Annotated in this window: 50 protein-coding genes and 1 tRNA gene (1 of these 51 only partly in view); 35 read left to right on the top strand and 16 right to left on the bottom strand. The window is 67.2% G+C overall.

All coding sequences use genetic code 11. The annotated features are described in order from the left end of the window. Positions 1-17: 17 nt before the first annotated feature. Positions 18-578, bottom strand: coding sequence for a glycine cleavage system transcriptional repressor (locus ORK51_RS07255; protein WP_019183297.1), 561 nt, complete (start codon positions 576-578; stop codon positions 18-20). 164 nt (positions 579-742) lie between these two features. On the opposite strand from ORK51_RS07255, the gene dapA reads away from it, so the two are divergent. Both dapA and ORK51_RS07245 read left to right on the top strand, forming a co-directional pair. Further along, entirely contained in the window at positions 743-1636 is an 894-nt protein-coding gene (dapA, locus tag ORK51_RS07250) for a 4-hydroxy-tetrahydrodipicolinate synthase (protein ID WP_026069793.1), read from the top strand. 26 nt (positions 1637-1662) lie between these two features. Beyond that, on the top strand, positions 1663-2187 hold the full coding sequence (locus ORK51_RS07245) for a hypothetical protein (RefSeq protein WP_019183295.1): 525 nt from the start codon (positions 1663-1665) through the stop codon (positions 2185-2187). Positions 2188-2280: 93 nt separating this feature from the next. On the opposite strand, the gene fdxA is transcribed toward ORK51_RS07245, so the two are convergent. From fdxA to ORK51_RS07215, 6 genes are all read right to left on the bottom strand, one after another. Continuing rightward, the gene (gene fdxA, locus ORK51_RS07240) at positions 2281-2604 is read right to left on the bottom strand and encodes a ferredoxin FdxA (RefSeq protein WP_019183294.1); all 324 of its coding nucleotides are present in this window, start codon (positions 2602-2604) and stop codon (positions 2281-2283) included. Between the two features lie 66 nt (positions 2605-2670). Continuing rightward, positions 2671-3549 carry a 2-dehydro-3-deoxygalactonokinase gene (locus tag ORK51_RS07235; RefSeq protein WP_266084638.1) on the bottom strand — a complete coding sequence of 293 codons (879 nt, stop codon included), beginning with the start codon at positions 3547-3549 and terminating at the stop codon, positions 2671-2673. Next, positions 3546-4451 (bottom strand): SMP-30/gluconolactonase/LRE family protein, encoded by a 906-nt coding sequence (locus ORK51_RS07230; protein WP_266084637.1) that lies wholly within the window; start codon positions 4449-4451, stop codon positions 3546-3548. Before ORK51_RS07230 ends, ORK51_RS07235 begins: the two co-directional genes overlap by 4 nt. 6 nt (positions 4452-4457) lie before the next feature. After that, complete coding sequence (gene dgoD / locus ORK51_RS07225) at positions 4458-5606, bottom strand: galactonate dehydratase (RefSeq protein WP_261997370.1); 1149 nt, start codon at positions 5604-5606, stop codon at positions 4458-4460. Continuing rightward, positions 5603-6223, bottom strand: coding sequence for a 2-dehydro-3-deoxy-6-phosphogalactonate aldolase (locus ORK51_RS07220; RefSeq protein WP_019183289.1), 621 nt, complete (start codon positions 6221-6223; stop codon positions 5603-5605). The genes dgoD and ORK51_RS07220 overlap by 4 nt, the downstream gene beginning before the upstream one ends. A gap of 2 nt (positions 6224-6225) precedes the next feature. Then, positions 6226-6975, bottom strand: coding sequence for an SDR family oxidoreductase (locus ORK51_RS07215; protein WP_070427107.1), 750 nt, complete (start codon positions 6973-6975; stop codon positions 6226-6228). A gap of 238 nt (positions 6976-7213) precedes the next feature. Between ORK51_RS07215 and ORK51_RS07210 the strand changes: the two genes are divergently transcribed. The 10 genes from ORK51_RS07210 to ORK51_RS07165 all read left to right on the top strand — a co-directional run bounded on the left by ORK51_RS07210 (position 7214) and on the right by ORK51_RS07165 (position 26821). After that, positions 7214-8176 (top strand): LysR substrate-binding domain-containing protein, encoded by a 963-nt coding sequence (locus tag ORK51_RS07210; RefSeq protein ID WP_026069792.1) that lies wholly within the window; start codon positions 7214-7216, stop codon positions 8174-8176. 260 nt (positions 8177-8436) lie between these two features. After that, a complete protein-coding gene (locus ORK51_RS07205; protein ID WP_429000625.1) occupies positions 8437-11139 on the top strand; it encodes a TonB-dependent receptor in 2703 nt (900 codons plus the stop codon). A gap of 125 nt (positions 11140-11264) precedes the next feature. Beyond that, a complete protein-coding gene (locus tag ORK51_RS07200) occupies positions 11265-13502 on the top strand; it encodes a cellulase (RefSeq protein ID WP_266084636.1) in 2238 nt (745 codons plus the stop codon). After that, positions 13499-15406: a sialate O-acetylesterase gene (locus tag ORK51_RS07195; protein ID WP_266084635.1), complete on the top strand. Its 1908-nt coding sequence runs from the start codon at positions 13499-13501 to the stop codon at positions 15404-15406. The genes ORK51_RS07200 and ORK51_RS07195 overlap by 4 nt, the downstream gene beginning before the upstream one ends. 17 nt (positions 15407-15423) lie before the next feature. Further along, positions 15424-17130 carry a DUF5597 domain-containing protein gene (locus ORK51_RS07190; protein WP_266084634.1) on the top strand — a complete coding sequence of 569 codons (1707 nt, stop codon included), beginning with the start codon at positions 15424-15426 and terminating at the stop codon, positions 17128-17130. A 46-nt stretch (positions 17131-17176) separates the two neighbouring features. Next, positions 17177-20023, top strand: coding sequence for a TIM-barrel domain-containing protein (locus ORK51_RS07185; protein ID WP_266084633.1), 2847 nt, complete (start codon positions 17177-17179; stop codon positions 20021-20023). 100 nt (positions 20024-20123) lie between these two features. Further along, complete coding sequence (locus ORK51_RS07180; RefSeq protein ID WP_266084632.1) at positions 20124-22502, top strand: glycoside hydrolase family 95 protein; 2379 nt, start codon at positions 20124-20126, stop codon at positions 22500-22502. Next, on the top strand, positions 22499-24022 hold the full coding sequence (xylB, locus tag ORK51_RS07175) for a xylulokinase (RefSeq protein WP_019183280.1): 1524 nt from the start codon (positions 22499-22501) through the stop codon (positions 24020-24022). Before ORK51_RS07180 ends, xylB begins: the two co-directional genes overlap by 4 nt. Further along, positions 24019-25359, top strand: coding sequence for a xylose isomerase (gene xylA / locus ORK51_RS07170; RefSeq protein ID WP_261997377.1), 1341 nt, complete (start codon positions 24019-24021; stop codon positions 25357-25359). Before xylB ends, xylA begins: the two co-directional genes overlap by 4 nt. Before the next feature lie 31 nt (positions 25360-25390). After that, a complete protein-coding gene (locus tag ORK51_RS07165; protein ID WP_070427114.1) occupies positions 25391-26821 on the top strand; it encodes a sugar porter family MFS transporter in 1431 nt (476 codons plus the stop codon). A gap of 148 nt (positions 26822-26969) precedes the next feature. Here the strand turns inward: ORK51_RS07165 and ORK51_RS07160 are convergent. Then, a tRNA-Glu gene (locus ORK51_RS07160) sits at positions 26970-27044 on the bottom strand. Positions 27045-27094: 50 nt separating this feature from the next. Here ORK51_RS07160 and pcnB point away from each other — a divergent pair. From pcnB to ORK51_RS07120, 8 genes are all read left to right on the top strand, one after another. Then, positions 27095-28462, top strand: coding sequence for a polynucleotide adenylyltransferase PcnB (pcnB, locus tag ORK51_RS07155; protein WP_026069788.1), 1368 nt, complete (start codon positions 27095-27097; stop codon positions 28460-28462). A 3-nt stretch (positions 28463-28465) separates the two neighbouring features. Further along, positions 28466-28954 carry a 2-amino-4-hydroxy-6-hydroxymethyldihydropteridine diphosphokinase gene (folK, locus tag ORK51_RS07150; protein WP_266084631.1) on the top strand — a complete coding sequence of 163 codons (489 nt, stop codon included), beginning with the start codon at positions 28466-28468 and terminating at the stop codon, positions 28952-28954. Positions 28955-28985: 31 nt separating this feature from the next. Next, positions 28986-29801: a 3-methyl-2-oxobutanoate hydroxymethyltransferase gene (gene panB, locus ORK51_RS07145; RefSeq protein WP_019183275.1), complete on the top strand. Its 816-nt coding sequence runs from the start codon at positions 28986-28988 to the stop codon at positions 29799-29801. After that, positions 29798-30640 (top strand): pantoate--beta-alanine ligase, encoded by an 843-nt coding sequence (panC, locus tag ORK51_RS07140; protein ID WP_070427117.1) that lies wholly within the window; start codon positions 29798-29800, stop codon positions 30638-30640. Before panB ends, panC begins: the two co-directional genes overlap by 4 nt. Positions 30641-30851: 211 nt before the next feature. Then, entirely contained in the window at positions 30852-31232 is a 381-nt protein-coding gene (gene panD / locus ORK51_RS07135) for an aspartate 1-decarboxylase (protein ID WP_019183273.1), read from the top strand. Next, on the top strand, positions 31229-32743 hold the full coding sequence (gene pgi, locus ORK51_RS07130) for a glucose-6-phosphate isomerase (RefSeq protein ID WP_266084630.1): 1515 nt from the start codon (positions 31229-31231) through the stop codon (positions 32741-32743). The genes panD and pgi overlap by 4 nt, the downstream gene beginning before the upstream one ends. Before the next feature lie 336 nt (positions 32744-33079). Beyond that, complete coding sequence (locus tag ORK51_RS07125; protein ID WP_266084629.1) at positions 33080-35680, top strand: glycoside hydrolase family 3 protein; 2601 nt, start codon at positions 33080-33082, stop codon at positions 35678-35680. A 95-nt stretch (positions 35681-35775) separates the two neighbouring features. Continuing rightward, entirely contained in the window at positions 35776-37338 is a 1563-nt protein-coding gene (locus ORK51_RS07120) for a sodium/sugar symporter (RefSeq protein WP_266084628.1), read from the top strand. An 85-nt stretch (positions 37339-37423) separates the two neighbouring features. Here ORK51_RS07120 and ORK51_RS07115 read toward each other — a convergent pair whose 3' ends face one another. After that, positions 37424-38008, bottom strand: coding sequence for a response regulator transcription factor (locus ORK51_RS07115; RefSeq protein ID WP_019183269.1), 585 nt, complete (start codon positions 38006-38008; stop codon positions 37424-37426). Then, positions 38005-39231 carry an ATP-binding protein gene (locus ORK51_RS07110; RefSeq protein WP_019183268.1) on the bottom strand — a complete coding sequence of 409 codons (1227 nt, stop codon included), beginning with the start codon at positions 39229-39231 and terminating at the stop codon, positions 38005-38007. The genes ORK51_RS07115 and ORK51_RS07110 overlap by 4 nt, the downstream gene beginning before the upstream one ends. Positions 39232-39375: 144 nt before the next feature. On the opposite strand from ORK51_RS07110, the gene ispG reads away from it, so the two are divergent. The 3 genes from ispG (at position 39376) to ORK51_RS07095 (ending at position 42197) form a co-directional block, all read left to right on the top strand. After that, positions 39376-40641 (top strand): flavodoxin-dependent (E)-4-hydroxy-3-methylbut-2-enyl-diphosphate synthase, encoded by a 1266-nt coding sequence (gene ispG, locus ORK51_RS07105; RefSeq protein WP_019183267.1) that lies wholly within the window; start codon positions 39376-39378, stop codon positions 40639-40641. After that, positions 40622-41350, top strand: coding sequence for a phosphatase PAP2 family protein (locus ORK51_RS07100; RefSeq protein ID WP_070470587.1), 729 nt, complete (start codon positions 40622-40624; stop codon positions 41348-41350). The genes ispG and ORK51_RS07100 overlap by 20 nt, the downstream gene beginning before the upstream one ends. A 199-nt stretch (positions 41351-41549) precedes the next feature. Beyond that, on the top strand, positions 41550-42197 hold the full coding sequence (locus tag ORK51_RS07095; protein ID WP_019183265.1) for a response regulator: 648 nt from the start codon (positions 41550-41552) through the stop codon (positions 42195-42197). 54 nt (positions 42198-42251) lie between these two features. Here the strand turns inward: ORK51_RS07095 and ORK51_RS07090 are convergent, their stop codons facing one another. From ORK51_RS07090 to zwf, 5 genes are all read right to left on the bottom strand, one after another. Beyond that, complete coding sequence (locus ORK51_RS07090; protein ID WP_019183264.1) at positions 42252-42911, bottom strand: bifunctional 4-hydroxy-2-oxoglutarate aldolase/2-dehydro-3-deoxy-phosphogluconate aldolase; 660 nt, start codon at positions 42909-42911, stop codon at positions 42252-42254. A 166-nt stretch (positions 42912-43077) separates the two neighbouring features. Further along, positions 43078-44994, bottom strand: coding sequence for a phosphogluconate dehydratase (edd, locus tag ORK51_RS07085; RefSeq protein ID WP_070427123.1), 1917 nt, complete (start codon positions 44992-44994; stop codon positions 43078-43080). 45 nt (positions 44995-45039) lie between these two features. Next, positions 45040-45762, bottom strand: a complete 723-nt coding sequence (pgl, locus tag ORK51_RS07080; RefSeq protein ID WP_266084627.1) for a 6-phosphogluconolactonase — start codon at positions 45760-45762, stop codon at positions 45040-45042. After that, positions 45759-46766: a glucokinase gene (glk, locus tag ORK51_RS07075; protein ID WP_266084626.1), complete on the bottom strand. Its 1008-nt coding sequence runs from the start codon at positions 46764-46766 to the stop codon at positions 45759-45761. The genes pgl and glk overlap by 4 nt, the downstream gene beginning before the upstream one ends. After that, positions 46763-48202, bottom strand: coding sequence for a glucose-6-phosphate dehydrogenase (gene zwf, locus ORK51_RS07070; RefSeq protein WP_323053984.1), 1440 nt, complete (start codon positions 48200-48202; stop codon positions 46763-46765). Before zwf ends, glk begins: the two co-directional genes overlap by 4 nt. Before the next feature lie 354 nt (positions 48203-48556). Here zwf and ORK51_RS07065 point away from each other — a divergent pair, with 354 nt between their 5' ends. Beyond that, positions 48557-49648: an ABC transporter ATP-binding protein gene (locus ORK51_RS07065; RefSeq protein WP_266084624.1), complete on the top strand. Its 1092-nt coding sequence runs from the start codon at positions 48557-48559 to the stop codon at positions 49646-49648. 96 nt (positions 49649-49744) lie between these two features. Here ORK51_RS07065 and ygfZ read toward each other — a convergent pair whose 3' ends face one another. Then, positions 49745-50614 (bottom strand): CAF17-like 4Fe-4S cluster assembly/insertion protein YgfZ, encoded by an 870-nt coding sequence (ygfZ, locus tag ORK51_RS07060; RefSeq protein ID WP_261997384.1) that lies wholly within the window; start codon positions 50612-50614, stop codon positions 49745-49747. 39 nt (positions 50615-50653) lie between these two features. Here ygfZ and ORK51_RS07055 point away from each other — a divergent pair, with 39 nt between their 5' ends. The 11 genes from ORK51_RS07055 to ORK51_RS07005 form a co-directional block, all read left to right on the top strand. Next, on the top strand, positions 50654-50827 hold the full coding sequence (locus ORK51_RS07055) for a DUF1674 domain-containing protein (protein ID WP_080114829.1): 174 nt from the start codon (positions 50654-50656) through the stop codon (positions 50825-50827). Positions 50828-50883: 56 nt separating this feature from the next. Further along, a complete protein-coding gene (gene sdhC, locus ORK51_RS07050; protein ID WP_019183256.1) occupies positions 50884-51276 on the top strand; it encodes a succinate dehydrogenase, cytochrome b556 subunit in 393 nt (130 codons plus the stop codon). Next, positions 51273-51659, top strand: a complete 387-nt coding sequence (gene sdhD / locus ORK51_RS07045; RefSeq protein ID WP_019183255.1) for a succinate dehydrogenase, hydrophobic membrane anchor protein — start codon at positions 51273-51275, stop codon at positions 51657-51659. The genes sdhC and sdhD overlap by 4 nt, the downstream gene beginning before the upstream one ends. A gap of 31 nt (positions 51660-51690) precedes the next feature. Then, complete coding sequence (sdhA, locus tag ORK51_RS07040) at positions 51691-53481, top strand: succinate dehydrogenase flavoprotein subunit (RefSeq protein ID WP_019183254.1); 1791 nt, start codon at positions 51691-51693, stop codon at positions 53479-53481. A 12-nt stretch (positions 53482-53493) separates the two neighbouring features. Continuing rightward, positions 53494-53628, top strand: coding sequence for a hypothetical protein (locus ORK51_RS07035; RefSeq protein ID WP_266084623.1), 135 nt, complete (start codon positions 53494-53496; stop codon positions 53626-53628). A gap of 16 nt (positions 53629-53644) precedes the next feature. Continuing rightward, positions 53645-54430 (top strand): succinate dehydrogenase iron-sulfur subunit, encoded by a 786-nt coding sequence (locus ORK51_RS07030; protein WP_019183253.1) that lies wholly within the window; start codon positions 53645-53647, stop codon positions 54428-54430. A 105-nt stretch (positions 54431-54535) separates the two neighbouring features. After that, positions 54536-54784, top strand: a complete 249-nt coding sequence (locus ORK51_RS07025) for an FAD assembly factor SdhE (protein ID WP_019183252.1) — start codon at positions 54536-54538, stop codon at positions 54782-54784. Continuing rightward, on the top strand, positions 54735-55184 hold the full coding sequence (locus ORK51_RS07020) for a hypothetical protein (protein ID WP_266084622.1): 450 nt from the start codon (positions 54735-54737) through the stop codon (positions 55182-55184). The genes ORK51_RS07025 and ORK51_RS07020 overlap by 50 nt, the downstream gene beginning before the upstream one ends. A gap of 23 nt (positions 55185-55207) precedes the next feature. Further along, a complete protein-coding gene (locus ORK51_RS07015) occupies positions 55208-56449 on the top strand; it encodes a lipoprotein-releasing ABC transporter permease subunit (RefSeq protein ID WP_019183250.1) in 1242 nt (413 codons plus the stop codon). Next, positions 56442-57155 carry a lipoprotein-releasing ABC transporter ATP-binding protein LolD gene (gene lolD / locus ORK51_RS07010; protein WP_019183249.1) on the top strand — a complete coding sequence of 238 codons (714 nt, stop codon included), beginning with the start codon at positions 56442-56444 and terminating at the stop codon, positions 57153-57155. The genes ORK51_RS07015 and lolD overlap by 8 nt, the downstream gene beginning before the upstream one ends. Positions 57156-57260: 105 nt before the next feature. Continuing rightward, positions 57261-57671, top strand: partial view of a DUF6491 family protein gene (locus tag ORK51_RS07005; RefSeq protein WP_266084621.1) — the 5' portion only. The gene runs 54 nt beyond the window's last position; only the first 411 of its 465 coding nucleotides appear in the window; the start codon lies at positions 57261-57263; the stop codon falls past the right edge of the window.

Below are 57671 nucleotides of genomic sequence, written 5' to 3'. Positions count from 1 at the left end.
GACGAGCGCGCGAAACATCAGAACTTCATCGGGTCCATGATCGCATCGAGGTTGAGGTGATCGCAGAACTCGAGGAAATCATCGCGCAGCGCGGCGATGTGCATGTTGGCCGGCACACCGATCGTGACCTGCGCGGAGAACATTTCCGCACCGGTCTGCATCGCGCGGTAACGCGTGCTCTGCAGGTTTTCGATGGTGATGCCCTGGCGGTCGAAGAAATCGGCCAGCTGGAACAGGATCCCCGGCTTGTCGGCGGCGATCACTTCCACGATGTAGGGCAGCAGGTTGGACTGCGCCTGCTTGGCACCGGTGCGGTACCAGACCAGCTTCAGGCCTTCCTCACGCTCCAGCCGGGTCAGCATCGCCTCCAGCTTGGCCACCGAGTCCCACGAGCCGGTGGCCAGCGCGGTGACGGAGACGTCGCGGCCGACCGTGGCCAGGCGGGCATCGACCAGATTGCAGCCACTGTCGGCGATACGCCGGGTCACAGGCAGCAGGGGGGACTCCGGATGCGTCGTATAGGCGTTGATCAGGAGGTGGTTTTCGGTCGGCGCAGGCCGCGGCGTGGTGTCGGTCAAGATGGTTCCGGGTGATGCAAGGTGAGTCTGAACGGCCGGACGACGGCACGTTCGCCGGAGTCCAGCATACTTGCCCGCGCTTTCGACCCGCAAGTAACATGCAACGTACATCTGGCCGGCGTTTGCGCAGGCACGGTGCCCCCTTTCTTCCGAGCACGATGTCCTTGTCCCTTTCCGGTCTCATCACCGCGCTGGCGACGCCCTTCCAGGCGAACGGCGCATTGGATCCCGACGGTTGGCAGCGCCTGCTGCATCTGCAACTGGAGGGTGGTGTTCACGGGGTGGTGGTGGCCGGTTCGACCGGTGAAGCCGCGGCCCTGTCCGACGACGAATACGACCAGTTGCTGCGCAGTGCGGTCAAAACCGTCGCCGGGCGCATCCCGGTATTGGCCGGCACCGGCCTGTCCGGGACGGCCAAAACGATCGAGCAGACCCGCCGGGCGGCCGCCAATGGCGCCACGCACGCGCTGGTGGTGACCCCGCCGTACGTGCGCCCCACCCAGGAAGGCCTGATCGCGCATTATCGCGCGGTGGCCGACCAGGGCGGCCTGCCGGTCATCCTGTACAACGTGCCCGGCCGCACCGGCTGCGACATGTTGCCCGCGACCGTAGCCGAGCTGGCCAGCCACCCGAACATCGTCGGCATCAAGGAAGCGGTGGGCGATATCGGCCGCGTGCATGCCCTGCTGGCCCTGCGTTCGCCGGATTTCGCCATCCTCAGTGGCGACGACGGCACGGCCGCGCGCTCGATCCTGTCCGGCGTGGACGGCCTGATCTCGGTCGGTTCCAACGCCTTGCCGGGTGCCTACCGGCGGATGTGCGACCTGGCAGCGGCCGGTGAGCGCGAGGCGACCGAGTCGTGGGATGCCCGTCTGGAGCCCTTCCATGAATTCTGCGGCGTGGAGTCCAACCCGATCCCGGTGAAGGACCTGCTGCGCCGGATCGGCATTGGTGACGGCCTGCGCCTGCCGCTGCTGCCCCTGTCTGCGGCCCATCACGCCGCTGCCGAACACCTGGCCACCGATATCGGTGCGCTGGAAGCACTATCCAACCACTGACCACAGTGGTCACCCAGGAGATTCCCATGCGTCAATCCGTTTCCGCCATCCGCGTGCTGTCCTTCGCGATCCTGGCTACCGCCACCCTCGTCGGCACCACCGGTTGCTTCAAGCGCGGTGCCAAGGGCGACTACGCCCTGGCCCCGGAAGTGCGTCCGCTGGAAGTGCCGCCGGATCTGAACGTCCCGGCCGGCCAGGCCGCCGCCACCGCCGCCACCAGCTCCACGCTGGCCTCGCAGTCTGCGCGTCCGGCGCCGTCCTCGACCCAGGCACCGGCCAACAATGCCGGGTTCACCGTGCCGGGCACCAAGGAAGAGGTGTTCGCCAAGGTCGGCACCGCGCTGGAGTCCGTTGAAGGCGTGAAGATCGCCAGCAAGGCACAGCTGCTGGGTTCCTATGACGTGGCCTTCGAAGGCAGCGACTTCCTGGTCCGCGTGGTGGCCGTCGATGCCGGCGCCTATGTGTCGGCCGTGGATCCGCGTGGCCTGCCGGCGACCGCTGCCGCACCGACCAAGCTGCTGGGTGAGCTGAAGGCGAAGCTGGCTCCGTAAAAGCGCCAGCGGCCGGCACTACCGAAGCTGCGGGTCAGAGAAACGAAAAGGGCGCCCTCGGCGCCCTTTTTGTTGCTGCCAGCGCCGGAAGGCTCAGCGTTCCAGCAGCTTCAGCTTGTCCGGCTTGCCGTCCCATTCGCCGGCGTCGGCAGGCGGGTCCTTGCGCACGGTGAGCACCGGCCAGGCCTGGGCCAGTTCGGCGTTCAGGGCGACGAACACTTCCTGCCCGGCGGGCACGTCGTCTTCGGGGAAGATCGCGTTGACCGGGCACTCCGGTTCGCACAGGGTGCAGTCGATGCACTCATCCGGGTCGATCACCAGGAAGTTGGGGCCTTCGTGGAAGCAATCCACGGGGCACACTTCCACGCAATCGGTGTGTTTGCACTTGATGCAGTTTTCAGTGACGACGAAAGGCATGGGGAAATCCGGCGTTAAGCCGACCAATTCTAGAACAGGTTGTGCCTGAATGCTGGGGCCGTGCGCTCAGCCGAGCAGGCCGCGCTGCCGTGCAAGACGGTACAGGCCCCGCGCCGCAAGGCTTTCAGGTGCATCGACGGGGGTCCTGTGGAGCACCTTCAGCGCGTGGGCATAGCGCGTGGTCAGCGTGGAACTGCCCACCAGGTGCACCTCGGCCCCGGGCGCGGCCAGGTCGCGGATTTCATGGCCGAGCAACAGACCGGAGAGATAGGAGGGGGCGGCCGAAGGCGCGAGTCGCTCGAACAGGCCCAACGCACGCACGCCGAACAGGTGGTGCAGCAGGCCATCGGCATCGCCGCTGCGCTGCACGCCTTGGGCGAAGGCGATGGCATCCAAACCATCGCCGTCGTCCATCAGGCGGCCGAGCAGGCTGTGCTGGCGCAGCAGCGCGAACACCTCGCCGGTCATGGCGGTCGCAAAACCGGTGATCGCCCCATCGTGCAGCGTTGCCCACTTGCTGTGCGTACCAGGCAGGCAGACATGGGCGTGGCCTGCGCGGGTGTCCAGGCCGAACAATTGGGTTTCTTCGCCGCGCATCACATCCGGCGTCCCGCCCGCGCCCTGGACGGCCACGCCAGGCACGAACCAGAGATCACGGCCAGGCAGCCGTGCATCGTGATGCAACTGCAGCGCTGCGGCGAGATCGGCCAGCCCGGCCGGGCAGGGCAGGTAGGCCTGCTCGATCCAGCCATTGCGGCTGCCGATCATCCCGCTGAGCAGGATCGTGCTGTCCGGCCAGCCATCGACCAGCCCGGCCAGCACGTCGGCGTAGTTGCCATCGCAGTGCAGTATTCCGCGCGCACTGGCGCGCTGCTCAAGGGTGGCACCGTGCTGGTCCAGCCGGTAGCCGCGCAGGCTGCTGCTGCCCCAGTCAACGGCGATCATCCGCGGATCCGGCTCTCGGGCAGGCCAGGCTGCGCCTGGCGCGCGCTGAACAGGCTGCCGGCGTGCGTGCTTGCGGCCAATTCCTCCGGCGTGTGGTCCAGCCGCGAGCTGATCACGTACAAGGTACGCAGGTCATTGCCGCCGAAGGCCACGCAGGTGGGGTGTTTGACCGGCACCGGCTGGACCTGCAACAGGGTGCCATCGGGTGCATAGCAGCTGACCTGGCGCGCGCGCCATTGCGCGTTCCAGACCCGTCCGGCCGCATCGACGGCCGAGCCATCCGGTTCGGCCGCCGTATCGGCCAGGGCGGTGAATTCGCGCACGTTGCGGGTGCTGGCTTGCTCGGGGTCGTAATCGCAGGCCATGATCCGCGGCGATACCGAGTCGCACCAGTACATCGTGCGGCCATCCAGGCTGAAGCTGATCGCATTGGAAATCACGATGCCCGGCAGCGGCAGCTCGCGCAGGCCGTGGCGGGTGGAGTACTGGTAGAAGCGGCCATCGGCAGCGCGCTCGGGGTGCTCGTTCATGGTGCCGAACACGAAATTGCCGTGACGATCGGCGCGGCCATCATTGCTGCGGGTATAGGGCTTGTAGGGCTCCACATCGGCAAGCCACTGCAGGGGCAGGGTGTCGTCGGTGGCGCTGGCAAGATCTGCGCGGTGCAGCGAGCTGACCAACGCCACCAGCAAGGTGCCGTCGTCGAACAGGCCGATGCAGCCGGGGCGGTCAGGCAGCACCCAGTAGCGGTGGGTGCCGCGCGCGGGGTGGTGCTCCCACAGCCGGCGCTCGGCGATGTCGATCCACAACACGCTCTGCCGCTGTTCGCACCAGAGCACGCCTTCGCCATGGGTGCAGCGGCTGTCCACCACCAGCGTGGCCGGGGCCAGCTCAACGCTCATCGCCACTCACCATTCGGCAACGGAGCCGTCGCTGTGGCGCCAGATCGGGTTGCGCCAGTCAGGCGGGTTTTCATGGGCATGGCGCAGGCGCTCCTCATCGATTTCCACGCCCAGCCCGGGTTTGGGCAGGGCGGCGATGCTGCCATGGTCGCAGTGGAAGTCATCCTTGTTCAACACGTAATCGAGCAGATCGGCGCCCTGGTTGTAGTGGATGCCGATGCTCTGTTCCTGCAGCACCGCGTTGTGCGAGACGAAATCCAACTGCAGGCAGGCCGCGAGCGCGACCGGGCCCAGCGGGCAGTGCGGCGCGAGCGCGACATCGTAGGCTTCGGCCATCGCCGCGATCTTCAGGCACTCGGTGAGGCCACCGGCATGCGAGAGATCCGGTTGCAGCAACGACAGACCGCCGTTGGCGAGGACCTGCTTGAATTCGAAGCGCGAGTACATGCGCTCACCGGCCGCCAGTGGAATCGAGGTGGCCGCGGCCAGGCGCGGGTAGTACTCGGCCTGCTCCGGAAGGACCGGCTCTTCAACGAACAGTGGCCGGTATGGCTCCAGTTCCTTGAGCAGGACCCGGGCCATCGGTGCGCCCACCCGGCCATGGAAATCCACGCCGAAATCGATGCTGTCGCCGAATGCATCGCGCAGCGCGGCGACCTTGGCGATGGCGGCATCCACGCGGCGGGGGCTGTCCAGCAGCTGCATCTCTTCAGTGCCGTTGAACTTGAACGTATCAAAGCCGAGCGCGCGGTACCGATGTACCTGCTCGACCAGATCGGCCGGCCGGTCGCCGCCCACCCAGCGGTAGGTCTTCATCCGATCGCGCACCAGGCCCCCCAGCAACTGGTAGACCGGCACGCCGAGCGCCTTGCCCTTGATGTCCCACAGCGCCTGGTCGATGCCGGCGATGGCGCTCATCAGGATCGCGCCGCCGCGGTAGAAGCCGCCGCGGTACATCGTCTGCCACAGGTCGTTGATCCGGGTCGGGTCCTTGCCGATCAGATACGCCGACAGCTCATGCACGGCGGCGTCCACCGTGCGTGCGCGGCCTTCGATCACCGGTTCGCCCCAGCCGACGATGCCCTCGTCGGTCTCGATCTTCAGGAACAGCCAACGCGGTGCGGCGTGATAGGTAACCAGTCGGGTGATCTTCATCCGTGCGTAGTCCGGTAGGCCTGGAGGAACGCCTGGGCCTGCTCGCGGGTACGCTGCAGCGGCTGGGCGGGTTGATAGAGATCGCCCCCGATCCCGGCACCGACCGCACCGGCGGCAAGGTAGCTGGCGAGGGAGTCCGGGGTCACGCCGCCGACCACGTACAACGGCAGCTCGCGCGGCAATACCGAGCGCAGGGCGCGCACGTGGCCCGGGCCATAGGTGGCCGCAGGGAACAGCTTGAGCATCTGCGCACCGGCATCGATCGCATCGAATGCCTCGCTGGCGGTGGCGAACCCGGCCATCACCTGCAGGCCGCGATCCACCGCGTGGCGGATCAGCGCCGGCCGCGTGTTGGGGGTGACGATGAAGCGTGCGCCGATCTCCACCAATGCGTCCACCTGCTGTTCGCGCAGCACGGTGCCGCCCCCGATCCAGGCCTGTGCACCGAACGCGCGCTGCGCGCCGGCGATGCTGTCTTCCCAGCGTGGCGAGTTCAGCGGGACTTCGATCGCATCGAAGCCGGCATCCACCAGTGCGCCGACGTGAGCGAGGGTGTCTTCGGGGGTGATGCCGCGCAGGATCGCGACAAGCGGCAGATGGAAGGTCGGTGCGGTCATGATTACTCGTGGTAAAGCTGGGAACGGCCACCGTCGATCAGGATGTCGGTGGCATTGATGAAGCGGGCTTCGTCACTGGCCAGGAACAGCGCGGTATGCGCCACCTCGCCGGGCTCGCCGATGCGCTTGCAGGGCAGCAGCTGCTCCTGCGCGTGGCGCGTGGCGGCCGGGTCGGCGCTGTTGGCGAACCAGGCTTCGATCCGCGGCACCAGGATCAGCCCCGGCGAAATCGAGTTCACCCGGATGCCCTGCGCCGCATACTCGATGCCCAGCGCTTTGCTCAGCCCGATCAGCCCATGCTTGGCGACCGGGTAGGGGAAGGCGTGCGGGATGATGCGGTGGCCATGTACCGAGGCGATGTTGACGATGGAACCGGCCTGCTGCGCCAGCATCGCCGGCAGCACTGCGCGGCACACGTTCCAGGCACCTTTGAGGTTGAGGTCCAGGCAGCGCTCCCACTGTGCGTCTTCCAGCTGCAGCGGGTCGGCGAAGACATCGGCCCCGGCATTGTTGACCAGTACGTCCACGCGGCCGTGCTCGGCGCGGATGGCCTCTACCAGGGCACCCACGGCGGCGGCATCGGTGATGTCGGCCAGGCGGTGGTCGATCCGGGCATCCACGGCATGCGGTGGATTGAGATCCAGTCCGATCACCCGGGCGCCGTGCTCGGCGAACAGCGCGGCGGTGGCCGCACCGATGCCGCTGGCCGCGCCGGTCACCAGCGCGATCTTGTCCTGCAGTCGTTTACTCATCGAACAGTGTGTCCAGGGGAGCCAACGGCAGACGGTACGACAAAGCGGGGACGGACAAAGCAGGCTCCAGGAATCGGCGGGCGCGGGGGGCGCTGGCGGGCTGGCAGCCGGCGGCGGCGCAACCATACGATCAGGGTTGCGTGCGAAGGTATTCTTATCAAATGAAATTTTTCGGGATATCTATTCCCCCGTCGAATACCGTGATTCAATGCGGCGATCAACGCAGAACGGATGTGTGATGACGACCGCGCCTGGCCCCTGGACAAATGCCTCCCGGCTCAAGACCCGGCATTTGATGTTGTTGCTGCACCTGCATGAACATGGTTCGGTCCTGCGCGCGGCCGAGGCCGCCGCCATGACCCAGCCGGCCGCGTCCAAGCTGCTGGCGGAGATGGAAGACATGCTCGGGGTGAAACTGTTCGAGCGCCATGCCCGCGGCGTGGAGCCGACCTGGTACGGCCACGTGCTGATCCGGCGCGCACGCTCGGCAATGTCCGAGATCGGGCGGGCCACGGAGGAGATCGCCGCGCTGCGCAGCGGGCATCGGGGCCAGGTGTCGATCGGCACCGTGGTCAACCCGGGCACCAACCTGGTGCCACAGGCGATCGCCGAGGTGAAGCGCGAGTTCCCGGACATCCTGATCCGGGTCGAGATGGACTACAGCCGGCCCCTGGTGGCCCGTCTGCTGGACGGCCAGCTGGACCTGGTGATCGGCCGGATCCTCGGGCCGGAGGGTGCGGCGGACCTGGCCTTCGAAGCGCTGGCCGATGAACCGCATTCGGTGATCGCCCGTGCCGGCCATCCGCTGGCCAACCGCGATGATCTGCACCATGCCGATCTGGCCCGGCATGGCTGGATCCTGCCCCCGGCCGACAGCGTGCTGCGCGCGCGGCTGGACGCGCTGTTCCTGGAGCAGGGCCTGCCGATCCCGCAGAACATCATCGAGACCAGTTCATTGCCGGTGATGACCAGCCTGCTGCGCGGCAGCGATCTGCTCGCCGCGCTGCCGGTGGAATCGGTGGCGCCCTACATCCAGGCCAAGCTGCTGACCGTGCTGCCGATCGATGTGGGCGTCCGCATGGAATCGTTCGGGATCATCTACCGGCGCGGCCACGTGCTGCCGCCCGCCGCCGAACGCATGCTGTTGGCCCTGCGTACCACCGCGCGCTGGCTGTATCCGGGGCTCCGCGGGAGCGGCTGACACGGGCGGGGCCCCTGCTGGTATAGGCACCGTGAATGGTATTCTCCGAAGGAATACATCCGGCCCAATATTTTATTGGCATGGAATGGCTCCCGCTGCCTAAGCTGCCCGCCAGCTACCACCCCTCACGAGGGTGGCCGCGATGATCCCCGGGTCGGTTCCACCGGTGTCGGGGTCACCTTAAAACCTGATTGTTACAGGCAGCGCCGCCTTCGCAGCGCTGTCCACCGTCAGCACATGTGTCCTGGGAGGGAAACATCATGTCAGTACGTTGTTGCCGTGGGGCGACAGGCGCGTCCGTGCCTGCACGCACCCCCACCGCTGTGCGCCGCCGCGCGCTGGCGGTCTGCGTTTCGATGCTGGTTGCCGGCCAGGCCATGGCGCAACAGAGTGATATCCAGGACACCACCGCGGCGACCCAGCTGGACACCGTCCAGGTGACCGGCACCCGCAGCAGCGTGACCCGTGCCCAGCAGATCAAACAGAATGCCGAGCAGATCGTGGATTCGATCGTGGCCGAGGACATCGGCAAGCTGCCCGACAACAACGTCGCCGAGGCACTGCAGCGCATCTCCGGTATCCAGATCACCCGCAACTACGGCGAGGGCAGCACGATCGCCATCCGTGGCCTGACCCAGGTGCGCACCGAGCTCAACGGGCGTGACATCTTCACCGCCAATGACGGTCGCGGCCTGAGCTTCGAGGATGTATCGGCCGAGCTGCTCGGTGGCGTCAATGTCTACAAGAATCCGTCGGCGGAAATGATCGAAGGTGGCCTTGGTGGCACCGTCGACCTGCGTACGCGGCTGCCCTTCGATTACGAGGGCCGCAAAATCGCCGGCAGCCTGCAGTACAACCATTACGATCTGGCCGATGACAGCAAGCCCGCGTTCTCGGGCATGTTCAGCGACCGCTGGCAGACCGGTATCGGCGAAGTCGGCCTGCTGGTGAACTACTCGCAGCAGACCAGCCCGTTCCGCCAGGACACGATCTCGCTGGAGCCCTGGTATTCGCAGACGGACCTGCCCGGCTTCGAAGGGACCGAGGTATTCGTCCCGCATGGTGCCGGCGTCAATACCACCGTGGGTGAGCGCAAGCGCCGCACCGGCGCGGTGGCGCTGCAGTGGCGCCCGCGCGATGACATCGAGGTGCAGGCGCAGGTGCTGCGCTCGGACTACGATTTCCGCTGGCAGGACTATTCCTTCTTCGCCTACAGCGGCGGCGATGCCATGCAGGGCGCGCGCGATATCGTGGTCAACGACCGCAACGAACTGGTCAGCGGCGTGTTCCAGAACACCCCGGCCGATTCCAACACCAGCCTCACCCAGCGCAAGTCGATCACCACCGACTACTCGTTGGGCGCCAAGTGGACGGTGACCCCGAACCTGACCTTGAGCACCGATTTCCAGTACGTCGATGCCACCACCAAGGGCACGCGCTACATCGTGGGCACCGGCATGAACGCCACGCCCTTCTACACGATCGACCTGAGCGGCGACCTGCCGTACCTGGCCGTGACCGATGCCGCGGGCAACCAGGGGTATCTGACCGATCCGGCCAATTACGTCGGCTGGAAATTCCATCTGGACAACAAGGACGACAACAAGGGCACAGAGTTCGCCTGGCGTTCGGACATGGATCTGGCGTTCGACGATGGCTTCGCCCGCAGCTTCAAGGCCGGCGTGCGTTACACCGATCGCAAGGCCGAGAACCAGGGCAACGTGTGGCGCTTCATGTGGCTCGGCGCGCCGTTCGCCGACTTCCCGAACGTGGGCCTGGTGCCGAACCCGATCACCGATTTCTTCCGTGGCAAGAGCTATACCTTCGGCCCCACCCTGAGTGCCTCCGATGCCGCGGTGGAGAATTACGAGCAGACCCTGGCCGCGTTCGGTGCCGATCCGCTGGAATTCTCGCCGAACAACATCAACAACCAGCGCGAAAAGACCTACGCCGCGTACGGCGTCCTTCGCTTCGGTGCGGATGACTGGGGCGTCCCGTTCGATGGCAACATCGGCGTGCGCGTGGTGCGCACCGAGGTGACCTCCGACGGCGTGCGCACCGGCACCGACATCGAAGGCGGTGGCCTGCTGCCGGTCAATGTCGAGCAGTCCTACACCGATGTGCTGCCCAGCCTCAACCTGCGCTGGATGTTCACCGACCAGCTGCAGCTGCGCTTTGCCGCCTCCAAGGGCATTTCGCGGCCGGGCTTCGACAAGCTCAACCCGAACCTGAGCCTGAGCGCGGCCGATGCCGGGGGGGGCGTGACCCGGCGCACCGGTTCGGCCGGCAATCCCAACCTCAAGCCGATGGAGGCTACCCAGTTCGATACCTCGCTGGAGTGGTACTTCGGGCAAGGCTCGATGATGTACGGCACCGCCTTCTACAAAAAGGTCGATGGGTTCATTGCCAACGCGGTGTTCAACGAGGTCTACGCCGGCGAGAACTGGGAGATCACCCGCCCGGTGAATGGCGATGACGGCAAGATCAAGGGCGTGGAGGTGGGCTACACCCAGTTCTTCGACTTCCTGCCGGGCTGGATGAGCCATTTCGGCCTGCAGACCAACTACACCTATGTCGACTCCAAGGCGCCCAGCCCGAATGCCACCGATACCAATGGCAGCCAGTTGGTGGTGCCGCTGGAGGGGCTGTCCAAGAACAGCTACAACGTCATCCTCAGCTATGAAGTCCCGCGCTTCCAGGCGCGCGTGGCCTACAACTGGCGCAGCGACTGGCTGATCACCACGGCCGGCAACGGCACCGGCAACCTGCCTGTCTACAACAAGGGCTTTGGCCAGCTGGACGCCTCGCTGCGGTTCAACATCAACGAGGTGTGGTCGGTGTCGCTGGACGGCATGAACCTGCTCGATACCCGCAACGAAAGCTACCTGGGCTACACCACGCGCTACCGCGACTTCGTGATCAACGATCGTCGCTACGGCATCACCCTGCGCGCCAGCCTGTAACGCGTGACCGTCTGCGGGCCTTCCTGCTTCGTGGCACCTCCCCAGCACGAAGCAGGGAGGACCGCAGCTTCTGTTCCAGGCGTGTGGCCATCGGGCCGCATGCCGCTCCACCGGGAGGCCCGTGCATGACCCCCGCCGATTGGCTGATCTGGACCGTGCGCGCATCGGTCCGCCCGCGTCACTGCCGGGCAGGGTGGCTGGTGCTGCTGCTGGCCGTGTTTCCGGTTCTCGCCACCGCGGCGCCCTACCAGTGGCGCAACGTGGCCATCGGTGGTGGTGGCTTCGTGACCGGGCTGGTCTTCCATCCGGCCGAACCGGACCTGCTGTACGCGCGCACCGATGTCGGCGGTGCCTACCGTTGGGATCAGGCCACCGGCCGCTGGAGCGCGTTGACCGACTGGCTCGGTCGTGACGATGCCAATCTCACCGGTATCGAAAGCCTGGCCGTGGACCCGCGCGACCCGCAGCGTGTCTATCTGGCCGCAGGCACCTATACCAACCCCCGCGTGGGCAATGGCGCGATCCTGCGTTCGTCCGACCGGGGGGCCACGTTCGCGCGCACTGATCTTCCCTTCAAACTCGGTGGCAACGAGCTTTCGCGCGGCAATGGTGAGCGACTGGCCGTGGACCCCCATCAAGGCGGCATTCTCCTGCTCGGCTCACGCAGCAATGGCCTGTGGCGCAGTGACGACCATGGTGCGCACTGGCAGGAAGTGACGACCTTCCCGGCGATCGCGCGCAGCGCGCAGGCCAGCGCGCCGGCCTGGAACGGCAGCCAGCAGATCGGCATCGTGTTCGTGCAGTTCGATGCGCGCAGCGGCCGCGCTGGCAGCCCTACACCAGTGATCTACGCTGGCGTATCGACGACGATGGGCCCGGCGATTTTCCGCTCCACGGATGGTGGACGCGCCTGGCAGCCGCTGCCCGGGCAACCGACCGGTCTGCGTCCCACCCGCATGGCGCAGGGCAGCGACGGCCGCCTCTACATCGCCTATGCGGATCTGCCCGGCCCGGACCGCATGGGCAACGGGGCGCTGTGGCGTTTCGACATCAAGCAGGCTCGGTGGCAGGACATCAGCCCGGTGCCGCAATCCAGCGACACCCAGGGCGATGGCTTCGGCTGGGGCGCGGTCGCGGTGGAGGCCGGCAACCCGGACGTGGTGATGGCCAGCACCTTCAACCGTTTCGGACCGCACGACGATATCTTCCGCAGTACCGATGGCGGTCGCAGCTGGACCCCGGTCATCGCGGGCGCGAGGTTCGACCACGGCAACGCGCCATGGACCGCGCACGCCTCCCCGCACTGGATCGCCGATGTGCAGATCGATCCGTTCGATCCGCGCCGGGTGCTGTTCGTCACCGGCTACGGCCTGTGGGCGAGCCGCGATGTCCGCGCGGCCGATCACGGCCAGCCCGTGCAGTGGTGGTTCCAGAATGATGGGTTGGAAGAAACGGTCCCGCTGGACCTGGTCAGCCCGGGGCAGGGCGCACACCTGCTCAGCGCACTCGGCGACATCGATGGCTTTCGGCACGATGACCTGGGCGTGTCGCCGCTGCAGTACGCCGGTCCGCGCCTGACCAACAGCGAGAGCATCGACGCTGCCGCGCAGTCACCTTCCCATGTGGTGCGCAGCGGCACCGTGCGCCATCGCCTGCATGACGAGGTCCGTGCGGCCTGGTCGAACGATGGTGGGCGTACGTGGCAGGCGTTCGTCAGCGAACCGCCGGACGGCGAGGGTGCGGGCCGCATCCGCATCGGCAGCGATGGCGGCCGGGTGCTGTGGCACACGCTGCGCGGCAGCCATTGGTACACCGATGACCACGGCCGGCATTGGCAGGCCGTGCGCGGCCTGCCCAACACTGCCGTGGTGGTCGCGGACACCCGCTCGCCTGCGCACTGGTATGGGTACGACGCCGCCAGCGGCGCGTTGCTGCGCAGCGACGACGGCGGCGCCTCGTTCGTCGCCGACCGCGTACGCCTGGCGCCGGCCCCGGTGCTGACGGCCGAGCTGCGCGCCGATCCACAGCAGGGTGGGCTGGTGTATGTCGGTGCCGGTCCGCAGGGGCTGCTGCGCTGGCGCGCTGGTGATCTGCAGCGCGTGGCGGGGGTGGAGGCGGTTCACAGCCTCGGCGTCGGCAAGGGTGCCCCGGGTCGTGACGTTGCCAGCGTGTTCGTTGCGGGCACCGTCGAGGGCGTCCATGGGCTCTTCCGTTCCGATGACGGCGGTGCCCGGTGGCTGCGCATCGATGACGCCGCGCACCAGTTCGGTCAGATTCAACGCGTCACCGGGGATCCGCGCCTGCATGGGCGCGTCTACTTCGCCACCGGTGGGCGCGGCATCGTCTATGGAGATCCACAATGAAACGAGCGTGTGCGCTGGCGGTATCGCTGTCGATGTTCACCGCGACCGTGCAGGCCGAGCCGGTCCTGCCGCGGATGTTCGCCGACGGCATGGTGCTGCAGCGTGACCAGCCGCTGCCGGTGTGGGGTACGGCCACGCCCGGCGCACGCCTGCAGGTCGGTATCGACGGCGAACGTGCCAGTACCACGGTCGGTACGGACGGTAGCTGGAAGGTCGTGCTGCCGCCGCACGCGGCCGGTGGCCCATTCCAGCTGGAGATCACGGGCGACGGGCGCGCGCTGCAGGTGCGCGATGTCCTGTTCGGCGATGTCTGGCTGGCCAGCGGCCAGTCCAACATGGAATGGCCGCTGCACGATACGCAGGACGCGGCGGCGGCCGTCGCCGCTGCGAGCGACGCGCAGCTGCGTCATTTCAAGATTCCCAAATCCTGGTCCGGGCAGCCGGAGACGGCACTGGCCGGTGGCCGCTGGCTGCCGGCGTCCCGCGCCAACGCGGGCAGCTTCTCCGCGGTCGCGTACTACTTCGCGCGCGACCTGCGGCAGCACGCCGGGGTACCGATCGGGATCATCGACAGCAGTTGGGGCGGCAGCACCATTGAAGCCTGGATGCCCGCCGCGCTGCAGGACATTGATGCAGACGCGCTGGCCACGCGCATGCAGGCGCAACGCGAGACGGATGCACGCACCCTGGCCAAGGTGCGCCAACGCCTTGCGCAGTGGCACACCTTTGACGAGCAGCCGCAGTGGGCCGCAGCCCGGTTCGACGACCGCGACTGGGAAGCCGCCGCGCTCCCGGGGCTATGGGAAACCGGCGGCTATGCCGGCATGGACGGGATCGGCTGGTACCGTGCCGAGTTCACCTTGAGCGCGGCGCAGGCTGCGCAGGCCGGCAGCCTCGGAGTCGGGCGGATCGATGATTCGGACCGCACCTTCGTCAATGGCGTGCAGGTCGGCGCGACGACGATGGCCTGGAACACACCGCGTGTGTATCCGCTGCCCGCCGGCCAACTGCAGGCCGGCCGCAACGTGGTTGCGGTGCGGGTCGAGGACCTGGGCGGTGGCGGTGGTATCCACGGTGAGGCGGCCGAGCTGTTCGTGCGCCTGGCCGATGGCAGCCAGGTGCCGCTGCAAGGCTGGCGTTTCCGTCCCGGCAAGGTGACGGTCGCCCTGGACGATGACAAGAACCAGACCCCGACGCTGCTGTACAACCGCATGATCCACCCGTTGCCGCCTTTCCCGATCAAGGGGGTGATCTGGTACCAGGGCGAGAGCAATGCCACCGATGCCGGAGCGCTGGCCTACCGGGATCAGTTCAAAGCCTTGATCCAGCAGTGGCGGCAGGACTGGAACGCACCGGCGCTGCCGTTCGTCTGGGTGCAGCTGGCCAGCTTCGGCGCGGGCGCCGATCACGGTGAGCAGAGCCCGTGGGCGTTGCTGCGCGAGTCGCAGTCGGCGGCGCTGTCGCTGCCGCATACCGCACAGGTGGTGAGCATCGACCTGGGTAATGCGACGGATATCCATCCACGCAACAAGCGCGATGTCGGCGCACGCCTGGCGCTGGCCGCCCGGCACGCGGCGTATGGCGAAACGCTGACGTACAGCGGCCCGGTGCAGCGCGCCGTTCGCTTCGATCGCGGCCAGGCCGTCATCACCTTCGATCCGATGGGCAGTGCGCTGGCGGTGCGCGGCGGTGGAATGCAGGTACAGGGCTTCACCGTGGCCGGTGCCGACCGCCGGTTTTACCCTGCACAGGCGCGAATCGATGGTGATCGCGTGATTGTCCACAGCGAGGCGGTCGCCACGCCGGTGGCAGTGCGCTATGCCTGGCGCGAGAACCCGGCCGACGCCAACCTGATCAATTCACAACAGCTGCCGGCGTCGCCGTTCCGCAGCGATACCTGGTGACCACAAGGACCCCGTGCATGTCTCCGACCACATACCCGCTTCCGCTGTTCCCGCGCCGCCTGCTGCTGGCCGCCCTGCTTTGTCTGCTGGCCGCCTGTGAGCAGGCACCGACGCCGACACCGGCCGATGGCGCCGCGGCTGCACAGCCTTCCGCGACAGGCAAACCGGCGACGAACGATGACGCCAGGCAGGCGCCGATCCCGCAGTTCACCAGCAAGGATGGCAGGCACGCGCTGCTGGTGGATGGCGAGCCCTTCCTGGTGCTGGGCGCGCAGGTCAACAACTCCAGCAACTACGCGGCGGCGCTGGAGGCAGTGTGGCCGGCGGTGAAGATCATCGGGGCCAACACGGTGCAGGTGCCGATCGCCTGGGAACAGATCGAGCCGGAGGAGGGCAAGTTTGATTTTTCCTTCGTCGATACGCTGCTCCAGCAGGCGCGTGAACATGACGTGCGCTTGGTACTGCTGTGGTTTGCCACCTGGAAGAACAACGGCCCGGCCTACGCACCGCGCTGGGTGAAGACCGATAACACCCGCTTCCCCCGCGTGATCACCCGCGACGGGCGCAGCATCGGGTCGCTGTCGCCGCACGCCCCGGCCACGCTGGAGGCGGATCGCAGGGCCTTCGTTGCCTTCATGCAGCATCTCAAGGCGGCCGATCCACAGCGCACGGTGATCATGGTGCAGCCGGAGAACGAGCCGGGCACCTATGGCAGCGTCCGCGATTTCTCGCCGATGGCGCAGCAACTGTTCGACGGCCCGGTGCCGGCCGAACTGCTGCGCAAGCTCGGCAAGTCACCCGGCACCTGGGCACAGGTGTTCGGTGCCGATGCCGATGAGTTCTTCCATGCCTGGTCGATCGGGCGCTTCATCGATCAGGTCACCGAAGCGGGCAAGGCGGTGTATCCGCTGCCGATGTACGTCAACGGCGCATTGCGCGGGCCGTTCAACCCCGGCCAGCCGGGCCAGTACGCCAGCGGCGGCCCGACCGACAACGTGCTCGATGTGTGGAAGGCCGCCGGGCCCCATATCGATTTCCTGGCCCCGGACATCTACATGCCCGAGTACCGCATGTACACCACGGTGCTGGAGCGCTATGCGCGGCCGGACAACGCGCTGTTCGTCGCCGAGACCGGCAACGCGCCGCCGTATGCACGCTACCTGTTCCCGACGCTGGGCCATGACGGCATCGGCTGGTCCACGTTCGGCATCGATTTCAGCCACTACAGCAACTATCCGCTGGGCGCGAAGAAGGTGGACGAGGCAACATTGGCGCCGTTCGCCACGGGCTTCCAGCTGGTCAGCCTGGGCATGCGCCAGTTCGCCAAGGCCTCGGCCGAAGGCAAGCTGCATGGCGTGGCCGAAGAAGCCGGCCAGGCCGTGCAGGACGTGCCGCTCAATGCGCGCTGGCGCGCCACCGTCACCTATGGCGTGCCGCAGTTCTGGTTCCAGGGCCAGCCGCCGGGCAATCCCGAGCCGATCGGCAGTGCGCTGATCGCCGAACTTGGCCCGGACGAATTCCTGATCACCGCCCAGCACGCGCGGGTCACCCTGCACCCGGCCGGAGAGGCCACCGCGAACATGGTGCTCGATCGTGTCGAGGAGGGGTTCTACAAGGATGGCCAGTGGCAGTTCCAGCGCAACTGGAACGGCGACCAGACCGATTACGGCTTGAACTTCACCACTGCGCCGCAGCTGCTCAAGGTCACGCTGGCGACGTATTGAACCGGGGGTGCCCGCACCCGCGCAACGAATGAGAAGGGAGCACTGAATGCGTTACATGAGCGTACTGAGCGTGCCGCTGCTGGCATTGCTGGCGTCACCGGCGATGGCCCAGAGCCATCGCGTGCTGGACAACGGTGTGGTGGTGGTGCCGGCCCAGGCCGGCGCGGCCCAGGTCCGGCTGGAACTGGTGGACGACAACATCGTGCGGGTCAGCGCCGATCCGGATGGCGACTTCAAGCGCACTCCCAGCCTGATGCGTGTCCCCGTGCAGGGGAAACCGCGCTTCACAGTGGAGCAGGGCGGTGGCAACGTGCGCCTGGTTGCCGCCGGCATCAGCGCGGAGATCTCCGAAGCCGATGGCCATGTCAGCTTCCGCGATGCCGAAGGCAAGCCGCTGCTGGCCGAGCGCGCCGGTGGCCGCAGCTTCAGCCCGCTCAGCGTGGAAGGCAAGGCGTACTACAGCGTGCGCCAGCGCTTCGAGTCACCCAGCGATGAGGCGATCTACGGGTTCGGCCAGCACCAGCAGGGCTGGATGAACCAGAAGGGGCGCGACGTCGAGCTGCTCCAGGGCAACATCGACATGGCGGTGCCGTTCATCGTCTCCAGCCGCAATTACGGTCTGCTCTGGGACAACAATGCGATCACCCGGCTGGGCGACCCGCGTGGGCTGCAGCCGCTGCAGTCTTCCCTTCAGGTGTTCGATGCCAAGGGCCAGGCCGGCGCCTTGACCGCCCGCTACATCGTCGATGGCAAGACCCGCGTCGAGCGCCGCGAGCCGGAGGTGAACTACCAGTACATCAAGGACCTCACCGCGTTCCCGGCCAAGGGCAGGAACGCGGCTGAGGGTGGGCGCTCGCAGGTGGTCTGGGACGGCGCGATCGAGGCGAAGACCGCCGGTCGCCATACCTTCTCCCTGTACGGCAGCGAATACATCAAGCTGTATGTGGACGGCAAGCTGGTGATCGATCGCTGGCGCCAGAACTGGAACCCGTGGCATCACGAGTTCGCGCTCGAACTCACGCCCGGCACCCGCCACCAGATCAAGGTCGAGTGGGACCTGATCGACCCCAGCTACATCGCGCTGCTGCATCGTGATCCGCTGCCGCAGGCCGAAGCGGCCGATCTCTCGCTGTGGTCCGAAGCCGGGCAGATGGTCGACTACTACGTGGTCGCCGGCGGCAACGCCGATCAGGTGATCGCCGGCTACCGCGAACTCACCGGCAAGGCCGTGATGCTGCCCAAGTGGGCGTACGGCTTCTGGCAGAGCCGCGAGCGTTACAAGAGCCAGGATGAACTCCTCGGCGTACTGGACGAGTACCGCCGCCGCAAGCTGCCGATCGACAACATCGTACTGGACTGGTCGTACTGGCCCGAAGATGCCTGGGGCTCGCATGACTTCGATCCCACCCACTTCCCCAATCCGGATGGCATGGTCAAGCACATCCATGACCAGCACGCGCAGGTCATGATTTCGGTGTGGCCGAAGTTCTACCCGACCACGGCCAACTACAAGGAACTGGACGCGGCCGGCTTCATGTACCAGCGCAACGTCGAGGTGGGCGAGCTGGACTGGATCGGCAAGGGCTACAAGAACTCGTTCTATGATCCGTATGCGGCCAAGGCGCAGCAGATCTACTGGCGCCAGATCAACGAGAAGTTGAACAGCAAGGGCTTCGATGCCTGGTGGATGGACGCCGACGAACCGGACGTGCACTCCAACCTGGATATCGGTGAGCGCAAGGCACGTACCACGCCGACCGCGCTTGGCCCGTCCACCGAGTTCTTCAATTCGTATCCGCTGCCCCACACCCAGGGCGTGTATGAAGGGGACCGCGCCGCCGATGGCCAGCGTGTCTTCATCCTCTCGCGCAAGGGCTATGCCGGCACCCAGCGCAACGCCGTGGCGGTCTGGAGCGGGGATATCGTGTCGCGCTGGGATGACATGCTCGAGCAGGTCTCGGCCGGCGTGAATACCGCCATGTCCGGCCTGCCCAACTGGACCTTCGACATCGGCGGCTTCTCCACCGAGAAGCGGTATTCCGAAGAGGATCCGGCGCACCTGCCCGAGTGGCGCGAACTCAACACCCGCTGGTTCCAGTTCGGTGCGTTCGTGCCGTTGTTCCGCTCGCATGGGCAGTACCCGTTCCGCGAAATCTGGAACATCGCGCCGGAAGGCACGCCGTACTACGACAGCATGGTGTACTACAGCCGCCTGCGTTACACGCTGCTGCCCTACATCTACACCCTGGCCGCGGACACGTGGCACCGCGACGGCAGCATCATGCGCGGCCTGCCGATGGATTTCCCGTCGGATCCGGCGGTCCGGGACATCAACGACCAGTACCTGTTCGGGCCGTCGCTTCTGGTCGCCCCGGTCACCACGTTCGGCGCGATCTCGCGCAAGGTGTACCTGCCGGCCGGCACCACCTGGCTGGATTACTACACCGGCCAGCGCCTGCCGGGTGGCCAGACCATCGAGGCCGCCGCGCCACTGGAACGCATCCCGCTGTACGTGCGCGCGGGCGCGATCATTCCAACCGGCCCGGTGCAGCAGTACGTGGATGAGCAGCCGGATGCACCGCTGACGGTGGTGGTCTACACCGGTGCGGACGGTACCTTCTCGCTGTACGAGGACGACGGCCGCAGCTATGGCTATGAGAAGGGGCAGTTCAGCCGCATCCCGCTGCAGTGGAACGAGGCCACGCGCGAACTGCGCATCGGCAAGCGCGAAGGCCAGTGGAAGGGCATGCAGGCGCAGCGCACGATCCAGGTCCGCTTCGTGGACGGACCACGTGCCGATGCCGGTGCGCTGGCCCCGGCCATCGACCAGACCGTGCGCTACGACGGCAAGGCGGTGGTCGTGCCGCAGCGCAAGATGGCAGCCGCGCGCTGATCGCCTACGATGCGGATGACTACCGGTGGACATTTCGCCTTGGAGGGCGTTGAAGTGGCAGCAGGCAGCGCGGGCAACCAATGCAGAGCAGGGTGATGCCGTGGAACTGAGCCGTCGCGGTCTGTTCAAAGCGCTCGGGGCCGGGCTGACCCTGTCCGCGACCGGGTGGTCGGCGCAGGCCGGTGCGGTGCCAGGGGCTGCAGCGCGGGGCGACGCCGCTGGGGCGACAGGCGACGCCCTGCAGCTCTGGTACCGCGCGGCCGCCACCGAGTGGGTGCAGGCGCTGCCGACCGGCAACGGTCGATTGGGCGCGATGGTCTGGGGCGGAGTCGCGCACGAACGGATCGGCCTCAACGAGGACACCCTGTATGCCGGGGGGCCCTACGATGCGACCAGTCCGGAGGCCTTGGCAACCCTGCCGCAGGTGCGCGCGCTGGTCTTCGCCGGGCGTTACGCCGAGGCCGAAGCATTGGCCGACGCCAAGCTGCTGTCGCGGCCGGCCAAGCAGATGCCGTATCAGCCGCTGGCCGATCTGCTGCTGGATTTCGACCGTGCCGATCATATCGACGGGTATCGCCGGTCGCTGGATCTGGACACGGCCGTGGCGACCACCGAATTCCGCAGCGGCGGCGCCTGGCACCGACGCGAGGTGTTCGTATCCGAACCTGACCAGTGCATCGTGGTGCGGCTCAGCGCCGACCTGCCGGGGCGGATTTCGCTGCGGCTGGGCGTGGACAGCCCGCAGGCGGGCGAGGTAGCCGCCGACGAGGGCGGTCTGCTGTTCCACGGGCACAATGCAAGCTTCGCCGGTATCGAAGGCAAGCTGCGTTTTGCGCTGCGGGTGAGGCCGCGACTGCGCGGTGGCACGCTGCGGGTCGCACGCGATCGCCTGCAGGTGGAAGGTGCCGACGAACTGGTGCTGGTGCTGACGGCCGCCACCAGCTTCCGCCGTTTCGACGACGTCAGTGGGGATCCGCAGGCGCTCACCGCGGCGCACCAGGCGCAGGCTGATGCCCATGATTATCCGACGCTGCTGGCGCGGCATCTTGCCGCGCATCAGGCACTGTTCCGGCGCGTGTCGATCGATCTGGGCAGCACGCCGGCCGCGCAGCTGCCGACCGATCAGCGCGTGCACGCCTTCGCCAGCGGCAACGATCCGGCGCTGGCGGCGCTATATCATCAGTACGGACGCTACCTGTTGATCTGCAGTTCGCGGCCCGGCTCGCAGCCGGCCAACCTCCAGGGCGTGTGGAACGACCTCATGGCACCGCCGTGGGAGAGCAAGTACACGATCAACATCAATACCGAAATGAACTACTGGCCCAGCGAGGCCAATGCGCTGCACGAATGCGTGCAGCCGCTGGAGGAGATGCTGTTCGACCTGGCCCGCACCGGCGCGGTCACGGCGCGGCGCATCTACGATGCCCCGGGCTGGGTGGTGCACAACAACACCGACCTGTGGCGCCAGGCGGGCCCGATCGACGGCGCGCAGTGGAGCCTGTGGCCGATGGGCGGTGTCTGGCTGCTGCAGCAGCTGTGGGACCGTTGGGATTACGGCCGCGATCCAGCCTATCTGCGCCGGATCCATCCGCTGTTCAAGGGGGCCGCCGAGTTTTTCGTGGCCACCCTGCAGCGCGACCCGAACACCGGCGCGATGGTCACCAATCCCTCGATCTCGCCTGAGAACCAGCATCCGTTCGGGGCGGCGATATGCGCCGGCCCGGCGATGGACGCGCAGCTGCTGCGCGATCTGTTCGCGCAGTGCATCCAGATCAGTGCAGCCCTCGGTGTCGATACGGCCTTCGCTGCGCAGTTGAAGACGCTGCGCGCGCAGTTGCCTGCCGACCGGATCGGCAAGGCCGGGCAGCTGCAGGAGTGGCAGCAGGACTGGGACATGGAGGCGCCGGAAATGCACCATCGGCATGTCTCGCATCTGTACGCGCTGCATCCCTCCAGCCAGATCAACATCCGCGACACCCCCGCACTGGCGGCTGCGGCCAAGCGTTCGCTGCAGATCCGCGGCGACGAGGCGACGGGCTGGGGCATCGGCTGGCGGCTCAACCTGTGGGCGCGGCTGGGCGACGGCGAGCATGCGCTGCAGATCCTGAAGATGCTGCTCTCGCCCGAGCGCACCTACCCGAACCTGTTCGACGCGCATCCGCCGTTCCAGATCGACGGCAATTTCGGCGGCACGGCCGGCATCACCGAAATGCTGCTGCAGAGCTGGGGCGGGTCGATCTTCCTGCTGCCTGCCTTGCCGCAGGCCTGGCCCGACGGCCAGGTGCGTGGCCTGCGCGTGCGCAACGCGGCCGGCGTGGACCTGCACTGGCGCGCTGGCCGGCTGCAATCGGCCCTGCTGCGCAGTGAGCGCGGGGGCACCTATCAACTCGTGCATGGCGACAGCACGCTGACCGTGGCGCTGCGCGCCGGCGGCCAGCAGCGCATCGGCCTGCGCGGCAATCAACTGGTGAAGCAATGAGTCTGTATGCAGGGCTGGATGTCGGCACCCAGAGCGTCAAGCTGCTGGCCTATGACCCGGCGCTGGGCGAGGTGGTGGCCACGGTCGCCCGGCCGATGCAGCTGGTCAGCCACGACGATGGCACCCGCGAGCAGCAGGCGCAGTGGTGGATCGATGGCATCATCGCCTGCTTCGCCGAGCTCACCGCCGCGCAGCGTGGCCGCATTCGGGCGATCGGCGTTTCCGGCCAGCAGCACGGCTTCGTCCCGATCAACGCACGTGGCGAGGTGATCGCCCCGGTGAAGCTGTGGTGCGACACCAGTACCGCGGCGGACTGCGAGCCGATCATGGCGGCCGTGGGCGGCACCGCCGCCTGCATCGCGCTGGCCGGCAACCCCATCCTCGCCGGTTACACCGCCTCCAAGCTGCCCTGGACGCGCCGCCATCGTGCGCAGGCCTATGCGGAACTGGACGGCATCCTGCTGCCGCACGACTACATCAACTTCTGGCTGACCGGGCAGCGTTACGCCGAGTACGGTGATGCATCCGGCACCGGCTGGCTGGACGTGCGCCAGCGGCGCTGGTCACCCGAACTGCTGCAGGCGATCGACCCGCAGCGCGACCTGGCCGCGCTGCTGCCGCCGCTGGTTCCCCTGGAAACAACCTTCCCCCTGGCGCCGCGGATCGCCGCACTGCTGGGCCTGCCGGCCGACGTGCAGGTCTCCACCGGGGGCGGCGACAACATGATGGCGGCGCTGGGCACCGGCAATGTTGCAGCAGGGCGGCTGACCATGAGCCTGGGCACGTCCGGCACGCTGTTCGCGTATGCCGACCACCCGGTGGTCGACGACGCCGGACGCTGGGCTGCGTTCTGCTCCTCCAGTGGCGGTTGGTTGCCGCTGATCTGCACCATGAACTGCACTGTCGCCACCGAGCGCATGGCGGCGCTGTTCAACCTCCCGCGCGGCGGTGGCGAGGCGCTGATGGCGCAGACCGAACCCGGCGCCGGCGGGCTGGTGATGCTGCCGTACTTCAACGGCGAGCGCACCCCCGACCTGCCCAACGCGCGCGCCTGCCTGCATGGCATGGACCTGCACAACACCACGCCGGCGCATTTCTATCGCGCGGCGATGGAAGGCGCCACCTACAGCCTGCGCAACGGCTATGACGCCTTCACCAGCGCGGGCCTGTCCTTCGACACCGTGCTGCTCACCGGCGGCGGCAGCAACAGTGCGGCATGGCGGCAATTGATCGCCGATGTGTTCGATCTGCCGGTGAAGGTGCCGACCCAGGCTGAAGGCGCGGCCTTCGGCGCGGCGCTGCAGGCGCTGTGGGCCTCGCAGCGCGGGCAGGGCGGAAGCGACAGCCTGGCCGCAACCGTCGATGCGCATGTGCGTTTCGATGCGGCGCTGTCGGCCACCCCGGATCCGCACACTGTGCCGCGTTACGCAGAACACTACCGGCGTTTCCTCCACCATCTTTCCGAGGTTGGTCCGCTGCTGCGCACCGACCCGTCACCACCGCAAGGATCCGAGCAATGAGCACCTCCGTTTACATCGGCGCAAAGGAATACTTCCCCGGCATCGGCCGCATCCCGTTCGAGGGACGCGACTCGGACAATCCGCTGGCCTACAAGGTGTACGACGCGGACAAGCGCGTGGGCGGCAAGACCATGGCCGAGCACCTGCGCTTCGCGGTGGCGTACTGGCACAGCTTCTGCGCGACCGGGCATGACCCGTTCGGCCCGGGCACCCGGGTGTATCCGTGGGACGCGGGCAATACCCCGCTGGCGCGTGCGGAAGCCAAGGCCGATGCCGCGTTCGAATTCATCACCAAGCTGGGCGTGCCGTACTACTGCTTCCACGACATCGATCTGGCGCCGGACGCCGACGATATCGCCGAGTACGAGGCCAACCTGCAGCACATGGTCGGCATTGCCGGCGAGCGCCAGAAGGCGACCGGGGTCAAGCTGCTGTGGGGCACCGCCAACCTGTTCTCGCACCCGCGCTACATGAATGGTGCCTCGACCAATCCGGACTTCGCCGTGGTTGCCCGCGCCGCGGTGCAGGTCAAGGCCGCACTGGAGGCCACCGTGGCCCTGGGCGGTGAGAATTACGTGTTCTGGGGCGGCCGCGAAGGCTATGCCTGCCTGTACAACACGGACATGAAGCGCGAGAAGGACAACATGGCGCGCTTCCTTACGCTGGCCCGTGACCATGGGCGCAGCATCGGCTTCACCGGCAATTTCCTGATCGAGCCCAAGCCGATGGAGCCGATGAACCACCAGTACGATTTCGACAGTGCCACGGTGGTCGGCTTCCTGCGCGAGCACGGCCTGGACAAGGATTTCAAGCTCAACATCGAGGCCAACCATGCCACGTTGTCGGGGCATACCTTCGCCCATGACCTGCAGGTCGCCTCCGATGCCGGCCTGCTCGGCAGCATCGACGCCAACCGCGGCAACCCACAGAACGGCTGGGACACCGATCAGTTCCCGACCGACCTGTACGACACCGTCGGGGCGATGCTGGTCGTGCTGCGCCAGGGTGGCCTGGCCCCGGGCGGGTTCAACTTCGATGCCAAGGTGCGGCGCGAGTCGTCCGCGCCGGAAGATCTGTTCGAGGCCCACATCGGCGGCATGGATGCGTTCGCACGCGGCCTGGAGGTGGCGCATGCCCTGATCGAGACCTCGCCGCTGGAAGGCTGGCGCCAGGATCGCTACGCCAGTTTCAGCAGCGGCGCCGGTGCCGAGTTCGCTGCCGGTCGCAGCAGCCTGGATGCGCTGCGCAGCCTGGCGCTGGCCCAGGGGGAACCGCAGCAGCGCAGCGGCCGCCAGGAAAGGTATGAGAACCTGATCAACCAATACCTCCTGCGCTGACCCGCCGTCCCCTTCCGACCCAGGTATCACCATGTCCAGTGCTTCGCTCAGCAGTACCCGCGCCGGCAGCGGCGAGAACACCGGCTTCATCGTCCTGATCAGCTGCGTGGCCACCATCGGTGGCTTCCTGTTCGGGTTCGACAGCGGCGTGATCAATGGCACCGTCGATGGCCTCAAGGACACCTTCCAGTCCAGTTCGGCCGGGATCGGTTTCGAGGTCGCTTCGATGCTGCTCGGTTGTGCCATCGGTGCGTTTTTCGCCGGGCGCCTCGGCGACCGGCTCGGCCGCCGGGGGGTACTGATCATCGCCGCGGTGATGTTCCTGTTCTCCGCGCTTGGCGCGGGCGCGGCGCACAGCTCCACGGTGTTCATCATCGCCCGGGTGATCGGCGGCTTCGCGGTCGGCGCGGCCAGCGTGATGTCGCCGGCCTACATCGCCGAGGTGGCATCGGCCCGTTACCGCGGGCGGCTGGCCACGGTACAGCAGATCGCGATCATCAGCGGCCTGTTCTGTGCCTTCCTGAGCAACTACCTGCTGGCCAAGGCGGCCGGGGCCTCCACCCAGGAACTCTGGCTGGGCCAGGCGGCATGGCGCTGGATGTTCTGGATGCAGGCCATTCCCTCGCTGTTGTTCCTGGGCCTGCTGCTGGTGATCCCGGAGAGCCCGCGCTTTCTGGTGGTCAAAGGGCGACGTGACCAGGCGCTGGCGGTGCTGACCCGCCTGTATGGACCGGCCGAGGCGCAGGCCAAGATCACCGAGATCGAAGGCTCGCTGTCCCAGGACCAGCACCGGCCAACCTTCTCTGACCTGATCAGCAGGACCACCGGCAAGCTGCGCCCGATCGTCTGGATCGGTATCGGCCTGGCCGTGTTCCAGCAGCTGGTCGGCATCAATGTCGTCTTCTATTACGGCGCGGTGCTGTGGCAGGCAGTGGGCTTCTCGGAGAATGACGCGCTGCTGATCAATGTGCTGTCCGGCGCGCTCAGCATCGGCGCCTGCCTGATCACCGTGGTCCTGATCGATCGCATCGGCCGCAAGCCCTTGCTGTGGGTCGGCTCGGTCGGCATGGCGATCTCCCTGGCGCTGGTCACCATCGCCTTTGCCAGCGGCTCGCTGGATACCGCCGGCAAGCTGCAGCTGACCGACAACATGGGCGTGCTGGCGCTGGTGGCGGCCAATGTCTACGTGATCTTCTTCAACATGTCCTGGGGCCCGGTCATGTGGGTGATGCTGGGCGAGATGTTCCCCAACCAGATCCGTGGTTCGGGGCTGGCGGTGGCCGGTGCCGCGCAGTGGACCTCCAATTTCGCGATCACCGTGTCCTTCCCGATCCTGCTGGGCAGCATCGGCCTGGCCGGGGCGTACGGCATCTATACGGTCGCGGCGGTGATCTCGGTGTTCTTCGTGCTGCGCTTCGTGAAGGAGACCAAGGGCAAGGAACTGGAGCAGATGGAAGGCTGAACCCCTTCGGAGGTGGCCGGAAGCGTCAGGAAGCCTGGCCGGGGAGGGCGCTCCCCGGCCCGTGCCTGCCACGGTGCGCGCCGCCAGCCTGGACCCTGAACGCAAAAAACCCCGCCGTGGCGGGGTTTTTGGCTATCTGCACCGCGACTGGTGCTCCCTAGGGGACTCGAACCCCTGTTTTAGCCTTGAGAGGGCCACGTCCTAACCTCTAGACGAAGGGAGCAGGCTTTGTCGCGAACTGCGCAGCGCGCTAGTATATGGACCTAGATGCCATTGGGCAATCCCGAAAACTCAACCGGAAGCGCCAACATCAATTCCTCTGCTACATCACCGTTCAGCCTGCGCGTGATCCCGCGCGATCAGCACAACATCTCCCGCAAGGACATCAGCCCCAACGCCCTGCGCGTTCTGTACCGGCTGCGTGATTCCGGGTTTGCCGGTTACCTGGTCGGCGGCGCCGTCCGCGATCTGCTGGTGAACGGCCACCCCAAGGATTTCGACGTTGCCACCGACGCGACGCCCGAGCAGGTCAAGCAGTTGTTCCGCAACTGCCGGCTGATCGGCCGCCGCTTCCGCCTGGCGCACGTGGTGTTCGGCCGCGAGATCATCGAGGTCGCCACCTTCCGCGCCAACATCGACGATGGCAGCGGCGACCGTGAGATGGAAAACGGCATGCTCGTGCGCGACAACGTGTACGGCAGCATCGAAGACGACGCGATCCGCCGCGACTTCACCTGCAACGCCCTGTACTACGCGATCGAGGATTTCTCGGTGCGCGATTACACCGGCGGCTTTGAAGACGTGCAGGCCCGCCTGATGAAGCTGATCGGCGACCCCGAGCAGCGCTACCGCGAAGACCCGGTGCGCATGCTGCGCGCGGTCCGCCTGGCGGCCAAACTGGGCTTCCAGATCGAAGAGGCGACTGCCGAGCCGCTGCCGCGCCTGGCCAACCTCCTGGCCGAGGCCGCCCCGGCGCGCCTGTTCGAAGAAGTGCTCAAGCTGTTCCTGTCCGGGCACGGCGTGGCCAGCTTCGAAGGCCTGGAGCGCTATGGCCTGCTCGACGTCATGTTCCCGGAAAGCGCCGCGGCGCTGCGCAGCAACCGCAGTGGCGCGTTGCGCCGGATGGTCATCGAAGGCCTGCACAACACCGACCTGCGCGTGGCCAATGACGAGCCGGTGTCGCCGTCGTTCCTGTTCGCGCTGCTGCTGTGGCCGGCCTTCTGCCGCGCCCTGGCCAGCCTGCAGAAGCAGGGTGTCGCGCTGGAAGAAGCCCAGCGCCGCGCCGCCGACCGCGTGACCCTGCACCAGCTGACCACGATCGCGCTGCCGCGCCGCTTCTCGCTGCCGATGCAGGAGATCTGGCTGCTGCAGGGGCGTTTCGGCTCGCGCCAGCGCAAGCGGGTGATCCGCACGCTGACCCATCCGCGCTTCCGTGCCGCCTACGACTTCCTGGTACTGCGCCAGGTCGCCTCCAGCGAGCACGAAGCCGATGTCGCGTTCTGGCGCGAAGCGCAGCTTCAGTCCGGCACGGAGCTGGATTCGGCGCTGGATGCCGCCCAGGCCGACGGCGAGGGCGAAGACGGTGCGCCGCGCAAGCGCCGCCGCCGTCGTCGTCGTCCCGGTGGAGCGGCAGGCGAGTAAGCCGTGACCCTGGCCTGTATCGGACTGGGCGCCAACCTCGGCGACGCTGCGCAGACCCTGCGCGAGGCGTTCCAGGCGCTGGCGGCGCTGCCGCAGACCACGCTGCAGGCGTGCTCGCAGCTGTACAGCACGCCGGCCTGGGGCAACGAAGACCAGCCGGCGTTCGTCAATGCCGCCGCCGTGCTGGACACCACCCTGCCTGCGCCGGCGCTGCTGGAGGCCTTGCTGGAGATCGAGCGCCGCTTCGGGCGTGTGCGTGACCCGGCGGTGCACTGGGGCCCTCGCGCGTTGGACCTGGACGTGCTGCTGTATGGCGAAGACGTCATCGATCTGCCGCAGCTGCAGGTGCCGCACCCGTATCTGCACGCGCGCGCGTTCGCGCTGCTGCCGCTGGCCGAGATCGCGCCGGAGGCCGTCATTCCCGGTCACGGCCGCGTGCGGGATGCTGTGATGCGGGTCGACCCCTGCGGGATCTCCCCAATAGGAGGATAATGGGGGGCTTATCGCCACCGGTTATCAGCTCATGAGTACCCACGCAGACAGCAAGCCCTGGACCGTCCCCGCCTTGGCGGAGGCCAAGCGCACGGGGCAGAAGCTGGTGATGTTGACCGCCTACGATGCCGGCTTCGCGCGCAGCTTCGACGCCAATGGCGTGGACCTGATCCTGATCGGCGACTCCCTGGGCATGGTGGTGCAGGGGCACGACTCGACCTTGCCGGTGACCACCGACGACATGGTCTACCACACCCGCGCCGTGGCCCGCGTGCTGGAGCGCGCGCTGCTGGTGGCCGATCTGCCGTTCGGCGCCGATGCCACCCCCGAGCGCGCGCTCGACGCCTCGCTGCGCCTGCTGCAGGCCGGTGCGGAAATGGTCAAGATCGAAGGTGCCGGCTTCAAGCTGGACATCATCCGTTATCTGGTCGAGCGCGAGATTCCGGTCTGCTCGCACCTGGGCCTGACCCCGCAGTCGGTGCTGCGCCTGGGCGGTTATCGCGTGCAGGGCCGTGGCGACGCCGCCCAGCAGCTGCGCGATGATGCCAAGGCCGTGGTCGCCGCCGGTGCCAGCCTGATCGTCCTGGAATGCGTGCCCACGCCGGTCGCCGGCCTGGTCACCGCCGAGGTCAGCGTGCCCACCATCGGCATCGGCGCCGGCCCGCAGTGCGATGGCCAGGTCCTGGTATTGCATGATTTCCTCGGTCTGGACAGCGGCCATCGCCGTCCCAAGTTCGTCAAGGATTTCCTTGCCGAAGGCGGGTCGGTTGCCGGTGCGGTCCGTGCCTACGCCGACGCCGTGCGCGACGGCTCCTTCCCCGACGCAGAACACGCCTACGCCTCATGATCGAAACCGTCACCGAACTGTCCCGTCTGCGCGCCGTCGTCAACGGCTGGAAGCGCGAGGGCCTGCGCGTCGCGCTGGTCCCGACCATGGGCAACCTGCATGCAGGGCATTATTCGCTGGTCACGCTGGCGCGGCAGTACGCCGACCGCGTGGTCTCCAGCGTCTTCGTCAACCCGACCCAGTTCGGCCCGAACGAGGACTTCACCCGCTACCCGCGTACGCCCGAAGCCGATACCACCGGCCTGGAGCAGGCCGGCTGCGATGTGCTGTGGTTGCCCACCGTTGAATCGATGTACCCGTTCGGCGTCGAGCTGGCGGCCAGCGTCAACGTGCCGGGCATCAGCGGCCTGCTCGAAGGGGCGCACCGCCCGGGTCATTTCGATGGCGTATGCACCGTGGTCTCGCGCCTGTTCAACCAGGTCCAGCCGGACGTGGCCGCCTTCGGCAAGAAGGACTACCAGCAGCTGGCGGTGATCCGCCAGATGGTGGAAGACCTGGCCTTCCCGATCCAGATCGTCGGCGGCGACATCGTGCGCGAAGACGACGGCCTGGCGATGAGCTCGCGCAACCAGTATCTCAACGCCGAGCAGCGCCCGGTCTCCACCACCATCCACCAGGTGCTGCTGGGCATGCGCGAGGGCTTCATTGCCGGCAAGAGCCGCACCCTCATCGAAGCCGAGGCGGCGGCTGCCCTGCAGGCGGCCGGTTTCCAGGTCGACTACGCGGTGGTCCGCCTGCCGGACCTGTCCGAGCCGGCCGATGCCAACGACGGCACCCGCGTGGCCTTGATCGCCGCCCGGATCGGCAATACCCGGTTGATCGACAACCTGGAGTTCTGAGGGCTGCGCCCCGCCGGGTAGGGCCACCCCATGGGTGGCTGCCGGGCGATGCCGGACGTGCAGCCACCCATGGGGTGGCCCTACGGGGGCGGCGGGGCGGCCTGAAGATGCTGAACGGTGGGCAGCCCCCTCCCGCGACCGGCGCCGCGCGCCCTGCCGCCGGGCCCCCGGGTGCTAGAATTTCCCTTTCCTTTACCGTTGTCCCGTTGCCATGCACCTGTCCCTGCTGAAGACCAAGATCCACCGCGCCACCGTCACTCACTCCGAGCTGAACTACGAAGGGTCCATCGCCATCGATGACAACCTGCTGGCTGCGACCGGCATCCGTGAGTTCGAGCAGGTGCATATCTGGGACGTGACCAACGGTGCGCGTTTCTCCACCTATGCCATCCGCGCCGAAGCCGGCAGCGGCGTGGTGTCGCTCAACGGCGGCGCCGCGCGCCACGTGCAGGTGGGCGACATCATCATCATCGCCGCCTTCGCCAGCATGAGCGAAGAAGAAGCTGACAGCTTCAAGCCGAAGTTGGTATATGTGGACGGCAAGAACCAGATCTCCCATACCAACGACACGATCCCGACACAGGCCGCATGACACAGCACAACGGATTCGACCCGCTTCATTCCCATGCCCAGCGCCTGCGCGGCGCGAGCATCCCTTCGTTGATCGCCGCCGAACCGGGCCGCGCACAATCGCTGGGCGTGCGGGTCGGTCCGTTGTATGTCAATTTCGCGCGGCAGAAGTACGACCGCGCGGCCTTGGACGCACTGCTGCAGCTGGCTGCCGAGCGCGATGTCGCCGGCGGGTTCCAGCGCCTGTTCCGCGGTGAAACGGTCAACGTGACCGAGGGCCGTGCCGCGCTGCACACCGCGTTGCGCGGTGATGCCAGCGGTGCGCCCGTGGCTGGCGAGGCGTTTGCCACCGCCGCCCAGGTGCGCCAGCAGATGGGCGAGCTGATCGCCGCACTGGAAGCGACCGACATCACCGATATCGTCAGCGTCGGCATCGGCGGCTCGGACCTCGGCCCGCGGCTGGTGGCCGATGCACTGCGCCCGGTCACCGGCGCGCGTTTCCGTGTGCATTTCGTTTCCAACGTCGATGGCGCCGCGATGCAGCGCACGCTCGCCACGCTGGACCCGGCCACCACCGCCGGCATCCTGATCTCCAAGACCTTCGGCACCCAGGAAACCCTGCTCAACGGGCAGATCCTGCACGACTGGCTGGGCGGCAGCGAGCGCCTTTATGCGGTCAGTGCCAACCCCGAGCGGGCGGCCAAGGCCTTCTCGATCGCCGCCGGCCGCGTCCTGCCGATGTGGGACTGGGTGGGCGGGCGCTATTCGCTGTGGTCGGCGGTTGGCTTCCCGATCGCGCTGGCGATCGGCTTCAGCCGCTTCGAGCAGCTGCTCGAGGGCGCTGCGCAGATGGACGAACACGCGCTGACCGCGCCGCTGCCGCAGAACCTGCCGGTGCTGCATGCGCTGACCGATATCTGGAACCGCAACCTGCTTGGCCACGCCACGCATGCGGTGATGACCTACGACCAGCGCCTGGCGCTGCTGCCGGCCTACCTGCAGCAGCTGGTGATGGAGAGCCTGGGCAAGCGCGTGCAGCTCGATGGCAGCCCGGTCGCCAGCGACACCGTGCCGGTGTGGTGGGGCGGGGCGGGCACCGATGTGCAGCACAGCTTCTTCCAGGCGCTGCACCAGGGCACGAGCGTGATCCCGGCCGATTTCATCGGCTGCGTGCGCAACGATGATCCCTACGTGGTCAACCACCAGGCGCTGATGGCCAACCTGCTGGCGCAGACCGAAGCGCTGGCCAATGGCCAGGGCAGCGAGGATCCGCACCGTGAGTATCCCGGCGGCCGCCCGAGCACCCTGATCCTGCTCGATGCACTGACCCCGCAGTCGCTCGGTGCGCTGATCGCCATGTACGAACACGCCGTGTACGTGCAGTCGCTGCTCTGGAACATCAACGCGTTCGACCAGTTCGGCGTGGAGCTGGGCAAGCAGCTGGCCAGCCAGTTGCTGCCGGCGTTGCAGGGGGAAGCGCATGCGATCACCGACCCGGTGACGCTGGAACTGCTGGGCCGGCTCAAGGGCTGAGCATCGGCCCCACCGCATCACCACGAACCGCCGGCCTGCCCGGCGGTTCTGCGTTCTGGCGCCTGCTGCTGCGCGTCCGGATCTGCGCAGTGCGCACCGACCGGGATACTGCAGCGCAACACGGCAAACCCTGACAGGGCGGAGAGGTATGCCGTGAGCCGCCGGAATTGCAGGGTGGGGCGTCGGTTTGGCTATAGCACAATCCCATATCAGCGCCGGTCGATGGCATAGCCACGCGCCGGATTGACAGTATCGCGCGCAACACCAAAGGTACGTCGTCATGGCGCGGGGAGTCGCGCCATCCGTCTGCTGCTTGTGCGATACCTGGGAGGGTACATGCCGTTGCTTTCGCTTCGCTCCAACCGGCGGTCGATCCGCCACGCTCTCGCGCTGGCCACGTCGGCCACGATGTTGCTGTTGGCCGCTTGCGGCGGTGACCGGCCTGCCGCGACCACACCGTCGCCAGCGGCCGCCACCGCGGCCGACGCCATCCACCCGCAGAACTGGCCCGAGCTGGCGTGGCCGCTGGCCGAAGACCCGGCGCTGGAGAAGCGCATCGATGCGTTGATGGCCGGCATGAGCGTGGAGCAGAAGGTCGGGCAGACCGTGCAGGGCGATATCGCCAGCATGACCCCCGACGACGTGCGCCGGTACCACATCGGCTCGGTGCTGGCCGGCGGCAACTCCGATCCCGGCGGCAAGTACGACGCGCCGCCGTCGGCATGGCTGGCGCTTGCCGATGCCTACTACGCGGCCTCGCTGGATCCGGCCAGCGGCGGTCCCGGCATCCCGATCATCTTCGGTATCGACGCGGTGCACGGGCAGAGCAATATCGTCGGCGCCACGCTGTTTCCGCACAACATCGGCCTGGGCGCCACCCGCAACCCGGAGCTGATGCGCCAGATCGGCCAGGTCACCGCCGTGGAAACACGCACCACCGGCATGGAGTGGACCTTCGCCCCCACCGTGGCGGTGCCGCAGGACGACCGCTGGGGCCGCACCTACGAAGGCTATTCCGAGTCGCCGGCGCTGGTGGCCAGCTTCTCTGGCAAGGTGGTCGAAGGTCTGCAGGGCATCCCCGGCCAGCCGGGCTTCCTGGACGGGCACCACGTGATCGCCTCGGTCAAGCACTACGCCGGCGATGGTGGCACCACGAACGGCAAGGACCAGGGCGATACCCAGGTCAGCGAAGCGGTGATGCGCGACGTGCATGCGGCCGGTTACCCGCCCGCCATCCAGGCCGGCGCGCAGACGGTGATGGCCTCGTTCAACAGCTTCAACGGCGTCGCCATGCACGGCCACAAGCCGATGCTGACCGATGTCCTGAAGGGGCGCATGCACTTCGGCGGCTTCGTGGTCGGCGACTGGAACGGCCACGGCAAGGTCGCTGGCTGCACCAACGACAACTGCCCGGCCTCGTTCAACGCCGGTGTGGACATGCTGATGGCGCCCGACAGCTGGAAGGGGATCTATGAAAGCAATGTCGCGGCGGTGAAGTCCGGTGTGATCAGCATGGAGCGGCTGGACGAGGCCGTGCGTCGCATCCTGCGGGTCAAGCTGCGGCTGGGCCTGTTCGAGGCCGGCAAGCCCTCCACGCGTCCACTGGGCGGCAAGTTCGAGCTGCTCGGCGCGCCCCAACACCGCGCGATCGCGCGCCAGGCGGTACGCGAATCGCTGGTGCTGCTGAAGAATCAGGACGGTCTCCTGCCGCTGGCGCCGAAACAGCGCGTGCTGGTCGCCGGGGATGGCGCAGACGACCTGGGCAAGCAGTCCGGTGGCTGGACACTCAACTGGCAGGGCACCGGCACCAAGCGTGCGGATTACCCGAACGCGGACAGCATCTGGGATGGGCTGAAGCAGCAGGTCACCGCCGCCGGTGGCAGCGCCGAGCTGGCGATCGACGGCAGGTACCGCACCAAACCGGATGTCGCGGTGGTGGTGGTGGGCGAGAACCCGTATGCCGAGTTCCAGGGCGACATCGCCACGCTGGCCTACAAGCCGGGCGATGACAGCGACCTGCAGCTGATCAAGCGGCTCAGGAGCGAGGGCATCAAGGTGGTCACGGTGTTCCTCAGTGGCCGTCCGCTGTGGGTGAACCGCGAGATCAACGCATCCGACGCCTTCGTTGCCGCCTGGCTGCCCGGCTCGGAAGGGGCCGGCATCGCCGACGTGCTGCTGCGCAAGCCCGACGGCAGTGTGCAGCACGACTTCAAGGGCACGCTCAGCTTCTCCTGGCCGCGTACCGCCGTGCAGTACCAGAACAATGTCGGCCAGAAGGACTACGACCCGCAGTTCGCGTTCGGCTTCGGCCTGCGCTATGCCGACAACGGCAACCTCGCCGCACTGCCGGAAGCCTCGGGCATCACCGGTGAGCAGGGCGATGCCGGCGTGTATTTCAACAAGGGCAAGCCGGCCGCGGGTCTGGCGATGCGCTTGAGCGGGGTCAAACAGTCCGAGCTGCCGGCCGTGACCTTCCCGGCCGTGCTCAGCGATGCCAGCCTGAAAGTGACGGCCGTCGATCACAAGGCGCAGGAAGACGCGCGCCGGCTGCAGTGGTCGGGGAGTGGCAAGGCGGACATGGCGCTGCTGTCCACGCGCCCGCTGGACCTCACCCGCGAGAGCAATGGCGATGTGCAGTTGCTGCTGACCGTGCGCCGCAGCGGCGCGATCAGCGGGCCGGTGGGGCTGGCGATCGGTTGCGGCCAGGGGTGCGAGGGTCGGCTGGATCTGGCGGCGACGTTGGGCGCGATCGGCGAGGACGAATGGCAGACGATCGGCGTGCCGTTGAAGTGTTTCGCCGCGGCCGGTGCTGACCTGTCGAAGATCGAGCGCCTGCCGGTGCTGGAGTCTTCAAACGCGCTGGACCTGTCGGTATCGCGCATCGCGCTGGGCACCGGCAATGATGCCCAGACCGTGGTCGCCTGTCCGACCCGGTGAGCCACAGGGCCCCTGCCGCTGGGCAGGGGCGGATCGCCGCCGCGCGCCGCATTGCCGACACGCGGGCCGGTGCAACGCTGCACAAGGAGCATGACGTGGGATTGGCAACACTCGATGTGGCAATCGTGCTGGTCTACCTGGCCGGCATCTTCGTGCTGGCGCAATGGGTCTCGCGCGAGAAGGCCGGGCACAGCAAGAGTGCCGAAGACTACTTCCTGGCCGGGCGCTCGCTGCCGTGGTGGGCGATCGGCGCGTCGCTGATTGCCGCCAACATTTCGGCCGAACAGATCATCGGCATGTCCGGCTCCGGCTATGCGATCGGCCTGGCCATCGCCTCCTACGAATGGATGGCTGCGCTTACCCTGCTGATCGTGGGCAAGTACTTCCTGCCGATCTTCCTGCGCAACGGCATCTACACGATGCCGCAGTTCCTGCAGCAGCGGTACGGCAACCGGATCCGCACGCTGATGGCGGTGTTCTGGCTGGGCCTGTACGTTTTCGTCAACCTGACCTCGATCCTGTGGCTGGGCTCGATCGCGGTGACCGAGGTCACCGGCATGGACCAGATGCTGGCGCTGGTGCTGATCGGCGTATTCGCGCTGCTCTACCAGTTGTACGGCGGCCTCAAGGCGGTGGCGCTGACCGATATCGTGCAGGTTTCGCTGCTGATCCTTGGTGGCCTGCTGGTGACCGCGCTCACCCTCAACGCGGTGGGCGGCGACGCCGGCATCCCCGGTGGTTTCCAGAAGCTGTGGGACCAGCACCCGGAACACTTCCAGATGATCCTGCACCCCGACAATCCGTTCTACAAAGACCTGCCGGGGTTGAGCGTGTTGATCGGCGGGCTGTGGATCATGAACCTGAGTTACTGGGGCTTCAACCAGTACATCATCCAGCGCGCGCTGGCGGCCAAGGACATCGGCGAGGCGCAGAAGGGCGTGTTGTTCGCGGCCTTCCTGAAGCTGCTGGTGCCGTTGGTGGTCGTGGTGCCGGGGATCGCGGCGGTGGTGCTGGCGCCGGATCTGGGCAAGCCGGACCGGGCCTACCCGGCGATGATGAGCCTGCTGCCCAGTGGCATCCTCGGCCTGGTCTTCGCGGCGCTGGTGGCGGCAATCGTGGCGTCGCTGGCCTCCAAGATTAACTCGGTCGCGACCATCTTCACCCTGGATTTCTACGCCAAGGCGCGCCCGCAGAGCAGCCAAGCCGCGCTGGTGCGCGTGGGGCGCATCGCAGCAACGGTGTCGGTGCTGGTGGCGATCGCCACGGCACGGCCGTTGCTGGGCAGCTTCGACCAGGGCTTCCAGTACATCCAGGAATTCACCGGCTTCTTCACCCCGGGCATCACCGTGATCTTCCTGCTCGGCCTGTTCTGGAAGAAGGCCAGCGAAGCCGGCGCACTGGCCGCGGCCATCGGCTCGTTCGCCTTGTCGATCGTGTTGAAACTGGCGTGGCCGTCGCTGCCCTTCATCGACCGCGTCGGCCTGGTGTTCCTGCTGGCGCTGGTGCTGGCCGTGCTGATTTCGTTGTGGAAGCCGGCGCGCACCGGGCAGGACCTGATCCGTACCGATGACGTGCGCTATGCCACGCCGATGAGTTTCAACATCGGCGGTACGGCGGTGATCGCGATCCTGATCGCGCTGTACACGGTGTTCTGGTAACCGCGCATCCCCGCATGCGGCCAACAAAAACGGCGGCCTCGCGGTCGCCGTTTTCGTTTTCATGCGCGGCGCTGCAACGGGCCGGTCACCTGCTCGGATCGCGCTCCGGGCTCGGCCGCTTGGCCAGCTTGCGCTGCAGCGAGCGCCGGTGCATGCCGAGCAGCCGCGCGGCGGCGGAGACGTTGCCGCCGGTCTCATGCATCGCCTGCTGGATGTGTTCCCACTGCAGCCGGCTGATCGGGGTCATCGCATCCGGCGGTTCCATGTCGCCATCGTCGGCGGGACCATCGTCTTCCTCGCCGAGTGCGCGCAGGATCATCGGCACCGTGGCCGGCTTGGGCAGGTAATCGTCGGCACCGAGTTTGATTGCTTCCACCGCCGTGGCGATGCTGGCGTAGCCGGTCACCAGCAGGATTCGCATGTCTTCGCGCAGGGCGCGCAGCGGCTGGATCAAGGCAAGGCCGGACTCGGTGCCCAGCTTGAGATCGATCAACGCGTAGGCGGGCGGCTGCTGGCGGGCCAGCAGCAGCGCCGAGGCAGTGTCGCTGGCGGTGACGGTTTCCAGCCCCTTGCGGGCCAGGCTGCGCTGCAGCGTGCGCAGATACAGTTCGTCGTCGTCGACCAGCAGGCCGTGGCTGGCCTGACCGGGCGCGGGGGTGAAGGCGGTCATGCGGAAGTCTCCCGTGGGGACAAGGGCAGGCGGAAGCCGACGCGGGTGCCGGCACCATTGGCCGGGCGCATCCACAGCTCGCCGTCCAGGCGTTCGATGGTGGCGTGGGACAGCGCCAGGCCGACACCCATGCCGTCGGTCTTGCCGCTGTTGAACAAGGTGCCGGGCAGCACGGCCTGGCGGGCATCGAACCCGTGGCCGTAGTCGCGCACTTCGCCGATCAGGTCATCGCCTTCGATGCGCAGCGACAGATCCACCTGCGGGCGGTCGGCTTTCTCGCCGGCGTCGGCGGCATTGTTGAGCAGCACCATCAACAGATGGCCGATACCCGGATCCAGCGGCAGGGTCAGCGGGGCATCTTCATTGCGATGCAGTGCGATGGTCGGGCGCACCAGCCGCCATTGCTCCAGCACCTGCGGCAAGGTCACCGCATCGCGGCCGGGGGCATCGCCTGCGGCGGGGCGGGCCAGTGCCAGCACGCGCTCGCGGCACTGCACCAGCAGCTCGCGCAGGGTTTCCACGTCATCACGGACCTCGCTGCTTTCAGTCTGGTCGGCGATGTCGTCGGCCAGCAGGGTCATGGTCGCCAGCGGGGTATTGAGTTCATGCGCCACCGAGGCGGCGTGGGTGGCCAGGGCGACGATGCCTTCGTTGCGGACGAAGCGCTCGCGCAGCAGGGCCAGTTCGTGCTCGCGCTGGCGCAGGGCGATCGCCAGCCGGGTGGCGAACACCAGCACCACCGTTGCCGACAGCAGGAAGTTGCAGACCACGCCCCACTGCTGCATCTGCGCACCGGTGAAGTAGCCGCTGGGCAGTGGCAGGCCGAACACGCCGCTGACCGCGTAGCCGATCAGGCAGGCCGCCGCCACGGCCAGGGTCCAGCGCAGGGGCAGGGCAAGCGCGGCCAGGGCGATCAGGATCAGGAACAGCGAGCCGAAGGGGTTGGCGATGCCGCCACTCCAGCCGACCATCCAGGTCAGCACGGTGACATCCACCAGGATGTGGCCGAAGGCGGTGACCGGCGCGGTATCGGGGCCTTGCACACGCAGCTGCGCGTACAGGTTGAACAGGGTCAGCGCGGCGACGCCGGCCCACAGCGGCAGCTGCGGCAGTTCCAGGCCCAGCACCCAGGTGGCGACCAGGATCGTGGCGGCCTGGCCGGCCACGGCCAGCCAGCGCAGGCTGCACAGGGTGCGGAGAAAGGGGGCGTCGGTACCGGTCATCACCGCACATCCTATGCGCTCCCGACAGCGCCTGCCTGCGACAATCGGCCGCATCGGGGCGGGGCGCCGCGCGGCGGGGGCTGAACATGAGCGCCGAGCAACGACAGGCACCTACGTGCGCGCTGGGCGCGCTAAAATACGCCGATGCATGACGCCGTGACCCGACCGACCCAACCCGCCGACTCCGCCGTGTGGGCCCGCCGCCAGACCCAGCCTGTCCGTATCGGCGGCGTGGTCGTGGGTGGCGGCCATCCCGTGGTGGTGCAGTCGATGACCAACACCGACACCGCCGATGTCGCCGCCAGTGTGAAGCAGGTGGCCGAACTGTGGCGCGCAGGCTCGGAGATGGTGCGGCTGACCGTCAACAATCCCGAGTCGGCCGCGGCCATCCCGCGGATCGTGGAAAAGCTGCAGATGATGGGGATCGATGTCCCCCTGATCGGCGACTTTCATTACAACGGCCACCAGTTGCTGACCCAGGAGCCGGCCTGCGCCGAAGCCCTGGCCAAGTACCGGATCAATCCGGGCAACGTCGGCTTCGGCAAGAAGAAAGACACCCAGTTCGCGCAGCTGATCGAATTTGCGATCCGCTACAACAAGCCGGTCCGCATCGGCGCCAACTGGGGCTCGCTGGACCAGTCGCTGGCGGCGCGCCTGATGGACGAGAACAGCCAGCGCGCGCAGCCCTGGGATGCCGGGCGCGTGCTGCGTGAGGCGCTGATCCGCTCGGCGCTGGATTCGGCCGAGACCGCCGTGGAACTGGGCCTGCCGCGCGACCGCATCGTGCTGTCGGCCAAGGTCAGTGGGGTGCAGGAGCTGATCGCGGTGTACCGCGACCTGGCCCAGCGCTCGGATTTCGCGCTGCACCTGGGCCTGACCGAAGCCGGCATCGGCAGCAAGGGCATCGTCGCCTCCTCAGCGGCGCTGGCGGTGCTGCTGCAGGAAGGCATCGGCGACACCATCCGCATTTCGCTGACCCCCGAACCGGGCCAGTCGCGCACCGCCGAGGTGATCGTCGCCCAGGAACTGCTGCAGACCACCGGGCAGCGCGCCTTCACGCCGCTGGTCACGGCCTGCCCGGGCTGCGGACGGACCACCTCGGAGTTCTTCCAGGAGCTGGCCAAGGTCGTGCAGAACCATGTGCGCGAGAAAATGCCGCTCTGGAAGGTGAACCACCCCGGGGCCGAAAGCATGACCCTGGCGGTCATGGGCTGCATCGTCAACGGGCCGGGCGAGTCGCGCCACGCCAACATAGGCATCTCCCTGCCGGGGACCGGCGAGACGCCGGCGGCGCCGGTCTTCGTGGACGGTGAAAAGACGGTCACGCTGCGCGGCGAGAACATCGCCCAGGACTTCGTGGCGCTGATCGACGATTACGTCGAACGCACCTATGTCCGAACGCTCGGATAAGCCGGCGGTGCTGGCTGCCCCGGAGGCGGCGGCCGGTTTCCGCCACTGGATGGGCCGCAACGCCTGGCGCTTCGTGCTGCTGTTCGTGGGCGTGCTGCTGCCCCTGGCCGGGTTCGTCGCCCTGGCCGATGAAGTCCATGAGCTGGAATCGATCTATTTCGATGCGCCGCTGCTGTGGAAGATGCATGGCCTGCATTCGCCGGGCCTGGACCAGTTCTTCGTGCTGCTCTCCAAACTGGGCTACGAGTGGTTCCTGATCCCGGCCGATGTGCTGATCGTGGTCCTGCTGGCCTGGCGCAAACGCTGGCGCGAGGCCAGTTTCGTGGCGATCTGCTTTGCCGGCTCGGCGCTGCTCAACCTGGGCAGCAAGCGCTTCTTCCAGCGCGACCGGCCCAGCCTGTGGGAATCCATCGCCCCGGAAAGCACCTTCAGCTTCCCCAGTGGCCATGCCATGGGCTCGATGACCCTGGCCGTCACCCTGGTGCTGCTGGCCTGGAACACCCGCTGGCGCTGGCCGGTCGCGTTCTCCGCGGTGACCTTTGCGGTGCTGGTCAGCCTGTCCCGGGTCTACCTCGGGGTCCATTACCCTTCCGACATCCTGGCCGGCTGGTGTGCCGCCCTGGTCTGGGTGGTAGGGTGCTTCCTGGTCATGTTCCGCCGTCGCCATCCGTGGCGGCATGCCGCTGAGACGAATACGGCGGTAAACTAGCCGAAAGCGGCATGAAAACGGGCGGCATCCATAGGCTGTTCCACTGGAACAGAAGAGGATGAGAGGCACAGGGGGAGGGGCAGACAGCACGTCTGTGATGCGTGGAGCAGAACGCGATGATGGGGAACCCGGTTCCTTGTGATCGACACATCCCGCGGCTAGGCTTGCCCCCGTTCACAGTGTTTGACGAGGTTGGCGGATGACGATTCGAGTGTATCTGGTGGACGATCATGCTCTGGTGCGCACGGGCATGAAGATGATCCTCTCCAACGAGACCGACATCGAGGTGGTCGGTGAGGCGGAGAGTGGCGAAGATGCATTGCCGGATATCCGCCGCCTGCGGCCCGACGTCGTGCTGTGCGATCTGCACCTGCCTGGCGTCAGCGGCATGGAAGTCACCGAGCGCGTGGTCCGTGGCGACCACGGCACCCGCGTGGTGATCGTCTCCGTCCTTGAAGATGGGCCGATGCCCAAGCGCCTGCTCGAAGCCGGTGCTTCCGGCTACATCGGCAAGGCCTGCGATGCCCAGGAACTGCTGCGTGCCGTGCGCGATGCAGCGCTCGGCCGTCGTTATCTCGGCAACAGCATCGCGCAGAACCTCGCGTTGTCCAATGTGGAAGGCAACCATTCGCCGTTCGACACCCTGTCCCCGCGCGAACTGGAAGTGGCGCTGCTGTTGACCCAGGGCCTGCGCCAGGAAGACATCGCCAAACGCCTGAGCCTGAGCGCGAAGACCGTCAACACGCACAAGGCGCGCCTGTTCGAGAAAATGGGCATCAACGACAACATCGCGCTCGCGCGCATGGCCAGCCAGTACGGCCTGGTGGATCCGGCGCGCCCGATGTAATCCACGCGCAGGATGCACGTAAAAAAACGCCCGGGCATGCCCGGGCGTTTTCGTTCAGTGCGCGCGGACCCGCGCCACGATCTTCGCGGCCTGGGCCGCGCTTTCGCGCACCTTGTCCCACTCGCCACGCTCGATCCAGCCCCCCGGCACCATCCACGAACCACCGATGCAGACCACGTTCTTCTGCTCCAGGTATTCGGCGGCGGTGTCTTCGGTGATGCCGCCGGTCGGGCACAGCTTCAGATCCGGAATCGGACCGGCCAGGCCCTTGATCATCGCCAGCCCACCCACGGCCGAGGCCGGGAACAATTTGCACACCCGGAAGCCGCGCGCATACAGCGCCAGCATCTCCGTCGGCGACGCCGCACCCGGCACCACCGGCAGCGGCGCCTGCGCCAGCGCATCGGCCATGTGCGCCGGCGTACCCGGCGTGACCAGGAAATCGGCGCCCGCATCGATGGACTGCTGCATCTGCTCCACGGTCAACACCGTGCCCGCACCCACCACCACATCCGGCAGCTCGCGCTTGAGCATGGCGAGCGCTTCCATCGCCACCGGCGTACGCAGCGTCAGCTCGATCGCCGGCAGCCCGCCCTCCAGCAACGCCGCGCTGACCGCACGGGCCTGGTCCAGCGTATGCACGGTCACCACCGGCAGAATGCCGGCAGCCTTCAACAGTGTTTCAGCGCGTTTCTGATGTTCGGCGATGCTCATGCGTTTCCAATCCTTCTTTTCATCAATGTCTGCAGCGCAAACGAGGCGCCGGTATGTGTCGGGAGGCAGCGGATGGCCCCAACCAGGACCGTTACAGCGCCATGGATGGCGCTGACGAGCCCCCATGGATGGGTTCACGACACCCAGCCGCCGCTTCTGCGTCAGCTCAGGCGTCCTTCGCCTCATGCGGCGCATCCGCCGCCGCCGCATCATGCCCAAGCTCGTATTCCGCATCGTAGTTCCAGATGCTGCCGTCATCGGCGGCCGGCCCACACGAAATCGACATCGCGCCCTGGTCGGCCGGGCCCACCAGGCGGCGGCTCATCGCGAACAGATTGCGGCCCAGATCGTGCGCGGCCGGTGCCGTGTTCGGCGCCGGCTCGCGCGCGGCGAATTCCGCCGCATCCACCAGCAGCTCCAGCGTGCCGGCCTCACCATCCAGACGGATGATGTCGCCCTCGCGCACCCGCGCCAGCGGACCGCCGCGCGAGGCTTCCGGTGTCATGTGGATCGCGGCCGGGAACTTGCCCGAGGCACCGGACAGGCGACCATCGGTGACCAGCGCCACGCGGCGGCCCTGGTTCTGCAGCAGGCCCAGCAGCGGCGCCAGCGAATGCAGCTCCGGCATGCCGTTGGCGCGCGGGCCCTGGTAACGCACCACCGCCACGAAATCGTGCGGCAGCACACCGGCGGCATGCAGCTTGTTCAGCACCTGCGGTGCATCGACCACCACGGCCGGCGCTTCGATCGTGCGGAACTGCGGCTTCACCGCTGACAGCTTGATCAGCGATCGGCCAAGGTTGCCGCGCAGCAGGCGCAGGCCACCCTGGGCTTCGAACGGATCGGCCACGCCACGCACCACGTCCGGATCGGCGCTCTCGCGCACGCCATCGATGTAGGTCAGCTTGCCATCGCGCAGCGCCGGTTCCTGGCCGTACTGGTGCATGCCGCCTTCGGCCACGGTCTGCAGGTCGGCGTGCATCAGCCCGGCCTCCATCAACTCGCGGAACACGAACGCGGTGCCACCGGCGGCGGCGAAGCGGTTCACGTCGGCTTCGCCGTTCGGATAGACGCGGGCCAGCAGTGGGATCAGCTGCGAGAGCTGGTCCATGTCGTCCCAGGTCAGCACGATGCCGGCCGCACGCGCCACCGCGATCCAGTGGATGGTGTGGTTGGTCGAGCCGCCGGTGGCCATCAGCGTGACCACCGCATTGACGATCGCGCGCTCATCGATCAGCCGGCCGAGCGGACGGAAGTCATCGCCCAGTGCGCTGATTTCCAGCGCACGCACCGCTGCCTGGCGGGTCAGCGCATCGCGCAGCGGCGTATCGGGGTTGACGAACGAGGCGCCCGGCAACTGCACGCCCATCGCTTCGAGCAGGGTCTGGTTGGAGTTGGCGGTGCCGTAGAAGGTGCAGGTACCGGCGCCGTGGTACGAGGCGGCCTCGGCCTCCAGCAGTTCCTCGCGGGTTGCCTGGCCGGCCGCATAGCGCTCGCGCACTTCGGCCTTCTGCTTGTTCGGGATGCCCGGGGTCATCGGGCCGGCCGGCAGGAAGATCGCCGGCAGGTGGCCGAAGGCCAGCGCGCCGATCAGCAGGCCGGGCACGATCTTGTCGCAGACGCCGAGGTAGACGCTGGCGTCGAACATGTCATGGCTCAGGCCGATCGCGGTGGACTGGGCGATCACATCGCGCGAGAACAGCGACAGCTCCATGCCGCCGCGGCCCTGGGTGACGCCGTCGCACATCGCCGGCACGCCACCGGCCACCTGTGCGGTCGCGCCGAGTTCGCGCGCGGTTTCGCGCAGGATCTCCGGGTAGTGCTCGAACGGCTGGTGCGCCGAGAGCATGTCGTTGTACGCGGTGATGATGCCCAGGTTGGGCGTCACGCCGCCGCGCAGGCGCGACTTGTCGGTCGGGCCGCACGCGGCGAACCCGTGGGCGAGGTTGCCGCAGCTCAGGCGCGAACGGAACGGACCGTCGCGCAGCGCCGCGTCGACACCGGCCAGGTAGGCGGCGCGCGAGGCGACGCTGCGCTGGACGATGCGCTCGGTGATGGCATGGAGTTTGGGATGCAGGCTCATTGGCTACCGGCTATGAGAAGGCGAACGGAACAACACCGGGGCAACTCAGTCACACCAGTGGACGCGCAGTTTCGCGCCGTCGAGATCGATCGCGTTGAGGATGGGATACAGCTGCGGATTGTTGCTTTCCAGCGCGTGCTTGAGCACTTCCAGCTTCTGCTTGCCGCGCAGCAGCAGCAGGCGCTGGCGGCTCTGCTTCAAGCCGTGCGGGGTGAGAGTGATGCGCAGCGGCCACTGGTTGGCACCGGGGCAGCCGGTGGCATCCAGCGCCGCGTAGGGCAGGGTGCTTTCCAGTGCCCGGGTCAGGTCCTTCGACCCCGGGAACAGCGACGCAGTGTGGCCGTCGTTGCCCATGCCGAGCACGCTCAGGCAGGGCCGCTGGCTGTGCTGTGCCTGCAGGTTGGCGCTGTAGACGCACTCGGGCAGCGGCTTGCCGACCCGCACCAGCGGATCGAAATGGGCGCCTTCGGCACGGGTCAGGAAGCTCTCCTTCACCAGCCAGGCATTGCTGTCGCGATCCTGCGGCGACAGCCAGCGCTCATCGACCAGGCTCACTTCCACCCGGTCCCATTGCACGTCCAGCTCGGCCAGCGCCTGGTAGACCGGTGCCGGCGTGGTGCCGCCGGAGAGCAGCATGCGCCCGCGGCCGAATTCGGCGATGTCGCGGTTCAGCTCGGCCGCCATTTCCGCGGCGACGGCCTCGATCCAGCCATCGGCATCGCCGTGCCGGATCAAGGTGAAACGTTCGGACGTATCCAGGGTATTCATACAGTGCCTCCCGGCAGATCGCGTTCCACATCCGCCGCGTAGGCGGCCGCGCCGAGCAGGCCGGGGCTGGGGTGCATCACGGCCAGTGACGGCACCTTGGACATGATCGAAGAGAAGCGGCCCTTGTGTTCAAAGCGCTGGCGGAAACCGGAGTGCTGCAGCGAATCGAGCATCTTCGGCACCAGCCCGCCGGTCAGGAACACGCCATCCCAGGCGCCCTGCATCAGCACCAGATCGCCGGCGATCGCGCCGAACACCGCGCAGAACACATCCACGGTGCGCATGGCCTGCGGGTCGCCATGCAGCGCCCGCGCGGTGACGTCCACCGGCTGCAGCTGGCCCGGGTCGATATCGGCCATCTCGCACACGGCGCGATGGATGTTGACCAGGCCGGGGCCGCAGATCAGGCGTTCGTTGGAGACACGGCCGAACTGTTCGGACAGGATCTCCAGGATGCGGATTTCTTCCGGTGTACCCGGCGGGAAGCTGACGTGGCCGCCTTCGGTTTCCAGCGGATAGCAGCGGCCATGGCGAAGGATCAGCCCGCCCACGCCCAGCCCGGTGCCCGGGCCGATCACCGCGTAGTTGCGCGGCTGGCCCGGCTTGCCCGGCACCCACGCCGCGCCGCCGACCTGGATCACGTCCTGCGGCTGCAGCAGCGAAATCGCCATCGCCTGGGCGGCGAAGTCATTGATCAGGTGCAGGTCGTCGAAGCCGAGCATGTGTGCGGTGCGGATGCGCGAGATCACCCACGGGTGATTGGTGATGCGCGCCTCGTCACCGTCGACACGGCCGGCCACGGCGAACACACCGCGCTTGGCTTCGGCGCCGATCTGCTCCAGGTAGTGGCGTGCGGCTTCGCCGAGCGAGGGGAAGTCAGCGACCGCGAATTCGCGGATGCTGTCCTGCTGCAGCGGCGCGGCCAGCGAGGTATCGGCCAGGGCGAAGCGTGCATTGGTACCGCCGATATCCGCGACGAGGACCGGCTGGGACAACACCGTCATGCCTGGCCACCGCGGGTTGCGTCGGCATCGGCGTCGGCAGGCAGGAAGCCTGCGGCTTCTTCTGGACCCCACTGGCCGGCCGGGTAGGGCTGCAACGGCAGCTTGGCTTCCTTCCACGCATCGCTGACGCTGTCGATCCACGCCCAGGCCGCGCGCACTTCGTCATCGCGCACGAACAGCGCATGGTTGCCGTTGAAGGCATCCAGGAACAGGCGTTCATAAGCGATGCGGCGGTGCAGGCCGGTCGGCACGGACAGTTCCAGTTCCAGCGGATGCAGTTCCAGCGCGCCCCATTCCGGGCCGGCCAGCGAGCTCATCAGGCCCAGCTCGATGTTTTCCTGCGGCTGCAGCTGGAAGGTGATGCGGTTGGGGGTGGCATTGCCGCGGTGCGGGCGCTCGAACAGCCAATGCGTGACCGGCTTGAGCGTGACCACCACGCGGGTGGTGCGCTCGGCCAGGCGCTTGCCGGTGACCAGGTGGAACGGCACGCCGGACCAGCGCCAGTTGTCGATATGCGCGGTGACGCCGGCGAAGGTTTCCACATCGCTGCCTTCCGGCGGCTGGTAGGCCTGCGCAGGCTGGCCGTTGATGGTGCCGGCGGTGTAGCGGCCCCGCACGCTGTCACGCGCGGCATGCTTGGCATCGAGCGGGCGCAGGGCGCGCAGCACTTTGACCTTTTCGTCGCGGATGCGGTCGGCTTCCAGCGACGCCGGCGGTTCCATCGCGACCAGGCACAGCAGCTGCAGGATGTGGCTCTGGACCATGTCGCGCAGCGCGCCGGAGCGGGCGTAGTACGCATCGCGGCCATCCACGCCTTCGCTCTCGGCGACCAGGATGTGCACCGATTCGATGTAGTTGCGGTTCCAGACCGCCTCGAGCAGCGTATTGCCGAAGCGCAGCGCGATCAGGTTCTGCACCGCGGCCTTGCCCAGGTAGTGGTCCAGGCGGAACACGCGGTCTTCGTCGATCCACTGGCCGATGGTGGAGATGATCTCCTCGGCGCTGGCACTGTCGCTGCCGATCGGCTTTTCCAGCATCAGGCGGTGCGGGGCGGCCAGCGCGCCGCCCTTGGCCAGGCCTTCGCAGGTGGAGATGTACAGGCCCGGCGGGATCGCCAGGTAGCTCACGCAGTTGCGGTCGACCAGGTCGTGGACCGATTCGGCCACGGACTCGGGATCGCGCAGGTCCACCGAGCGGTAGTCGATGCGCTGCAGCAGCGAGTGGATATCGTCCTGGCTGGCCATCGGCATGGCCTGCTGCAGGCGCGGGCGCAGGATCTCGCGGAAGGCGTCGGTGTCGTGCGGCGACAACGCCAGCGCACGAACCTTGAAGTCTTCGGGGAGCAGGCCGTCGCCCAGCAATCGCAGCAGCGAGGGGAACAGGTAGCGCTGGGCCAGGTCACCTGTGGCGCCAAACAGGAAAAGGGTGTCGTGCATCGCTCGAGTTTCAGATCCGGGTGACATCGTTGTCAATCGCTTCTCGTCTATGTTCTCGGGGGTCGGGCGGGGTCCGTTGTCTGCTTGTTGCAGGTGCAGCACGCCCCATGGATTCCGCCCGGCATGATGGCCTGCCAACCCGGTGTCGTGGGGGATATCGCATCCTCCCCGGCATCCAGGTCACGGCCGACTATCGGATAGTGCCACGTGAAAACGTTTACATGGCAGAATGCGCAGACTGTATTCGATTGCAGTGGTCGCCGTCATGCGGCACCACGCCATCGACCTGCCATCGGGAGGGCCGAAGGCAGTTCCGCATAACAGCCCGGAGACCGGGCGGACTGGAATGGTGATATGGCAAAAGTGCAGTTGCAGGGCGTTCGCAAGGTCTACGACAACGGTCAGGTGGCCGTGCAGGGCGCGACCTTCGAAGTGGCCGATGGTGAATTGATGGTGCTGGTGGGGCCGTCCGGGTGTGGCAAGTCCACACTGCTGCGCATGGTCGCCGGCCTGGAAGAAATCAGTGGCGGCACGCTGACGATCGGCGACCGCGTGGTCAACGACGTGGCGCCCAAGGATCGTGACATCGCCATGGTGTTCCAGAGCTATGCGCTGTATCCGCACATGACCGTGGCCGAGAACCTGGCCTTCGGTCTGAAGCTGCGCGGCCACGACAAGGCCACGATCAGCAAGCGGGTCAGTGAGGCGGCCCAAACGCTGGGCCTGACCGAGATGCTCGACAAGCTGCCCAAGGCGATGTCCGGCGGCCAGCGCCAGCGCGTTGCGCTGGGCCGCGCGCTGGTGCGCGAGCCGGCGGTGTTCCTGCTCGATGAGCCGCTGTCCAACCTGGACGCCAAGCTGCGCCACAGCGTGCGGACCGAAATCGCGCAGCTGCACCGCAAGCTGGGCACCACCATGATCTACGTGACCCACGATCAGGTGGAAGCGATGACCCTGGGCCAGCGCATCGTGGTGCTCAAGGATGGCGTGATCCAGCAGATCGATACCCCGATGGCGCTGTACGACCGCCCGGCCAACCTGTTCGTGGCCGGCTTCCTCGGCAGCCCGGCGATGAACGTGCTGCGCGGCACCCTGCAGCGCACCGACAGCGGCTATGCCGTGCAGGACACCGGGCTGACCGCGCCGCTGGGCCAGGCCCGGATCGATCAGGCGTGGGTCGGCAAGGCGATCGCCGTGGGCGTGCGCCCGGAGCATCTGCAGCCGGCCGCGGCCGGGGATGCGACGGCGTTCGAGGCGATGATCGATGGCATCGAGCCGGTCGGCAACGAGATTTTCGTCAACATGACCAGTGGCGGTCAGCCGTTGGTGATGCGCGTGGCACCGCAGGAGTTGCCGTCGGTCGGCGAGCCGATCCGCGTGGCGATCCATCCGCAGGGCCTGCATTTCTTCGATGCGCAGACCGGCGAGCGCTTGAACGACGCGTAAGGCGCGGGCGGGTTACGGGGTTGCCGGCCGCTGGCCGGCTCCACGCACGCCCATCAACGTTCATGGCGTGCCGCATCGACCAACGGTCGATGCCTGTTACCGCGCCAGACCGTCCAGCAACGGCAGGTGGGCGGCCTGGACCCCACCGACGCTCAACGGCTCCGGCGCGATCTCCAGTGGCAGCACCGCCAGGGCCAGATCACCGGCCACCGAGGCCACCGTGCCGATCGCCGCGTCCTTCTGATGTACCTGCGTGCCGCTGGTCGTGCCCTCCACGACCCGCAGCAGTTGCAGGGCGCGCTTGGCCTTGCCCAGGAAGTGGGTGCGGGCCACGATTTCCTGGCCCGGGTAGCAGCCTTTCTTGACGCTGTACCCGTTCAGGCGGTCCAGGCCCAGCTGCTGCGGCGTCCACTGCTCGCGCTGATCGGCATCCAGGCGCGGCAGGCCGTAGCGCAGATCGGCCTGGCGCCAGGCCAGCGCGATATCCGCGCTGTCGGCGTGGGTCGCCACGGCGTCGGCGGCGCCGATGCGCAGGCTGCGCGGAAGTGCGTCGCTGCCCAGGTCCAATTCGATGTTTTCCCCGCCAAGTTGCGCAATCGCGCCGCCGGAGGCCGATTCCGGCGCGGTGAAGCTTGCCGCCACGGCAAGATCATTGCGGACCTCGATCCGCACCTTGCGGCGGAAGACAAAACGCTGCAACTGCGACGCAATCGCATCGGCGTCGCCATCGGCGAGCACCAGCACGATGCGCTCCTGGTCCAGCCGCAACAGCTGGAACACAGCAATGGTGCGGCCCTTGGCCGTCAGCCAGGCACTCCACTGCCAATGCCGCAGGGGCAGGGCGGTGACATCGCTGGAGAATTGGGCATGGGCGAACGCGGCCGCATCGGCACCGCTGAGACTGAGCAGCTGGTGACCGGGGAGGCGCGAAAAGCCGGCGAAATCGGAGGGCAGGTTGTCAGGCACGTGAACGGGGTCTAAAATTTGTGCGTTGCGAGACCACCCATGATAGGCCAAACAACCCCCTCTCCAGATTCTGAAGCTGAAGGCACGCTGGTACCCGAGGAGCAACCGCTTCCCGAGACCCCGGCATTGCCTTTGGAAATCGGCGGCCGCGGCGGACTTGATCCGGTGCGGTACGGAGATTGGGAGAAAAACGGACGCTGCATCGATTTCTGATCAGCATTGAGCCAACGCGGCATTGCGCCGCCCAGCCGAGACAACGAGCCCAGCGAATGGCCGCCAGAGAACGTCCCCTTTCCCCGCACCTTCAGGTGTATCGCTGGCAGATTCAGATGGCCACCTCGATCCTGCATCGAGCCACCGGCATCTTTCTGTCTGTTGGAGCCCTGATCATTGCCGGCGGCCTGCTCGCCCTGATGATGGGTCCTGAATCCTGGAACTGCTTCACCGGCCATGCCGGCAGCTGGTACGGCAAGCTGTTCCTGTTCGCATGGACCTGGTCCTTCGCCTACCACCTGTGCAATGGCATCCGCCATATCGTGCAGGACTTCGCGATCGGCTTCTCCATTCCCGCCTTCGTGCGCAGCAGCTGGGTCTCGGTCTTCGCCAGCCTGGTGATCACCGCCCTGGTCTGGGCCTACGTCTTCATGGGAGCGGCCGCATGAACAAGTACCGTACCCCGCTGAAGAACGTGCGTGGCCTTGGCGCTGCCAAGACCGGTACCGAGCACTTCGTGATGCAGCGCCTGACCGCCACCGCGCTGGTCGGCCTGACCATCTGGTTCCTGGTGTTCGTGCTGAGCCTGATCGGCGCCGATTACGTGACCGCCACCGACGCGGTGTCCAAGCCGTGGAACGCGGTGCTGCTGGTCGGCTTCCTGGTCGCGATGTTCTGGCATGCCCAGCTCGGCCTGCAGGTCGTGCTGGAAGACTACATCCACAATTCGCTGCTGGCCCTGGCGCTGCAGACCACGGTGAAGTTCATCGCCGTGCTCGGCGGGATCGTCAGTGTTTTTGCGGTCGCCCGCATCGCGCTCGGCGTCGCCTGAGTCCAGGCACCAAGACAGGAATCCAGATTAGATGTCCGCTTACAAGATTACGGAACACAAGTACGACATGGTCGTGGTCGGCGCCGGCGGTGCTGGCCTGCGCGCCACGTTCGGCCTTGCCGCCAAGGGCCTGCAGACGGTCTGCCTGACCAAGGTCTTCCCGACCCGTTCGCACACCGTGGCCGCGCAGGGCGGTATTTCCGCCGCGCTGGGCAACATGGGCGAAGACGACTGGCGCTACCACTTCTTCGACACCATCAAGGGCTCGGATTGGCTGGGTGACCAGGACGCCATCGAGTACATGTGCCGCGAAGCGATTCCGGCCATCATCGAACTGGAACACTACGGTGTGCCGTTCAGCCGTACCGAAGAAGGCAAGATCTACCAGCGCCCGTTCGGTGGCATGACCACCAAGTACGGCGAAGGTCCGTCCGCGCAGCGCACCTGCGCCGCGGCCGACCGTACCGGCCACGCCATGCTGCACACGCTGTACCAGCAGTCGCTGGCGCACAACGCGCGCTTCATGATCGAGTATTTCGCGCTCGACCTGATCTTCGATGACGAAGGCGTCTGCCGCGGCGTGCTCGCGCTGGACATGGCCGACGGCTCGCTGCACCTGTTCCGCGCCCACGGCGTGGTGCTGGCCACCGGCGGCTACGGCCGCGCCTACTTCAGCGCCACCTCGGCCCACACCTGCACCGGCGACGGCGGCGGTCTGGTCATGCGTGCCGGCCTGCCGATGCAGGACATGGAGTTCGTGCAGTTCCACCCGACCGGTATCTACGGCGCGGGCTGCCTGATCACCGAAGGCGTGCGCGGCGAAGGCGGCATCCTGCGCAACAGCAACGGCGAGCGCTTCATGGAGCGCTATGCACCGCACTACAAGGATCTGGCCTCGCGCGACGTGGTGTCGCGTTCGATGACCATCGAGATCCGCGAAGGCCGCGGCGTCGGCGAGCACAAGGATCACATCCTGCTCGACCTGACCCACCTCGGCCCGGGCGTCATCGACGACAAGCTGCCGGGCATCGCTGAAAGCGCCCGCATCTTCGCCGGCGTGGACGTGCACAAGCAGCCGATCCCGGTCATCCCGACCGTGCACTACAACATGGGTGGCATCCCGACCAACTACCACGGCGAAGTCGTGCGCAAGGTCGGCGACAACCCCGATGCGGTCGTGCCGGGCCTGTACGCCATCGGCGAAGCGGCCTGCGTGTCGGTGCACGGTGCCAACCGCCTGGGCTCCAACTCGCTGCTGGATCTGGTCGTGTTCGGCCGTGCGGTGGCCAACCGCTGTGCCGAGACCATCAAGTCCGGCGCGCCGCACAAGACCCTGCCGTCCGATGCGTGCGACAAGGCGCTGGGCCTGCTGGACAAGCTGCGCTACGCCAACGGCGACACCCCGACCTCGGTCATCCGCGATCGCATGCAGCGCACCATGCAGAACGACGCGGCGGTGTTCCGGACCAGCAAGACGCTGGAAGAGGGCTGCGCCAAGATGGCCGAGATCTTCGACTCCTTCCAGGACGTCAAGGTCTCCGACCGTTCGCTGGTGTGGAACTCGGACCTGATCGAAACCTACGAGCTGAACAACCTGCTGCTCAACGCGGTGGCGACGATCAACTCGGCCGAACAGCGCAAGGAAAGCCGCGGCGCGCATGCGCATGAGGACTTCCCGGACCGCGACGACGTCAACTGGCAGAAGCACACGCTGGTCAACGTCGACGAGAACGGCAAGTGCGAGTTCGACTACCGCCCGGTCCACATGTACACGCTGAGCAAGGACGTGGACGTCGTCCCGCCCAAGCCGCGCGTTTACTAAGAGACCTGCGGCATGACCTCCGTCCACGCAGCGCCCGCGACCGCCGTCTCCCGCAAGGGTGGGGTGGCGCGTGCGCCGCTGGCCGGTGGTGTCGACTTCCTCATCTTCCGTGCTACCCGCGCCTGCACCGCAGCGCGAGCCGCCTGAGCCAACGAGAACAGCCATGGCCGAGTTTTCCCTCCCCAAGAATTCCAAGATCGGAAAGGGCAAGCACTTCCCCGCCAAGAGCGGTGCGAAGAACACCCGCACCTTCAAGATCTACCGCTGGAGTCCCGACGACGACAGCAACCCGCGCACCGATACGTACGAGATCGATCTGGACGCCTGCGGCCCGATGGTCCTGGACGCGCTAATCAAGATCAAGAACGAGATCGATCCGACCCTGACCTTCCGTCGTTCGTGCCGTGAGGGCATCTGCGGTTCGTGCGCGATGAACATCGACGGCACCAACACGCTGGCTTGCACCCGCGCCATCGCCGACTGCGGCAAGGCCGAAGTGCCGATCTACCCGCTGCCGCACATGAGCGTGGTCAAGGATCTGGTGCCGGACCTGACCCACTTCTACGCGCAGTACGCCTCGATCAAGCCGTGGATCCGCACCCAGACCCCGCCGCCGCCGGATCGCGAGCGCCTGCAGTCGCCGGAAGACCGCAAGAAGCTGGACGGCCTGTACGAGTGCATCCTGTGCGCGTGCTGTTCGACCAGCTGCCCGAGCTACTGGTGGAACGGCGAACGTTACCTGGGCCCGGCCATCCTGCTGCAGGCCTACCGCTGGATCGTCGACTCGCGCGATGAAGACACCGGTGCGCGCCTGGACGAGCTGGAAGACCCGTTCAAGCTGTACCGCTGCCACACCATCATGAACTGCTCGCGGACCTGTCCGAAGGGCCTGAACCCGGCGCTGGCCATTGCCGAGATCAAGAAGCTGATGATGGCGCGTCGCGCCTGATCCAGACGTGCCCGGTAGCGCCACGCCATGCGTGGCGTCTCAGAAAAGGATCGAACCGGTAGAGCCACGCCATGCGTGGCTTTGCCTTATCTGGAAACGCAGAAAATGGATGAAGCAACCGAACTGAAAAAACTGCGCTGGCGCTGCCGCCGCGGCATGCGCGAGCTGGACCAGCTGTTCGGCCGTTACCTGGACCGCTGCTGGCTGCAGGCACCGACAGACGAGCGCGAGGTTTTCCTGTTCCTGCTGGAAAGCGAAGACGATAAGTTGTGGCGCTGGTTCATGGGTTACGAAGAATGCCCGCATGCCGCGCCCGCTGCCCTCATCGCCAGGATTCGCGCCCTGCCAGCTTGAGTGGCACCCCTCGCGCTGGCAGTGCCGCGCGCTGATCGCCATGGGCGCGCTGATGCCCTGGGCCCTGTGGGCCACCGAGCTTCCGGCGCCGTGGGGCCTGGCCTTGGGCCTGGTGGCGATGGTGGGCACGTGGCTGGAGGCGTGGCGGTATGCGCGCGGCCCGGGCTGCGCCTTCCTGATCCCCCTGGATGATGAACCGGCCCAGGTGGATGGCGAGGCGGTCGAGGACCTGCAGATGCGTCGCCGTGGCCCGCTGCTGCAGCTGCGCTGGCGGTATGAAGGGCGTCGCCACTGGCGCCTGTTCTGGCCCGATACCCTTCCGGCGGCGCAGGCACGTGAACTGCGACTAGCCGTCCGGGCACACTGCATTTCCCGTTCACCCCCTGCAGTGGCACCATAGCCTGAATTGTCCGGCGTACCTGCATGTTCAAACCCATACCTGTCTCGATTGGCCTGCGCTACCTGCGCGCCAAACGCCGCAACGGCTTCATCTCCTTCATCTCCATGGCCTCGATCCTCGGCATCGCGCTGGGCGTGACCGTGCTGATCACCACGCTGGCGGTCATGAGCGGTTTCCAGAAGGAAATCCGCGACCGGCTGCTGCAGATGACCGCGCATACCACCATCACCACCGACGGCGCCCCGATGGCCGATTGGGCGCATGCGGTGGATGTGGCGAAAAAGGACCCGCGTGTCGCCGGCGCGGCGCCGTACATCGAAATCCAGGCCATGCTCAGCGGCCCCCGTGTGCAGGGCGCCATCGTGCAGGGCATCGACCCGGCGCTGGAGCCGAACGTCTCGGTCATCAACCAGAAGGTCAAGAAGGGCAGCTTCGACAGCCTGACCGCAGGCAGCTACAACCTGCTGGTGGGCCAGGAACTGGCGATCTACCTCGGCGTCGGCGTGGGCGATACGGTGCTGGTGACCCTGGCGGAAGTGCAGGGCACGCCCATCGGCGCGATCCCGCGCATGAAGCGCTTCACCGTGAGCGGCATCTTCGAGGCCGGTTACAACGAGGTCGACCGCGGCGTGGCCTACGCCAACATGGCCGATCTGGAAAAGGTGCTGCGCATCGATGGCGTCACCGGTGTGCGCCTGAAGCTGCACGACATGGACAAGGCGCTGGACGTCGGCGTCGATCTGGCCCACAACCTGACCGGTGCCTACCGCGTCAGTGACTGGACCCAGCAGAACGCCAACCTCTACCACTCGCTGCGCATGGAGAAGGTGGTGATGGGCATCCTGCTCTCGCTGATCATCGCCATGGGCGCGTTCAACCTGGTCTCCTCGCAGGTGATGCTGGTCACCGACAAGCAGGCCGACATCGCGATCCTGCGGACCCTGGGTCTGACCCCGGGCGGGGTGATGCAGGTGTTCATGGTGCAGGGCTCGCTGATCGGCATCTTCGGCACCGTGCTGGGCGTGATCGGTGGCATTACCCTGACCTTGAACCTGGAGCGCATCCTCGGCGCGATCGAGACGCTGTTCAACGTCAAGCTGCTGCCGGAGGACGTGTACTACATCACCGGCCTGCCGACCGACATGCAGACCCCGGACATCATCATGATCACCGCCGTGGCGCTGGTCATGAGCTTCCTTGCCACCCTGTATCCCGCCTGGCGCGCGGCACGTACCCAGCCGGCGGAGGCCCTGCGTTATGAATGAAGCACTCACCCTGGGCCAGGAAGTCATCCGCGCCGAAGCGCTGGCCAAGACCTATGCCGAAGGCCGCATGCAGACCCCGGTGTTCAACGGGCTGGACCTGCGCGTGGCCGCCGGCGAGACCGTGGCCATCATCGGTGCCTCCGGCGCCGGCAAGAGCACCCTGCTGCACCTGCTGGGCGGCCTGGATACGCCGACGGCGGGCGAGGTCTATGTGGCTGGCCAGCGCATGTCCGGTCTGTCCGACAGCCAGCGTGGCCGCCTGCGCAACCGCGCCCTCGGCTTCGTCTACCAGTTCCATCACCTGCTGCCCGAATTCACCGCGCTGGAAAACGTGATGATGCCGGTGCTGCTTGGGGGCGAAGAAGTGGCTGACGCGCGCAACCGCGCGCAGGCGTTGCTGGAATCGGTCGGCCTGGGGCACCGGGTGGACCACAAGCCGGGCGAGCTCTCCGGCGGTGAGCGCCAGCGTGCCGCCGTGGCCCGCGCCCTGGTCAACCGCCCGGCCTGCGTGCTCGGCGACGAGCCCACCGGCAACCTGGACGACAAGACCGCCGCGACCGTGTTCGAGCTGATGCTCGAGCTCAACCGCGCGCACCACACCAGCCTGGTGCTGGTGACCCACGACCGCTCGCTGGCACGCAAGCTGGACCGCGTGCTGGAACTGCGCGAAGGGCGGCTGCACAGCCTGGCCCACAGCGAGGTCTGAGCAGGCAGCGCTGCCTGCCTGAGCGCTGAACACCCGGCGGGTTCCTCTCGCCGGGACCACGCCGGGCGGCGCATGATCGGCGCACATTCCCCAGCAGGAGGCGTCATGAAGCAGACCCTTGCCATCGCGGCCCTGTGCCTTGGGCTGGCCGCGTGCGCCAGTACCGGCCGCCTGTCCACCGCGCAGAAGCTTGATCTGTACCGCGCGCACGCCGGTCCGCCGCAGCAGGACATGCCGTTGTACGGGTCGTTGTCCGGCTGGACCGAACTGGGCGAGAGCGCGCTGGCGGTGTGGCCGCGCCCAAGCGAAGGCTATCTGCTGGAACTGGCCGGGCCATGCCAGGGGCTGGACTACGCCCCGGCGATCGGCCTGACCAGCCGGGTCGGCCGCGTGTCGGCCCGCTTCGACAAGGTGCTGGTGCACGACCCCACGCCGGGGCCGATGAACATGCCGTGCTTCATCAGCAGCATCCGCAAGCTCGATACCAAGGCGCTGCGCGCCTCCGAGCAGGAGCTG

Source organism: Stenotrophomonas sp. RIT-551 (assembly GCF_026241915.1).
Taxonomy (GTDB): domain Bacteria; phylum Pseudomonadota; class Gammaproteobacteria; order Xanthomonadales; family Xanthomonadaceae; genus Stenotrophomonas; species Stenotrophomonas bentonitica_A.
This window is presented reverse-complemented; position numbering and strand designations above follow the sequence as displayed.

What these genes read in the sequence shown, in the direction of transcription:
- edd (WP_070427123.1), bottom strand. Translation starts at nt 44,994, where the DNA reads ATGAGCCTGCATCCCAAACTCCATGCCATCACCGAGCGCATCGTCCAG.
- sdhC (WP_019183256.1), top strand. Translation starts at nt 50,884, where the DNA reads ATGGCCGCCAGAGAACGTCCCCTTTCCCCGCACCTTCAGGTGTATCGC.
- ORK51_RS07125 (WP_266084629.1), top strand. Translation starts at nt 33,080, where the DNA reads ATGCCGTTGCTTTCGCTTCGCTCCAACCGGCGGTCGATCCGCCACGCT.
- ORK51_RS07115 (WP_019183269.1), bottom strand. Translation starts at nt 38,008, where the DNA reads ATGACCGCCTTCACCCCCGCGCCCGGTCAGGCCAGCCACGGCCTGCTG.
- ORK51_RS07090 (WP_019183264.1), bottom strand. Translation starts at nt 42,911, where the DNA reads ATGAGCATCGCCGAACATCAGAAACGCGCTGAAACACTGTTGAAGGCT.
- glk (WP_266084626.1), bottom strand. Translation starts at nt 46,766, where the DNA reads ATGACGGTGTTGTCCCAGCCGGTCCTCGTCGCGGATATCGGCGGTACC.
- ORK51_RS07235 (WP_266084638.1), bottom strand. Translation starts at nt 3,549, where the DNA reads ATGATCGCCGTTGACTGGGGCAGCAGCAGCCTGCGCGGCTACCGGCTG.
- ispG (WP_019183267.1), top strand. Translation starts at nt 39,376, where the DNA reads ATGCATGACGCCGTGACCCGACCGACCCAACCCGCCGACTCCGCCGTG.
- panC (WP_070427117.1), top strand. Translation starts at nt 29,798, where the DNA reads ATGATCGAAACCGTCACCGAACTGTCCCGTCTGCGCGCCGTCGTCAAC.
- ORK51_RS07030 (WP_019183253.1), top strand. Translation starts at nt 53,645, where the DNA reads ATGGCCGAGTTTTCCCTCCCCAAGAATTCCAAGATCGGAAAGGGCAAG.
- ORK51_RS07205 (WP_429000625.1), top strand. Translation starts at nt 8,437, where the DNA reads ATGTCAGTACGTTGTTGCCGTGGGGCGACAGGCGCGTCCGTGCCTGCA.
- pgl (WP_266084627.1), bottom strand. Translation starts at nt 45,762, where the DNA reads ATGAATACCCTGGATACGTCCGAACGTTTCACCTTGATCCGGCACGGC.
- xylA (WP_261997377.1), top strand. Translation starts at nt 24,019, where the DNA reads ATGAGCACCTCCGTTTACATCGGCGCAAAGGAATACTTCCCCGGCATC.
- ORK51_RS07230 (WP_266084637.1), bottom strand. Translation starts at nt 4,451, where the DNA reads ATGAGCGTTGAGCTGGCCCCGGCCACGCTGGTGGTGGACAGCCGCTGC.
- ORK51_RS07200 (WP_266084636.1), top strand. Translation starts at nt 11,265, where the DNA reads ATGACCCCCGCCGATTGGCTGATCTGGACCGTGCGCGCATCGGTCCGC.
- fdxA (WP_019183294.1), bottom strand. Translation starts at nt 2,604, where the DNA reads ATGCCTTTCGTCGTCACTGAAAACTGCATCAAGTGCAAACACACCGAT.
- sdhD (WP_019183255.1), top strand. Translation starts at nt 51,273, where the DNA reads ATGAACAAGTACCGTACCCCGCTGAAGAACGTGCGTGGCCTTGGCGCT.
- xylB (WP_019183280.1), top strand. Translation starts at nt 22,499, where the DNA reads ATGAGTCTGTATGCAGGGCTGGATGTCGGCACCCAGAGCGTCAAGCTG.
- ORK51_RS07020 (WP_266084622.1), top strand. Translation starts at nt 54,735, where the DNA reads ATGCCGCGCCCGCTGCCCTCATCGCCAGGATTCGCGCCCTGCCAGCTT.
- pgi (WP_266084630.1), top strand. Translation starts at nt 31,229, where the DNA reads ATGACACAGCACAACGGATTCGACCCGCTTCATTCCCATGCCCAGCGC.
- lolD (WP_019183249.1), top strand. Translation starts at nt 56,442, where the DNA reads ATGAATGAAGCACTCACCCTGGGCCAGGAAGTCATCCGCGCCGAAGCG.
- ORK51_RS07190 (WP_266084634.1), top strand. Translation starts at nt 15,424, where the DNA reads ATGTCTCCGACCACATACCCGCTTCCGCTGTTCCCGCGCCGCCTGCTG.
- ORK51_RS07065 (WP_266084624.1), top strand. Translation starts at nt 48,557, where the DNA reads ATGGCAAAAGTGCAGTTGCAGGGCGTTCGCAAGGTCTACGACAACGGT.
- panD (WP_019183273.1), top strand. Translation starts at nt 30,852, where the DNA reads ATGCACCTGTCCCTGCTGAAGACCAAGATCCACCGCGCCACCGTCACT.
- ORK51_RS07210 (WP_026069792.1), top strand. Translation starts at nt 7,214, where the DNA reads ATGACGACCGCGCCTGGCCCCTGGACAAATGCCTCCCGGCTCAAGACC.
- ORK51_RS07195 (WP_266084635.1), top strand. Translation starts at nt 13,499, where the DNA reads ATGAAACGAGCGTGTGCGCTGGCGGTATCGCTGTCGATGTTCACCGCG.
- ORK51_RS07035 (WP_266084623.1), top strand. Translation starts at nt 53,494, where the DNA reads ATGACCTCCGTCCACGCAGCGCCCGCGACCGCCGTCTCCCGCAAGGGT.
- ORK51_RS07015 (WP_019183250.1), top strand. Translation starts at nt 55,208, where the DNA reads ATGTTCAAACCCATACCTGTCTCGATTGGCCTGCGCTACCTGCGCGCC.
- ORK51_RS07220 (WP_019183289.1), bottom strand. Translation starts at nt 6,223, where the DNA reads ATGACCGCACCGACCTTCCATCTGCCGCTTGTCGCGATCCTGCGCGGC.
- zwf (WP_323053984.1), bottom strand. Translation starts at nt 48,202, where the DNA reads ATGCACGACACCCTTTTCCTGTTTGGCGCCACAGGTGACCTGGCCCAG.
- ORK51_RS07055 (WP_080114829.1), top strand. Translation starts at nt 50,654, where the DNA reads ATGATAGGCCAAACAACCCCCTCTCCAGATTCTGAAGCTGAAGGCACG.
- sdhA (WP_019183254.1), top strand. Translation starts at nt 51,691, where the DNA reads ATGTCCGCTTACAAGATTACGGAACACAAGTACGACATGGTCGTGGTC.
- ORK51_RS07110 (WP_019183268.1), bottom strand. Translation starts at nt 39,231, where the DNA reads ATGACCGGTACCGACGCCCCCTTTCTCCGCACCCTGTGCAGCCTGCGC.
- ORK51_RS07095 (WP_019183265.1), top strand. Translation starts at nt 41,550, where the DNA reads ATGACGATTCGAGTGTATCTGGTGGACGATCATGCTCTGGTGCGCACG.
- ORK51_RS07215 (WP_070427107.1), bottom strand. Translation starts at nt 6,975, where the DNA reads ATGAGTAAACGACTGCAGGACAAGATCGCGCTGGTGACCGGCGCGGCC.
- ORK51_RS07025 (WP_019183252.1), top strand. Translation starts at nt 54,536, where the DNA reads ATGGATGAAGCAACCGAACTGAAAAAACTGCGCTGGCGCTGCCGCCGC.
- ORK51_RS07245 (WP_019183295.1), top strand. Translation starts at nt 1,663, where the DNA reads ATGCGTCAATCCGTTTCCGCCATCCGCGTGCTGTCCTTCGCGATCCTG.
- ORK51_RS07100 (WP_070470587.1), top strand. Translation starts at nt 40,622, where the DNA reads ATGTCCGAACGCTCGGATAAGCCGGCGGTGCTGGCTGCCCCGGAGGCG.
- dgoD (WP_261997370.1), bottom strand. Translation starts at nt 5,606, where the DNA reads ATGAAGATCACCCGACTGGTTACCTATCACGCCGCACCGCGTTGGCTG.
- panB (WP_019183275.1), top strand. Translation starts at nt 28,986, where the DNA reads ATGAGTACCCACGCAGACAGCAAGCCCTGGACCGTCCCCGCCTTGGCG.
- ORK51_RS07165 (WP_070427114.1), top strand. Translation starts at nt 25,391, where the DNA reads ATGTCCAGTGCTTCGCTCAGCAGTACCCGCGCCGGCAGCGGCGAGAAC.
- ORK51_RS07185 (WP_266084633.1), top strand. Translation starts at nt 17,177, where the DNA reads ATGCGTTACATGAGCGTACTGAGCGTGCCGCTGCTGGCATTGCTGGCG.